The 52500-nt window shown below is 41.1% G+C and carries 51 protein-coding genes, 2 tRNA genes, 2 rRNA genes and 1 pseudogene (2 of these 56 only partly in view); 1 reads left to right on the top strand and 55 read right to left on the bottom strand.

The annotated features are described in order from the left end of the window. The 45 genes and pseudogenes from lysS to metG form a co-directional block, all read right to left on the bottom strand. On the bottom strand, positions 1-435 hold the 5' portion of the coding sequence (lysS, locus tag NST18_RS00440) for a lysine--tRNA ligase (protein ID WP_004888614.1). 1050 nt of this gene lie to the left of the window's left edge; 435 of the gene's 1485 nt are visible here — the first part of the coding sequence; the start codon lies at positions 433-435; its stop codon lies off the left edge, out of view. Between the two features lie 66 nt (positions 436-501). Further along, a complete protein-coding gene (dusB, locus tag NST18_RS00435; protein WP_004888612.1) occupies positions 502-1503 on the bottom strand; it encodes a tRNA dihydrouridine synthase DusB in 1002 nt (333 codons plus the stop codon). Continuing rightward, positions 1503-2033 (bottom strand): 2-amino-4-hydroxy-6-hydroxymethyldihydropteridine diphosphokinase, encoded by a 531-nt coding sequence (gene folK / locus NST18_RS00430; protein ID WP_064214529.1) that lies wholly within the window; start codon positions 2031-2033, stop codon positions 1503-1505. Before folK ends, dusB begins: the two co-directional genes overlap by 1 nt. 2 nt (positions 2034-2035) lie before the next feature. Next, complete coding sequence (gene folB / locus NST18_RS00425; protein ID WP_004888607.1) at positions 2036-2398, bottom strand: dihydroneopterin aldolase; 363 nt, start codon at positions 2396-2398, stop codon at positions 2036-2038. Further along, entirely contained in the window at positions 2388-3221 is an 834-nt protein-coding gene (folP, locus tag NST18_RS00420; RefSeq protein ID WP_064214528.1) for a dihydropteroate synthase, read from the bottom strand. The genes folB and folP overlap by 11 nt, the downstream gene beginning before the upstream one ends. Further along, positions 3221-4090, bottom strand: coding sequence for an aminodeoxychorismate lyase (gene pabC / locus NST18_RS00415; protein ID WP_004888601.1), 870 nt, complete (start codon positions 4088-4090; stop codon positions 3221-3223). Before pabC ends, folP begins: the two co-directional genes overlap by 1 nt. 6 nt (positions 4091-4096) lie before the next feature. Then, positions 4097-4672, bottom strand: a complete 576-nt coding sequence (gene pabA, locus NST18_RS00410; RefSeq protein ID WP_004888599.1) for an aminodeoxychorismate/anthranilate synthase component II — start codon at positions 4670-4672, stop codon at positions 4097-4099. Positions 4673-4677: 5 nt separating this feature from the next. Next, positions 4678-6078: an anthranilate synthase component I gene (trpE, locus tag NST18_RS00405; protein WP_035019061.1), complete on the bottom strand. Its 1401-nt coding sequence runs from the start codon at positions 6076-6078 to the stop codon at positions 4678-4680. A 120-nt stretch (positions 6079-6198) separates the two neighbouring features. After that, positions 6199-7125 (bottom strand): cysteine synthase A, encoded by a 927-nt coding sequence (gene cysK / locus NST18_RS00400; protein ID WP_004888597.1) that lies wholly within the window; start codon positions 7123-7125, stop codon positions 6199-6201. Positions 7126-7194: 69 nt separating this feature from the next. Continuing rightward, positions 7195-8085: an Hsp33 family molecular chaperone HslO gene (gene hslO, locus NST18_RS00395; RefSeq protein WP_004888596.1), complete on the bottom strand. Its 891-nt coding sequence runs from the start codon at positions 8083-8085 to the stop codon at positions 7195-7197. Between the two features lie 60 nt (positions 8086-8145). Continuing rightward, on the bottom strand, positions 8146-9426 hold the full coding sequence (gene iscB, locus NST18_RS00390; protein ID WP_088223581.1) for an RNA-guided endonuclease IscB: 1281 nt from the start codon (positions 9424-9426) through the stop codon (positions 8146-8148). Positions 9427-9647: 221 nt separating this feature from the next. Beyond that, positions 9648-10433 (bottom strand): type III pantothenate kinase, encoded by a 786-nt coding sequence (locus NST18_RS00385; RefSeq protein WP_064213883.1) that lies wholly within the window; start codon positions 10431-10433, stop codon positions 9648-9650. Positions 10434-10533: 100 nt separating this feature from the next. Beyond that, positions 10534-12417: an ATP-dependent zinc metalloprotease FtsH gene (ftsH, locus tag NST18_RS00380; RefSeq protein ID WP_064213884.1), complete on the bottom strand. Its 1884-nt coding sequence runs from the start codon at positions 12415-12417 to the stop codon at positions 10534-10536. A gap of 86 nt (positions 12418-12503) precedes the next feature. Then, entirely contained in the window at positions 12504-13049 is a 546-nt protein-coding gene (gene hpt / locus NST18_RS00375; protein ID WP_064213885.1) for a hypoxanthine phosphoribosyltransferase, read from the bottom strand. 21 nt (positions 13050-13070) lie between these two features. Next, complete coding sequence (gene tilS / locus NST18_RS00370; protein ID WP_064220681.1) at positions 13071-14453, bottom strand: tRNA lysidine(34) synthetase TilS; 1383 nt, start codon at positions 14451-14453, stop codon at positions 13071-13073. Positions 14454-14534: 81 nt separating this feature from the next. Further along, positions 14535-15488, bottom strand: coding sequence for a serine/threonine protein kinase (locus NST18_RS00365; RefSeq protein WP_340721612.1), 954 nt, complete (start codon positions 15486-15488; stop codon positions 14535-14537). After that, positions 15451-16206, bottom strand: a pseudogene (locus NST18_RS00360) (VWA domain-containing protein); the annotation flags it as partial. The gene NST18_RS00365 and the pseudogene NST18_RS00360, both read right to left, overlap by 38 nt. Positions 16207-16260: 54 nt before the next feature. Beyond that, complete coding sequence (gene spoIIE / locus NST18_RS00355; RefSeq protein WP_004888574.1) at positions 16261-18726, bottom strand: stage II sporulation protein E; 2466 nt, start codon at positions 18724-18726, stop codon at positions 16261-16263. Between the two features lie 179 nt (positions 18727-18905). Further along, a tRNA-Glu gene (locus NST18_RS00350) sits at positions 18906-18977 on the bottom strand. 11 nt (positions 18978-18988) lie between these two features. Continuing rightward, positions 18989-19065: transfer RNA gene (locus tag NST18_RS00345), tRNA-Met, on the bottom strand. A 134-nt stretch (positions 19066-19199) separates the two neighbouring features. Next, entirely contained in the window at positions 19200-19592 is a 393-nt protein-coding gene (locus NST18_RS00340; RefSeq protein ID WP_004888572.1) for a S1 domain-containing RNA-binding protein, read from the bottom strand. A gap of 94 nt (positions 19593-19686) precedes the next feature. Beyond that, positions 19687-20058 (bottom strand): FtsB family cell division protein, encoded by a 372-nt coding sequence (locus NST18_RS00335; protein WP_004888569.1) that lies wholly within the window; start codon positions 20056-20058, stop codon positions 19687-19689. 22 nt (positions 20059-20080) lie between these two features. Further along, entirely contained in the window at positions 20081-20689 is a 609-nt protein-coding gene (gene yabQ / locus NST18_RS00330; protein ID WP_004888563.1) for a spore cortex biosynthesis protein YabQ, read from the bottom strand. Continuing rightward, positions 20686-20979, bottom strand: coding sequence for a sporulation protein YabP (yabP, locus tag NST18_RS00325; RefSeq protein WP_004888559.1), 294 nt, complete (start codon positions 20977-20979; stop codon positions 20686-20688). Before yabP ends, yabQ begins: the two co-directional genes overlap by 4 nt. Before the next feature lie 65 nt (positions 20980-21044). Beyond that, positions 21045-21302 carry an RNA-binding S4 domain-containing protein gene (locus tag NST18_RS00320; protein ID WP_004888556.1) on the bottom strand — a complete coding sequence of 86 codons (258 nt, stop codon included), beginning with the start codon at positions 21300-21302 and terminating at the stop codon, positions 21045-21047. A gap of 1 nt (position 21303) precedes the next feature. Beyond that, positions 21304-22755 carry a nucleoside triphosphate pyrophosphohydrolase gene (gene mazG, locus NST18_RS00315; RefSeq protein WP_004888553.1) on the bottom strand — a complete coding sequence of 484 codons (1452 nt, stop codon included), beginning with the start codon at positions 22753-22755 and terminating at the stop codon, positions 21304-21306. Positions 22756-22757: 2 nt separating this feature from the next. Beyond that, positions 22758-24314 (bottom strand): putative polysaccharide biosynthesis protein, encoded by a 1557-nt coding sequence (locus NST18_RS00310; RefSeq protein WP_004888551.1) that lies wholly within the window; start codon positions 24312-24314, stop codon positions 22758-22760. A gap of 56 nt (positions 24315-24370) precedes the next feature. After that, entirely contained in the window at positions 24371-24907 is a 537-nt protein-coding gene (spoVT, locus tag NST18_RS00305; protein ID WP_004888548.1) for a stage V sporulation protein T, read from the bottom strand. 194 nt (positions 24908-25101) lie between these two features. Continuing rightward, a complete protein-coding gene (gene mfd / locus NST18_RS00300) occupies positions 25102-28614 on the bottom strand; it encodes a transcription-repair coupling factor (RefSeq protein WP_004888546.1) in 3513 nt (1170 codons plus the stop codon). Positions 28615-28671: 57 nt separating this feature from the next. Then, positions 28672-28902, bottom strand: a complete 231-nt coding sequence (locus tag NST18_RS00295; protein ID WP_004888543.1) for an anti-sigma-F factor Fin family protein — start codon at positions 28900-28902, stop codon at positions 28672-28674. Positions 28903-28968: 66 nt separating this feature from the next. Then, positions 28969-29532 (bottom strand): aminoacyl-tRNA hydrolase, encoded by a 564-nt coding sequence (gene pth, locus NST18_RS00290; RefSeq protein WP_004888541.1) that lies wholly within the window; start codon positions 29530-29532, stop codon positions 28969-28971. Positions 29533-29579: 47 nt separating this feature from the next. Continuing rightward, entirely contained in the window at positions 29580-30215 is a 636-nt protein-coding gene (locus NST18_RS00285) for a 50S ribosomal protein L25/general stress protein Ctc (RefSeq protein ID WP_004888537.1), read from the bottom strand. Between the two features lie 56 nt (positions 30216-30271). Then, on the bottom strand, positions 30272-31222 hold the full coding sequence (locus tag NST18_RS00280; protein ID WP_004888535.1) for a ribose-phosphate diphosphokinase: 951 nt from the start codon (positions 31220-31222) through the stop codon (positions 30272-30274). Between the two features lie 17 nt (positions 31223-31239). After that, the gene (gene glmU / locus NST18_RS00275) at positions 31240-32616 is read right to left on the bottom strand and encodes a bifunctional UDP-N-acetylglucosamine diphosphorylase/glucosamine-1-phosphate N-acetyltransferase GlmU (protein WP_004888534.1); all 1377 of its coding nucleotides are present in this window, start codon (positions 32614-32616) and stop codon (positions 31240-31242) included. A 187-nt stretch (positions 32617-32803) separates the two neighbouring features. After that, the gene (gene spoVG / locus NST18_RS00270; protein ID WP_003398210.1) at positions 32804-33094 is read right to left on the bottom strand and encodes a septation regulator SpoVG; all 291 of its coding nucleotides are present in this window, start codon (positions 33092-33094) and stop codon (positions 32804-32806) included. Positions 33095-33182: 88 nt separating this feature from the next. After that, positions 33183-33563 (bottom strand): RidA family protein, encoded by a 381-nt coding sequence (locus NST18_RS00265; RefSeq protein WP_004888532.1) that lies wholly within the window; start codon positions 33561-33563, stop codon positions 33183-33185. A gap of 33 nt (positions 33564-33596) precedes the next feature. Beyond that, a complete protein-coding gene (purR, locus tag NST18_RS00260) occupies positions 33597-34421 on the bottom strand; it encodes a pur operon repressor (protein ID WP_004888529.1) in 825 nt (274 codons plus the stop codon). A gap of 15 nt (positions 34422-34436) precedes the next feature. Continuing rightward, positions 34437-35303, bottom strand: coding sequence for a 4-(cytidine 5'-diphospho)-2-C-methyl-D-erythritol kinase (ispE, locus tag NST18_RS00255; RefSeq protein ID WP_340721124.1), 867 nt, complete (start codon positions 35301-35303; stop codon positions 34437-34439). A gap of 127 nt (positions 35304-35430) precedes the next feature. Next, positions 35431-35700: a biofilm formation stimulator Veg gene (veg, locus tag NST18_RS00250; protein ID WP_004888526.1), complete on the bottom strand. Its 270-nt coding sequence runs from the start codon at positions 35698-35700 to the stop codon at positions 35431-35433. Between the two features lie 199 nt (positions 35701-35899). Then, positions 35900-36814 (bottom strand): sporulation peptidase YabG, encoded by a 915-nt coding sequence (yabG, locus tag NST18_RS00245; protein WP_051035123.1) that lies wholly within the window; start codon positions 36812-36814, stop codon positions 35900-35902. 38 nt (positions 36815-36852) lie between these two features. Beyond that, positions 36853-37740: a 16S rRNA (adenine(1518)-N(6)/adenine(1519)-N(6))-dimethyltransferase RsmA gene (rsmA, locus tag NST18_RS00240; protein ID WP_004888522.1), complete on the bottom strand. Its 888-nt coding sequence runs from the start codon at positions 37738-37740 to the stop codon at positions 36853-36855. Further along, a complete protein-coding gene (gene rnmV / locus NST18_RS00235) occupies positions 37733-38305 on the bottom strand; it encodes a ribonuclease M5 (RefSeq protein ID WP_004888520.1) in 573 nt (190 codons plus the stop codon). Before rnmV ends, rsmA begins: the two co-directional genes overlap by 8 nt. A gap of 60 nt (positions 38306-38365) precedes the next feature. Beyond that, positions 38366-39559, bottom strand: coding sequence for a G5 and 3D domain-containing protein (locus tag NST18_RS00230; RefSeq protein ID WP_004888519.1), 1194 nt, complete (start codon positions 39557-39559; stop codon positions 38366-38368). Between the two features lie 204 nt (positions 39560-39763). Further along, positions 39764-40531, bottom strand: coding sequence for a TatD family hydrolase (locus NST18_RS00225; protein ID WP_004888517.1), 768 nt, complete (start codon positions 40529-40531; stop codon positions 39764-39766). Positions 40532-40647: 116 nt separating this feature from the next. Further along, positions 40648-42597, bottom strand: a complete 1950-nt coding sequence (metG, locus tag NST18_RS00220) for a methionine--tRNA ligase (protein ID WP_192952216.1) — start codon at positions 42595-42597, stop codon at positions 40648-40650. 494 nt (positions 42598-43091) lie between these two features. Between metG and NST18_RS00215 the strand changes: the two genes are divergently transcribed. Beyond that, positions 43092-43376, top strand: coding sequence for an AbrB/MazE/SpoVT family DNA-binding domain-containing protein (locus tag NST18_RS00215; protein WP_004888514.1), 285 nt, complete (start codon positions 43092-43094; stop codon positions 43374-43376). A 36-nt stretch (positions 43377-43412) separates the two neighbouring features. Here the strand turns inward: NST18_RS00215 and rsmI are convergent, their stop codons facing one another. From rsmI to NST18_RS00165, 10 genes are all read right to left on the bottom strand, one after another. Next, on the bottom strand, positions 43413-44279 hold the full coding sequence (rsmI, locus tag NST18_RS00210) for a 16S rRNA (cytidine(1402)-2'-O)-methyltransferase (RefSeq protein ID WP_004888513.1): 867 nt from the start codon (positions 44277-44279) through the stop codon (positions 43413-43415). A 6-nt stretch (positions 44280-44285) separates the two neighbouring features. Next, complete coding sequence (locus NST18_RS00205) at positions 44286-45020, bottom strand: tRNA1(Val) (adenine(37)-N6)-methyltransferase (RefSeq protein ID WP_064220569.1); 735 nt, start codon at positions 45018-45020, stop codon at positions 44286-44288. 54 nt (positions 45021-45074) lie between these two features. Next, positions 45075-45422: a DNA replication initiation control protein YabA gene (yabA, locus tag NST18_RS00200; protein ID WP_064220570.1), complete on the bottom strand. Its 348-nt coding sequence runs from the start codon at positions 45420-45422 to the stop codon at positions 45075-45077. Positions 45423-45437: 15 nt separating this feature from the next. Continuing rightward, positions 45438-46265, bottom strand: coding sequence for a PSP1 domain-containing protein (locus tag NST18_RS00195; RefSeq protein WP_064220571.1), 828 nt, complete (start codon positions 46263-46265; stop codon positions 45438-45440). Continuing rightward, the gene (gene holB / locus NST18_RS00190) at positions 46258-47256 is read right to left on the bottom strand and encodes a DNA polymerase III subunit delta' (RefSeq protein WP_064220572.1); all 999 of its coding nucleotides are present in this window, start codon (positions 47254-47256) and stop codon (positions 46258-46260) included. The genes NST18_RS00195 and holB overlap by 8 nt, the downstream gene beginning before the upstream one ends. Before the next feature lie 10 nt (positions 47257-47266). Then, entirely contained in the window at positions 47267-47896 is a 630-nt protein-coding gene (gene tmk, locus NST18_RS00185; RefSeq protein WP_004888504.1) for a dTMP kinase, read from the bottom strand. A gap of 1 nt (position 47897) precedes the next feature. Continuing rightward, positions 47898-49322 (bottom strand): aminotransferase class I/II-fold pyridoxal phosphate-dependent enzyme, encoded by a 1425-nt coding sequence (locus NST18_RS00180; protein WP_004888503.1) that lies wholly within the window; start codon positions 49320-49322, stop codon positions 47898-47900. Between the two features lie 82 nt (positions 49323-49404). Continuing rightward, the gene (locus NST18_RS00175) at positions 49405-49587 is read right to left on the bottom strand and encodes a sigma factor G inhibitor Gin (RefSeq protein ID WP_004888500.1); all 183 of its coding nucleotides are present in this window, start codon (positions 49585-49587) and stop codon (positions 49405-49407) included. A 117-nt stretch (positions 49588-49704) separates the two neighbouring features. Beyond that, positions 49705-49821, bottom strand: a 5S ribosomal RNA gene (gene rrf / locus NST18_RS00170). 203 nt (positions 49822-50024) lie between these two features. Next, positions 50025-52500 (bottom strand): 23S ribosomal RNA (locus tag NST18_RS00165) (it continues 450 nt past the right edge of the window).

Below are 52500 nucleotides of genomic sequence, written 5' to 3'. Positions count from 1 at the left end.
AGGGAGCGGGCGCAACGATTTCGTCAACATTTCATACGAGTGTACCTTGATAGACAATTCTCCCACTTTTGTTTTGAATACTGTTCCTTGTACGCCGACAATATCTCCTAAATCTGACGTATCAAAAATTTCATACTGCTCTTCACCAACATCGTCTTTACGCACATAAATTTGAATTTGTCCCGTCAAATCTTGAATATGCGCAAATCCCGCTTTCCCTTTGCCTCGTTTCGTCATAATTCGACCGGCAATAGAAACTTGAACTTGTTTCTCTTCAAGTTCTTCTTTTGATAAATGACCGTATAACGCAAATAGTTCTTCTGCTTTATGTGTGCGTTCGAACCGTTTTCCAAATGGATCGATCCCTTTTTCACGCAACTTATGTAACTTTTCACGACGAACTAATAGCTGATCATTTAATTCCTCATGCGACATAACGAATTCACTCCAATAACCGTTTATTTTTTAAGAAATACTGCCAGCATGAGCTGACAGTATGTTTTACGATTCTATGACAACATGTTGTTCTTTTGCTTCAACTTCCTCCACAAAACTCATAAGCAACGTCACGAGTTCATCACGCGTCTGACATTCATTTATCGCATTGCGAACTTTGGCATTTCCACGAATACCTTTTAAATACCAAGCGGCATGTTTACGCATCTCTTTTACAGCGATATATTCATTTTTCAAAGCGATTAAACGATCCAAATGTAAAATACACACTTCGATTTTTTCACGTACAGACGGTTCCGGGATAAGTTCACCCGTTTCTAAATAACGAACGGTACGATAAATCATCCATGGATTACCGAGAGCAGCACGCCCAATCATGACGCCATCGACGCCTGTTTGTTCTAACATTCGTTTAGCATCTTGAGGGGTCTGGACATCACCGTTACCGATAACGGGGATACGAACCGCTTCTTTCACTTGCTTAATGACGTTCCAATCCGCTTTTCCTTCATACATTTGTACGCGCGTTCGGCCATGAACAGCAACCGCTTGTCCACCTGCCCGTTCTACCGCCTGAGCGTTTTCGACAGCATAAATATGATTTTCATCCCAACCGATTCGCATTTTTACTGTGACAGGCTTCTCCACCGCATCGACGACGGCGGCTACCATGTCGTAAATTTTATTTGGATCTAACAACCACTTTGCTCCCGCGTCACACTTCGTAATTTTCGGAACAGGGCATCCCATGTTAATATCGATAATATCGGCGTTCGTATGTTGATCTACATATTTAGCGGCTTGTACAAGCGTCTCTTTTTCCCCACCAAAAATTTGCAAACTCAATGGTTTTTCACGCTCGTCAATATAAAGCATGCCCATTGTTTTTGGGTTATTAAATAAAATCGCTTTATCGCTAACCATCTCTGCACAAACAAGTCCTGCACCAAACTCCTTTACAGTTAGACGAAATGCTGAATTACATACCCCTGCCATCGGTGCAAGTACAACAGGGTTATTAATTTGTACATTTCCGATTTTAAACATCAAATCCCCTCCTTTCCCAATAATTGTTCTTCCACTTCTTCGCGGCTTTTCCATATACGAACACCCTTGTCCGATAACTGCTCCACATACGAACGTAAAGGACGTTGAACAGATGGAATAATTAAAGATTCATCTATTTCAAACAACGGGATTAATACAAACGCCCGTTCAAACATACGCGGATGCGGAATAATAAGTTGTTCTGTCTCAATATTTTCATGATTATATAGCAAAATGTCAAGGTCTAACGTCCTTGGCCCCCAACGAACTTCTCGTTTGCGGCCAAACTGTTTTTCAATATCCATCGTTACTGCTAGTAAAGCAAACGGAGATAATGATGTAGCCACTTTGATAACCATATTTAAAAAACAATCTTGATCGACATATCCAACGGGATCTGTTTCATAAACGGAAGATGTCGCTAAAACAGAAATACATTCATGGTCATGTAACGCTTTCACTGCTTGAAGCAAATATGCAAAGCGATCCCCTATGTTTGATCCTAACGCAATATAAGAAATATGTTCCATTTCTAACGTCCTCTCGTAATTTCAACCGCCACATAAGCATAATGACCTTTAATTGGTGGATTAGGCTTTGTCACCTTCACTGTACACGATGACGCTGTTTCATACGCGGATAAAATTTGCTCAGCAATCTGCTCTGCTACCGCTTCAATAAGTCTAAAAGGCTTGCCTTCAACGATGCTTTGACATATGTCGTATATATGCGCGTAATTAATCGTTTCGCTCAAATCATCAGTAATGCCAGCTCTTTGTAAGTTCGTTTCGATTGTGACGTCAACATAAAAACGTTGGCCGAGTTTATTCTCCTCCGGAAACACCCCATGATAACCGTAAAATTCCATTTGACTAATGTAAATTTTATCCCGCATTTTCTTCACCTTTTCCAAGCATCGCATCCATCATTTTAGCCATTCGAGCAATCGGTAAAACATCGTGCACACGAACAATGTGCACTCCTTTTGCAATGCCGAGGCAAACTGTTGCTCCTGTCCCTTCTACTCGTTCATGAACGGGTAAATCAAGCACATGTCCGATAAATGATTTTCGCGATGTTCCTAACAAGATCGGATACCCGAGAACCGAAAATTCATCCAACCGACGCATCACTTCCAAGTTATGCTCTACTGTTTTAGCAAACCCGATCCCTGGATCGATAATAATTTGTTCGTCTTTCACACCAGCTTGTTTGACTATATCAATACTTTCTTTTAAATCGTTCATCATGTCCAAAATGAGATCTTTATAATGGCGATCGTAACGATTATGCATTAATACAATAGGTACACCATAGTAAGCGGCTACTTGAGCCATATTGGAATCTGCCTTTGCTCCCCAAACGTCGTTAATCACTGTCGCGCCCGCTTCAATGGCTTGTTTAGCTACTTCTGCTTTATACGTATCAATCGAAATGGGTACATTCACCGCTTTAGCAACCGCTTCTACAATCGGGATGACGCGACGCAATTCTTCTTCAAGTGATACTTTTTCGGCTCCAGGGCGAGTGGATTCTCCCCCAATATCAATGATATGTGCTCCTTCAGCGACAAGTTGCTTCGCACGCTCAACAGCCTGCTCTACATGATTATATTTTCCGCCATCAGAAAAGGAGTCAGGAGTGGCATTTAAAATGCCCATAATAATCGTATTCTTTCGCAAGTCTAACTTATATGTTCCACAATATATAACATCCATCAATGAACGTACCCGTCCTTTCTTTCATACCTTGTCCATAAATGTGTAGTAAAAAAGGCGTACGCACGTTGGAGACGGCTCGTCATTTCCCCACATTTCCCGGGATATATATCACCATCCAATCGACAAACCGGCACGATTTCTTGAATGGAGTTTGTTAAAAATATTTCATCTGCTTCTTTCAGTTGTTGTAGCGAGTAAAATCCTTCTCTCACACGAACACCCCACGAGCGCAACAAATCGATCACAAACAATCGCGTTATACCGTTTAAAATACCGGTTTCTACTGAAGGAGTATACACGATGCCATCTTTCACCCAAAAAACGTTAGAAACAATTCCCTCTGCGACAAATCCGTCTTGTGTAAGGAAAATACCTTCCACGTGTGCATCTTTGCCGATTTCCCACTTACCTAAAATATTGTTCAAATAATGGTGTGACTTCAAACGGATATACCCTTCTGGTGTATTTCTTCTTATTCGTAACGTTTGGCAAACTTTTTCCTCTGCAAACGTCGGAACAGGTTTCATGTACATAATAACCGTTGGCGCTGTGTATTTATCCACTTGTAACCCCACATCACCAACACCAGCCGATATATTTAAACGCACATATGCATCGCGATAACCGTTTGCCTCCAACAGTCGGGAGAGAATATGCATCACTTCGTCCCGCGTTATAAAAAACGAGATGTTTAACATATTTAACCCATCGTGAAGGCGCGTTAAGTGATCATCAAGCAAAAACGGATGTCCATCATATACGCGAAACGTTTCAAATAAACCGAGTCCATACATAAACCCGTGGTCAAACGCGGAAATGCGTGCCTCTTCCTTTTTTACGATTTGCCCATTGATATAAATAAACATGCAACATCACTTTCGTTTGTATAATGTAATAAAATTTTTAAGCATGTCTAAACCATATTCCGTCATGATCGACTCCGGATGAAATTGAACCCCCTCAATCGGCAGCGTTTTATGGCGAATGGCCATAATTTCCCCTTCTTCTGTCCACGCAGAGATATCAAAACAATCGGGCAATGTTTCCCTTTTTACAATTAATGAATGATAACGCGTGGCTGTAAAGGGGTTGGGAATTTGAGTAAAAATCGTCTTGCCATCATGAAAAATCGACGATGTTTTGCCATGCATTAAACGTTCGGCCCGAACAACTTCTCCACCAAACACTTGGGCAATCGACTGATGGCCAAGACATACACCAAAAATCGGGATTTTCCCTGCGAAATATTCAATGGCTGCCATGCTAATACCCGCTTCATTCGGACTGCAAGGACCAGGTGAAATCATTAAAAAGTGGGGGTGAAGTTGTTCAATTTGAGCAATCGTTACCTCATCGTTTCGTTTAACAATTAATTCTTCCCCTAATTGCCCTAAATATTGAACGAGGTTATACGTAAATGAATCATAGTTATCAATCATTAAAATCATTTGGCTCACCTCAAGCTTAATTGTACATACTCTTCTTCACTCAACTCTTTTGCTTTCCATAACGCAAATGCTTTCTTTAAACATTCTTTATACTCATGTTCCGGTTGTGAATCAATGACAATCCCTGCTCCTGCTTGCACATACGCAAGACCATCTTTTGCAATCATTGTCCGAATTGCAATGTTCAACTCCATATCACCATCAAATCCAATCCACCCGATTGAACCAGTGTAGATGCCACGTCGAACAGGCTCTAGCTCTTCAATTATTTCCATCGTTCGTACTTTTGGTGCCCCTGTGATTGTTCCACCTGGAAAAACGGCTGATATAACATCAAATGCATCTTTTCCTTCCGCGAGCTGCCCAGAAACATGGGAGACAAGATGCATGACATGAGAATATTTTTCAATGACCATAAACTCATCCACTTTTACCGTTCCATATGCACATACACGTCCAAGGTCATTCCGCTCTAGATCGACGAGCATTAAATGTTCGGCACGTTCTTTTTCATTTGCTAATAATGATTGGGCAATTTGATCATCTTCTTGAATCGTTTTGCCACGTGAGCGTGTTCCTGCGATCGGACGCGTACTTACATACTTTCCTTTCTTTTTCACAAGTAGCTCCGGAGAACCGCTTACGATTTGAAATTCAGGGAAATGCATATACGCCATATACGGTGATGGATTTAATGTGCGCAATTTTTCATAAATCGTAAACGGGTGTGTAAGTAACCGTTTCGATTGTCGTACAGACAAGTTCACTTGAAAGACATCGCCTTGCGCAATATACGTGCGCACCTTTTTGACAGCTTCCATAAACTGTTCTTCACTCATTGACACCGCTTCTTCTTTTTCGTAGTTCGGAATAAACGGGCGGGAAACGTCGGAAAAATCAGTTGTCCATAGTTGTTCGTATCGCTCGAGACGTTCGTTCGCTTGTTGCTCTTCTCCTTCTACATAATGAGTGATGAAATAAAGAAAAGATGCATGATGATCATATACGAACACATCATCAAATACTAAAAAATATAAATCAGGCATATTTAAGTCATCACATGCAATCGAAGGAAGCTTTTCAATATAGCGAACGCAATCGTAACTGATATAGCCAATTGCTCCACCTTGAAAATCTGGCCCTTCTTCTAATTTTTCTATTTCCCACTGACGGAACCATTTCTTTAGCGATTGCAATATATCCCCTTCAAACGTTTCTGTACGATGCTTCTGCCAAACCGTCAATTTATCATCTTTACCAATAACGACTGCAAATGGTTGTAAACCGATTATGCTATACCGGCCGTCTCGCCCACTTTCAAGCAAAACATGGTGCAACTGTTTTCGCGATAATGCTTTATATTGCGAAAACCAATCACGTTGTGCGTATGTGATCTTTTTGATCATTGTTCGTCGCCTTTGTTTGTTCAAAGATGTCCCCCCTCTTCATCAATCCATACGCTTATTGTACAACGAACATGTAGAAACAATCACGAAAAAAAATTCGGCAAGAATGTCCTTGCCGAATTATTCTTCAAATTGATATAACGGTGTGCTCAAGTAACGTTCACCGTTACTTGGAATAATCGCTAACACTTTCTTTCCTTTTCCTAATTTTTTCGCTACTTGCAACGCGACATGAATGGCTGCACCTGATGAAATTCCTCCTAAAATCCCTTCTTGACGAGCAGCTAGACGAGCAGCTGCAAACGCTTCTTCTGTCTTTACAGTAACGACTTCATCATAAATGGATGTATTTAAAATATCAGGAACGAAGCCGGCTCCAATTCCTTGAATTTTATGTGGACCTGGTTTTCCGCCGGAAAGCACTGGAGAGTCTGCTGGTTCAACAGCATAAATTTTAATGTTTGGATACGCTTGACGCAACACTTCTCCTGCTCCTGTAATCGTTCCACCTGTTCCAATTCCGGCCACAAATGCATCGAGTTGATCGCCCATTTGCTCAACAATTTCTTTTCCTGTTGTTAAACGATGTACTTCTGGGTTCGCTTCGTTTTTAAATTGTTGCGGCATAAAATAGCCGTGCTCTTGTGCGAGCTGCTCTGCTTTTTGAATCGCACCTCGCATTCCTTCACTTCCTGGCGTCAGCACAAGCTCTGCCCCGTAAGCACGAAGTAAGTTGCGGCGCTCTAAACTCATCGTTTCAGGCATAACGAAAATGGCTTTATATCCTTTTGCAGCAGCAACCATCGCTAAACCAATTCCCGTATTTCCGCTTGTCGGTTCAATGATCGTGTCACCAGGCTGAATTTTCCCTGCTTTCTCGGCTGCTTCAATCATCGCTAGCGCAATACGATCTTTCACGCTGCTTCCTGGGTTCATAAACTCTAGCTTCAAGTATACATCTGCGCTATCGTGATCAACAATGCGGTTTAATTTAACTACCGGTGTTTGACCAATTAACTCTGTAATAGATTGTACTACACGTGCCATTTCATCCACCTCTAATCCCGAGTATTTTTATAGAATTTGTAACCAATTTATCAGTTATTTTCGAAATTGTCAATCATTTTGTTTTGCTAATTTTTTTAATTCCTCAAGATCTTCGGCTGAAAACGTATACGTTTCATTACAAAAATGACAAGATGCTTCCGCTTTTCCTTCTTCATCAATCATTTGCTGAATTTCTTCCACCCCTAAGCTAATAATCGCATCTGCTACCCGCTCACGTGAACAACGACAAACGAATGATACAGGCATCGTTTCAAGAATTTTTACATTTTGTTCTCCGCCGAGTAGCGCATGTAAAATTTGTTCTGGTGTTAAACCACTTTCAATCATTTTTGAAATCGGTGGAATGGTAGTTAAATTTTTTTCAATGTCTGCAATGGTTTGTTCTTCTGTACCCGGCATCAGTTGCAAAATAAAACCACCAGCCGCCAATATCGTATAATCCGGATTGACTAGCACACCAACTCCAACGGATGATGGCGTCTGTTCAGAGGAAACGAAATAGTATGTAAAATCCTCACCAAGCTCCCCAGACACGAGCGGAACTTGTCCTGTAAAATAATCGCGTAATCCTAAGTCTTTCACAACAGTTAATGTTCCATTCGTTCCAACAGCTCTAGCAACATCGAGCTTCCCGTTTGCATTTAGTTCAAAGTGAACATGCGGATTGGATACATAACCACGTACATGCCCTTTGGCATTGCTATCGACAAGAATATGACCAATAGGGCCACCACCTTCAATTTTAATTGTAATTTGACTATCTCCTTTTAACATCGCTCCCATCATCACACCCGCTGTCATCGCACGACCTAGTGCTGCGGATGCTGTTGGCCACGTTTGATGTCTTCGCTGCGCCTCCCGTACTGTTTCTGTTGTGCGCACCGCATACGCTCGCACTTGACCATCGTATGCTAGCGCTTTTACTAAATAATCTGCCATAGTTGTCACGAAACTTACGCAAGGAAGCCCCTGCCTTTAGGCACGGGGAGGAATTGCACCTTACGCAAGTTCCGCCACCCCCTTTCCATAAGCATATCCGTCAAATCGCTGAATGACTTGGACATATCTATAATTTATTCCTTGTGCGATACGTTTACCGTCCTTGCCTTTAATATCGAAACTTCCAGTCTTTCTACATGCGACTTCGCCAAACCAAACGCCTTGATATTTCCCTCTTGGGATAACAGCCTTAACCATGTCCCCTGTTTGGAAGCCAAAGAAGAACTTTTGTCTTGCAAGATAACCTCTTGGGAAGCCATATCTATCTAGGTTTGTACGAGAGCGACTACCACGCCCTTTTGCCTTGATAAATAACACTTCTTTTGTTTTGAAATATAAGTGATTTGTTGTGCTTTCGCCTACACAACAAGCGTCAAAATAATGTGTTTTCGGCAAGTCTAAACGAATACGATTCATTTTTGTTCGTGCACCTGTTCCACACTCGACATCTAATCCTGTCTGCTTTAACACTTCATACACTTTCCATCTTGTCGAGTTGATAGCACTTGTATCCTTTAATGTTTCTTTGACTTGCTTTTGAATGTGCGGATACCCGAATTCTTCTGCTGTCTTACTTCCTTTGCGCTGATTACAGTCATGACAGGCAAGACATAGGTTATCCACTCGGTCTGTTCCACCTCTCGATTTTGGAATGATATGCTCCACTTCAAGTGGAACATTTTCTTTTCCGCAATAACAACACTTCCGCCCAAACTTTTCAAGCAAATACTCCCGTACTTCATATCCTTGTAGCGTGCCTTGTTGATACTCTACACCATTGATTTCAGGATTTCGCATGAGTTGCGTGTCGAATTTGGCATTTTCGTATGATATATACCCAATGGGGCATAACTTCTTTAGGCGGTTAACCCATGTTTGGATATTTTGCACACGACTCTCTAGTGATGACGGCAACCACCCCTCCTTTCGCTTGCGGTTCAGAAAGCGTGGTTTTCTGTATCTTGTTTTTCGATTTCGTCTTGCTCGACGAAAAGCACGCCTTTTATCTATTCTTTCCTTGATGTCTGTGCGATGGTCAAGTTGCCCTAACCATACCACTTCTTGTCCTCGCAAAATCGCTAATCCTGTATGCCTGCTTCCATAGTCGATTTTTAGCCGATATGTTGCTTTAATTTCTGATTCGTCTACTGATTTTTTCAAGATGATGGTAAATGGAAATCGCCTGTAAATCGCTGCCTTCCCTTGTTTCAACAGCTTTCTTGCAACTGCTTCGTGACAAGGAGCAAGCGGACGTTTGTTTGTGTCTAACACAAAAACCATAGGGTTCTCCCCTTTCCTCTGCATAAAGCAGGTCATATTCTCCTCGACCATGTTATAGATGCTTGTTATGTGCAAGACACTAGCGCTACCCACCACGCTTGTTTAACCTTGCACGACAGAGGAACGGGCTGGAGAAGCACCCGAACGTGTCATGACATCTATAACGTAGGCTCTGTTTCAAGCCTTGGTCTGGTCAACATGGGGCTTACAAGCCCATGACTTTAGTCATTGGGTTGTTGACCTTTCTTGTTTCGTTCATATAACAATTGTAATCCTTTTAATGTTAAAAACGGATCAACAATATCAATGATATTCGATTCATGGGCAATTAAAGATGCTAACCCACCTGTTGCAATGACTTTTGGAGGAACGGCACTTTTTTCTTTCATTCGTGACACAATGCCCTCCACTTGTCCGACATATCCGTATAAAATTCCTGCTTGCATCGCACTTACCGTATTTTTTCCAATAATGTCATCCGGACGAGCAATTTCAATACGCGGAAGTTTAGCTGCTCGAGAATAAAGCGCTTCCGTGGAAATTGTAATCCCTGGGGCAATAGCCCCTCCCATATATTGCTTATGCTCATTAATATAGCAGTATGTTGTCGCTGTACCGAAATCGACAATAATAAGCGGTGCGCCGTACAAGTGGATACCTGCCACAGCGTTGACAATCCGGTCCGCTCCGACTTCTTTTGGGTTGTCATACTTAATATTCAATCCCGTTTTAATGCCCGGACCTACAATGAGCGGTTTAATATGAAAATATTTTGTAAACATGCGCTCTAATGCAAACATAATCGGTGGCACAACGGAAGAAATAATAATGCCGTCAATGTCAGAAAAACGCAATCCGACATCTTGTAATAACATTTTTACGATCATTCCGTATTCATCTTCCGTTTTGCTTCGGCTCGTTTCAATGCGCCAATGAAACTTCAACTCGTCTCCGTCATACACACCTAATACAGTATTCGTATTTCCAACGTCTAATACAAAAATCATCACTCATCCCCACTTTTTCACCATTTGTTCCTTCTTCATCATATCACACTCGGTTAAGCGGACGGTAAAAAAAGATGCCTCTTAATAAAAAGAGACACCTTTATTCTTCTTTTTTCGTTTGGATATTTACTTTTACTTCCTCTTGTTTATTGTCATTGCGGTTTGGTAACGTACCATGTTCGAACAAATGTTTAATTTGCTCTGCATCAAGTGTTTCCACTTCAAGCAACGTATTGGCAATCAGATCCAACTTGTCGCGGTTTTCCGTTAGTAAGCGTTTCGCTTTTTCGTAACATTCTTTAATAATGCGTTGCATCTCAAGGTCAATTTCATATGCAATTTGGTCGCTATAATTTTGCTCATTATGCAAATCACGACCTAGGAACACTTGAGCATGAGACTGACCAAACTGCATTGGTCCAAGCTTATCGCTCATTCCAAACTCCGTAACCATGCGACGAGCAATGCTTGTTGCGCGCTGGAAGTCATTATGCGCTCCTGTACTTACTTCGCCAAATACGATTTCCTCAGCCACACGTCCGCCAAGAAGCCCTGTAATTTTATCAAGCAGCTCTGGTTTCGTCATAAAATAACGGTCTTCTTTCGGTAACATAACTGCATATCCACCAGCTTGGCCACGTGGCACAATCGTTACTTTGTGGACCATTTCCGCATCCGCAAGCACCATGCCAATGACTGTATGACCTGCTTCGTGATAAGCAACAATTTTTCGCTCTTTTTCAGAAATGACGCGACTTTTCTTAGCAGGACCAGCAATGACACGATCCGTTGCTTCATCAATATCGCTCATATCAATTTTTTTCTTGTTCCGTCGAGCAGCAACAAGGGCAGCCTCATTTAATAAGTTTTCTAAATCAGCACCAGAAAAACCAGGCGTACGCATCGCAATCGTCTTTAAATCAACTGACTCATCGAGCGGTTTGTTGCGTGCATGCACACGAAGAACAGCTTCACGTCCTTTCACATCTGGACGGTCAACCGTAATTTGACGATCGAAACGACCAGGACGTAAAAGGGCAGGGTCTAAAATGTCCGGACGGTTTGTCGCAGCGATAATAATAATTCCTTCATTTCCGCCGAATCCATCCATTTCAACGAGCAATTGGTTTAATGTTTGCTCCCGTTCATCGTGACCTCCACCTAAACCAGCACCACGTTGACGTCCCACTGCATCAATTTCATCAATAAAAATAATACAAGGGGCGTTTTTCTTCGCAGTTTCAAACAAATCACGTACACGCGAAGCACCAACACCGACAAACATTTCAACGAAATCTGAACCACTAATAGAGAAAAACGGTACACCAGCTTCTCCAGCAACCGCTCTCGCTAATAACGTTTTTCCTGTTCCAGGTGGTCCGACGAGAAGAACACCTTTCGGAATGCGAGCTCCGAGTTCCACAAACTTACGAGGATCTTTTAAAAACTCGACAATTTCAACAAGTTCTTGCTTTTCTTCATCCGCACCGGCAACGTCTTTAAAACGAACACGCTTCTTATCTTCATTATACAGTTTCGCACGGCTTTTGCCGAAATTCATCACTCGGCTGCCGCCACCTTGTGCTTGATTTAATAAAAAGAAGAACAAAATAAAAATGATGATAAACGGAATAATGGACGTGAAAAACGTCACCCATCCGCTCGTTTCATCCGCAGGCAACACTTCTACTTTCGCCTGTTGTGCGGCTTCGTCAATGCGCTGAAGAATTTGCGGACTGTTCGCTACGTACGTCGTAAAAAATTGTCCTTCAGCATACGTTTTTAATTGTCCGCGAATTTCATAAACGCCTCGCTCTGGCTTCAACGAGACGTACTTTACATCACCGTTTTCTAGATGGGTAATGAACGCATCGTACGTCATCCGCTCTGCACGTTGATTGCCGCCATTTAAAAAGCTCACAACACCAATGACGACAAGAAAAATGAGTAAGTAAAAAATTGTATTACGGAAAATGCGGTTCATCTCCTACCTCCTCCCACACTTAAAACACGCTATAGTCAATAGTATCATAGAAAAACGTTCCAAAACAAACGATGTGCATGAAAAAATTATTTACTGTATACTTCTGGTTTTAACACACCGATGTACGGAAGGTTTCGGTATTTCTCACAATAGTCTAACCCATAACCGACAACGAATTCATCTGGAACGATGAAACCGACATAATCAGCTTCAATATTTGCTTTTCGACCAGACGGTTTATCAAGCAAAGTCACGATTTTAATCGATTCTGCTTTGCGATAACGGAATAAATCTGCTAAATAACTTAACGTTAACCCGCTATCAATAATATCTTCAATGATGAGAACATCACGACCTTCAATCGATGTGTTTAAGTCTTTTAAAATTTTCACCTCACCCGATGACACCGTTGCATGACCGTAACTTGATACGTCCATAAAATCGATTTCTAAATATGTATCGATATGCTTAATCAAGTCTGCCATAAACGGCATCGCGCCTTTTAGTACACCAACCAAAAGCGGAAAGCGTCCTTCATATTCTTTCGTCAATAATGCTCCTAGTTCTTTTACTTTTTGTTGAATTTGTTCTTCTGTAATTAAAATTTTTTCCATATCTTGATGCATGCCCATATTCTTTCCTCCTACTATCATTCATTGCTTTTTATAGTGTAATACAATATAGCGATTTTTTGTAATATTTGTTGCTGTGTAAACAGATTTCTTTACACCAGGAATCCATATGATGTTCCCGCTCGCATCTTCGACAACTGGCCACTGCGCTCGTTCGTTCGCTGGAATTTTTTCATCAATAAAAATACGAGATATTTTTTTCGCATGTTTCATTCCTTTGACTTTCATGCGATCTCCACACTTTCTTGTTCGCACACGAAGAGGCAACATTAATTGATCAGCCTCAATGACTATATGATCATCGTCTTCAATGAAAGGATAGCGATCAACAAACTGACTGATAAGTTGACATCCGTTTGGTAATACGATCGTATCGGGAACATGGAAAAGAAACTCATATTCGCTCGTCTGTCTCTGCTGAAACGTAAATATACACACCTCATATTGACGAATAACTTTTAATCCGTTCGGAAAATGAAGCATACCTGAAGGATGTTGCCGTTTTAAAAATTGTAACGCTTGGTTGATATGTATAGAAGACAATGACGATGGGACGTTCCCATAAAGATAGTTTAATATTAGTTGAATCCCTCGTCTTTGTAAAGGTTTTGGCATGCGTATGAACGGAGGAATATCGACATGAATCCCTTCTTCTTGTTGATGAACAACGCGTTTCAACTCCTCTTTTGTCAGTTGCTCTAAAAATGCTTCATCTTCGCTCATCATCTCACTAAACTGTTGAATATGCTCATGAACGCGAATATTTTCCCGCTTGAAAAAAGGCAAGACGAAATGACGGAAACGGTTGCGCGTGTAATCATCCTTTTCGTTGCTCGGATCGTGCCGAGCATGCAATCCATTTTGTCGACAATACTGTTCAATTTGCCTTCGATCGATGCATAAAAACGGTCGAACGATATAGCCACTGCCAAATGGGCGCTTTACGGGTATCCCTGCGTACCCTCTTGTCGTACTTCCGCGTACTAATCGCATAAGCACCGTTTCAATTTGGTCATCGCCGTGGTGAGCTAAAGCGACACAATGTGCGTGATGTTTGTACATAACTTGCTCAAAAAAGGTGTATCGACAATCACGGGCTGCTTCTTGCACACCCTTTCCTGTTCGTTCCATATATGCAGGAACGTCTAATTGTGTCGCCTCACATATAATACTATGTTGTTCGCAAAAATGTTTCACAAAATGCATATCTTCTTCTGATTGTTTTCCCCGCAACATATGATCGACATGTGCAGCAACAAGTTGAATATCGTAACGCTCTCTTTCACTCCATAAGAAATGAAGCAACGCTAATGAGTCCGGACCGCCTGACACGCCAACAACAACAGTTGTACCACGCTCAAGCAATTGATGCTTTTCGATAAACTCATGCACAACTTCTAGCATATTCTCCCTCTCGGTTAGTAGTGTCGTTTTTTACAATCGTATCATATTTTATTGCCCGTACTCAAAACGAATGCGGAAAAATTAAAGAATTTGAACATACAAATAAACAACATACATAAATAAAAGGCACACAAACAAAAGCATCGTCTCTAATACATGAAATTTTTTCTTCCTTTTTACACGCACCGTTCTCTCTTCGCGCTTTTCTTTCTTTGCAGACGGTCGTTGCATACATTGTAGCAAATCTTTCCTCATTTCATGAGCGCTAGTGTACTTTCCATCCAGTGCACACCATAATATTTCCGCATATTTTTTCAAATAGGGGTGAGAGGAGATCATAGGACGTAGCTGCTCTCGGCCATTTTCCTTTCTTTCAAATCGTTTTGGATAGCACATATTAATCATAATCATCGCCACCGCAAATAAATCATACGACGGCTCGGCTTTTCTTGTTCCCATACCCCAATAGCCACGATCAAAAAACTCTGTAAACTCTTTAATGGCTCGTCCGCGAATGGTTGTGCCACCCACATCAATTAATCGCACTTTCGGGACCGTCCCGGAAACAATTAAATTGTCTGGTTTTAAATCACCGAATACCCACCCTTTTTCGTGCAACTTATGCAAATCGCCTAACAACTGCAATATAATGACGATGATCCAATCTTTCCCCCGTTTTTGAATAAAAGTTAACAAATCATCCCCTTCAATATATTCCATTACATAAAATGAATAAATTCTTTTTTCTTGCGGATGAAACCAATCGTCTACGTCTAATAAACAAGGTCCGAGGGCAACTCCCTGGACCTCTGAAAATCGTTTCAACACATTTACTTCTGACATCATCGCTGTTGATTGATTGCTTATTTTTAGCGCCACAAACGTCCGTCCTTCTCTAGCCAAATAAACAACCCCATTTGCTCCTTTACCGAGTTGCTTTATCATTTCATAACGACGTTTATGCCACTTCCCTTGTATAACTGTTCCCGTTGGAATGTTACATAGATTGTTCGATGTATACATCGTCATCACCATCATGCGTAAACAAACTTTTTAATGAGCGTCTTTTTTGGAATTGTTGTAGCGCCTCGCGAATAGCTGGACCGGTCGGTGTAATTCCCCCGGATGTTAGTTTTGGAAACACACTTGAAATGGACTCCATTTTCGGCGTCCAATCTAGAATACGATCTACCTCTCCTTTTTTCCCGGGAAATACAAAAACAGAAAACTCATTATTTCCCAAACGAGCATTCAAACTGATCGATAAGTCTAATAACGCTTCTTTTACCGTTTGCAACTTTGTCTTCATACTTCCACTTGTGTCTACTAATATTAAAACTTGCAAGTTAACAGTTTCCCCTAACTCCTCAACAACTTCCATCACTTCTCCCCTTTTTTCTGGCGGAAGCTGTTCAATGGAAGCCTGGGATCCTAAAATTTGTTTTAACTCCCGATTAATGACGCCTTGCAACGTCTGTGTCATTGCTTTTCTTGTGACCATTTGTACCGTTTGTGATAACTGTTTAGCGTATACGACTTGACTAATTCCTCCACCTGATTGTGCGATTCCTTCAATTTCCCGTAATCCTTGCTCATCAATGATGTCTTGATCAAGAACACCGATTACATTAACCGTAATCCCTTGTTCTTTCGCTAATGCCGCCATAGCAATTGGATCTTCACCATGATTAGAACAACCGTCTGTGATTAATAAAATTTGACGCAACGTTCCTTTTCGCATACGTTCATCCCCTCCGAAAAAAGTAGTATACTCCCATCATCGACGTTCAGAGGGGATTTTATACCTTTATTTCATATATTGATATGCCGGAATGACTGCCCATTTCGGTGTATTATGTTTAATTCTCGCCACAACAATCGTCATATCATCTTCGATTTCTCCACCGTTGACACGAATGACTTCTTCTAAAAGCAATTCAGATACTTCTTGCGGATCATTCGTTTTTAATTCTTTAATTTTTCGTTTTAGCCATACATCATGATTTTCGATATGCGAAACCCCATCAAAAATGCCGTCACTCATCATAATGAGTAAATCTCCTGCCTTTAATTGCTCTTCAATCATTTCAAACTCTACCCCAGTAATAATTCCTATCGGCAAATTGCTCGATTCGATTTTCATCACGTTATTTCCACGTTTAATAAAGCTTGGAGATGAGCCAACTTTTAAAAATTTTGTTGTTGCATTTTGCAAATCAACAATGGCTAAATCGAGCGTTGAAAAAATTTCTTCTGTCGTTCGCAACGCCAAAATAGAGTTGATCGATTTAATCGCAATTCGTTCCTCAATTCCCGATTGTAAAATTTTTTGTAATAGTTTGAGCGTTTCTTTACTTTCATAATGCGCTCGTTCCCCATTCCCCATCCCGTCACTAATAGCTAACGCATATTTTCCACCACCAATTTCCATCATCGCATAGCTGTCACCTGAAATAAATCCGCCCCCCTTCGCAACGTACGCAACGCCTGTATCAATAACAAACGCTTTTGAAGAACTGAAAGCAACCCGACAGTCCCCGTTCGGATAGACAGAGCACTCTTCTTTTTTTACAATAATCGTCTCACCTAAAATATCAGACAGCATTGGTGCAATCAGTTTTTCACATTCCCCCCTTCCGTCGCAATATGGAACAACCATCTCAATATCAACACTTCCTTTGTCTAAACTATAAATTTCAACATCGTTCACATCGACACCGAACTGTTGAAGGGCGTGCAAAATTTGTTCTTCTTGCACATAATAATTTTCACGCTCTTTTTGAATTTCTTTCGCAAAATCTTCCATCACTTGTGATACACCTAATAACTGTTCTGCCACAAGTCTTCTACTTTCTTTCATTTGTTGCTTTAATTTTTTATTCGCTTTATAAAACGACACATCTTTCTCGATAATTTGAACAACTTTATTTGCTTTCACACAATGTTTATCCCATTCTCGCAACAATTTTGCATTCGTTATTTGATCATTTTCGCTTGCCTCTTGCATAATTTTTTTCATGTAGTCATATGTTTTATCGAAGTGGTTAATCCAACATTGATCTTTCTTAAAACACGTTTGGCACGTTTTAGCAGCTACATCACTTAAAAAGTAATCAATTTCACGTTCTTCCTCCTCTTCGTGCGTAAGTACACCATAGGAAGAGAAACTTTTTGATAACGCTTGAAACACATGAGAAAATTGTTCCACTCGCTGAGCGGTAACATCGCGGATTTTTCGCACATATTGTTGTTGCTCATTCGTATGTTCAACCGTCCCTGGCACATATTTCGCCATTTTACTCGTCAACGCTTGTGGGGTTATAAGAAAAAGTAAAACGGCTAATAGCGACTCCACGATATTCGGGACAATATCTGCGATCCCTTGACTATAAAGGGCAATTAACAATGTCGCGACAACAAGACCAAGAGAAACGCCTATTTTTTTCCCTTCCTTCAAAAGCCCTCCAAGCAACCCAGAAAAAGCTAGTAAGCTCATTTGATATAAATTCGAGACGCTCGCTAAGCTTAAAATAAGTCCTGTAACAACGCCGACTGTTGAACCAACGGTCGCACCAGCTACAAAAGCAAACAACAACAATACATAGCGCGATGCAACATGTTCTAACGAAAGATCATAAATTGACCAACCAACCATTCCCGTCAGCATAGAAGAAATAAGAATGACGAAAGAAATGACTTCTTCTGGTTTTAACGTTTGCTTATATTTTTGATGATCAAACAATGGCACGCTTTGTAAAAAAATGAGCGTTAAAATTGAGCCAAGTCCCGCTTCAATAAGCATCGTCATTCCCTCGTATATCGTCCATTCATGCCCCCACGTATAAATCATGCCTGTTTTCGCGAAAATGGAGGCAAAAAACACGACAACGGGCAATCTTTTCGGCAGAGCATCAATCCAGAAAAATAGACGATAAAAGATGAGAAACATCACGATCGAAGCAACGATAAATATAGAAGTGTAAAAAGAGACGGTCAACGATCCTGCAAATAAAGCAATAAATACAAAACCTAACTTATCGCGTCGAAGTAAATAAATTGCTGCAAAAAAAGGCAAAGCAAACGGTGTCATCTTTGTTAAAATGAAAGCTCGTCCAAGCAAAAAACCGATAACTAGAAATAAAAACCCTTGTTGAAATAATAAATGACTGAATCGAACTGTAAACCGCTGAAGCCATTGTGACGCCGTCGTTTTCGTCCCACTTAAAGGTACTTCCGCCATTTGATTGATTAACTTCCGTTCCACTCGCTCCATGTTCATCCTCTCCCCTTTTCCATATATCAGTCTATTACTTCGTATTATACAGACTGAATTATCAAAATTTTGTCAAAAAAAGAAGATGAATCACATAAATTTTTCGACGGAATATCACAAAAAACGGCTTATATAAACAAAAAGACACCAATTTCGTGGCGAAATTGGTGTCTTTTTGATGACCCGTACGGGATTCGAACCCGTGTTACCGCCGTGAAAGGGCGGTGTCTTAACCACTTGACCAACGGGCCATTATGCAATTTGGTAGCGGCGGAGGGAATCGAACCCCCGACCTCACGGGTATGAACCGTACGCTCTAGCCAGCTGAGCTACGCCGCCATGCAACGACATTTGTAATTCTACTATGTTCCTCCGATAAAGTCAATAGTTTTTTCATAAAATCCAAACGAAAAAGCATCCACTTACGAAATGGATGCTTATATAAACTGCCTCATGTCCCATTCGGCAGCAAGTTAACCACGTCGAGCACCACGACCTCCTCGTTTTGATTCGGTATGGCGTTTAAGGGATGCTAAGCGATCTTCACTTTCTTTTAAGAAACGGCTAATTTTCTGCTCAAAGCTTTCTTTTGAAGCGCGATCGTTTCCTTTGTTGCGCGGACGTGAAGCTTGTTCCTTTGCCTTTTTGATCGATAAGCCAATTTTCCCATCCTTCTCAACATTAATAACACGAACTTCGACAACATCGCCTACTTTGAGATGTTCATTAATGTCCTTTACATAGCTGTCAGCTACTTCACTAATGTGCACTAAGCCTGTCGCGCCTTCTGGTAACTCAACAAACGCTCCGAATTTTGTAATGCCCGTTACTTTTCCATGTAACTTGCTGCCTACTTCAATTGACATAAAAAAAGTGCTCCTCCTTAAAATCTGAAAAATCGTTTCTTTCATTATACATAATGAAAAAAACAAGTGTCAATAAGCCTTCTGCCTATCTTACTTACTCATCCGGAGTGATAAAAATAATTTCTCCCTCTTTCGACAAAAAATATTGCTTTCGAGCCAATTCGGCAATATATTGATCATCGTTTAATTTTTTGATTTCCTCTTTCAATCTTTGTTCGTCTTGTTGCAACGTGCGTAACTTTTCTTCTAGCTGTTCTTTCGTTTTTAATTGCTCATCAATCGCAGAAGATTGTGCCGTCATCGTATATAAAAATAGCGAAGAAGCGGCTAACGCCATCGTTGCCACAATGCTAAAACGAATCACCTTCTTTTTACGACGTCGCGCCTTCTTATGTTCTTGTTTTTCTTGTTGAATGACATACGATGTTTGTATTTTTTTCACTTTACTTCTCTGTGGGGCGCCCATGTTTTTCACCGCTCCTTCTTCACTACCCTTTTTTTCTAAACATATTCGCTATTTTTGCAAGAAACCCTTTTCCGATATGAAAAATACGACCAACCGTTGCTTGAAAACGAAGTGGGGTTTGGCGCCAAATGAAACGCCCAATCCATATAAATGGTTGCAATAAAAAGCGTATACATACATATATCACTTTATATAAAATTTTACCAATGGATAAAACAAAATGGCAAGTAGTGATGAATAAAAAAACAAAAAAACGGTAAAGAAGTCGGAGCGGAAGTATGACAGCATAATGAAACATTCGGATGATTAGACGATATAACATTACAAAAGCACGAATAATTTTTTGTAACAAACGAACGTACATACGTTGAAATAAAGCTTGATAGGCAGCATATCCGCATAATATGGCCAAAAAAATATACAAACGAACTTGCCCATTGTTAATAACCAATAATGTGTAAAAGACATATAGTGCTTGCGTGATCCAAAAAAGAATGTCTGCAACCCATACGATAAGTCGATGACGCTTGGAACGATTGAATATGTGTGCATATGTGTCAAAAGATGACCCAATGATCATTCCGATTCCGATCATCGCAAGCAAAGTCGTAAATTGCACGTGCAAACTCATTTAAACAACTTGCTAAAGAACCCTTTAGCCTTCTCCGTGTGATGCTCGTCTAAATAAATGATTTCGAAAATTTTACCTTTAATCGAGACAATCCCTTTATCTACATCTAAGTTTTTCATTTGTAAATTTTGTCCTTTCACAGACAAAAACCCCATAACAGTTTCCAGTAAAAATTCTTCATTATCAAAACTTTCTACTTGTTTTACACCGGTAATTTCTAACGTGCGCCGACTGCGCATAACAATGTCATGTTCTTGAATAGGACCTTTATTTCCAATGTTTTGTGTCATCAACGTTCCCCCTCACAACGATCGTTTGTACAAGTGTATGAGGGAGGAAAATAGTTTAGAACAAGCTACTCCACTCGCTCTTCTTTTACAATTTCATATAACGCACTCGCATCTTCTTTTTTCGCATGTTCTTGTAATTCGACCACTTTCACTGTCACATGTTTTTGGCCAAATTGAATCATAATTTCATCACCTATTTTTACGGTTGAACTCGCTTTCGCCTGCTGACCGTTAATAAATACACGCCCCTGCTCCGCTACTTCTTTCGCTAAAGTTCTTCTTTTAATGAGCCGTGAAACTTTTAAAAACTTATCGAGTCGCATATTATAACCCCTCCCTTTTCGCTTCTTCCCATATTTCATCTAATTGCTCTAAAGAATACGCACGCCAAGCTTTCCCTTGTTGTTTTACTTTTTGTTCAATGTATTGAAAACGATGGTAAAATTTTTCGTTCGCCATGGCTAACGCCTCTTCAGGATTGACTTTATAATATCGGCATACGTTAATAAGCGCAAATAGTAAATCTCCAAACTCTTCTTTTAGTTTTTGTTCATCCATACGATCAGCTTCTTGCTGTACCTCATTCATTTCTTCTTCAACTTTACGCCACATCGGCTCTACGTCCGACCAGTCAAATCCAACTTTTGCTGCTCTTTTTTGATATTCATATGCGCGCAGCGTACTCGGTAACGCTTTGGCAACATCGTCAAGTAATGAATGAAGTTCGGTTTCTTTTTCCGCCTGCTTGATTGCTTCCCAGTTGCGTACAACCTGTTCCGCATGCTCAACATGAACGTCCCCGAATACATGAGGATGGCGCCGAATCATTTTTTCTGTAATGGCTCGAATGACATCGTCAATCGAAAACATTCCTTCGTCTTCGCCAATTTGGGCATGAAGCATAACTTGTAATAATACATCGCCAAGCTCTTCAATTATATTTTCATCATCTTGCCGATCAATCGCATCAAGAAGCTCATACGTTTCTTCAAGCAAATACTTTTTCAATGACTGGTGCGTCTGTTTCCGATCCCAAGGGCAACCGTTAGGCCCACGCAACGTCGCAATCACACGTCGTAAAGTAGTAAAATCATGATATAACAGCTCATCATTTTCTACTTTTGGTACGTAAACGCTCGTTAAATTGCTCACCGTTATGACCCGATCTAGCTCATATAGCGGGACTTTTTCGATTCGTTGTTGTTTACTTCCTGCTGCATAAACGATAAAAATAGGATAATCATATGGTAATTTTTCCAACAAAGCTAGTTTCACATCGGATGCAATGAACGAGTCATATACTTGACAAAAAATAATATGATTCCGCAACTGAATTTCGTCCGGTTGAAATGAGGTAGCATCAATCAATTGAAAACCTTCGATTGGATCGAGCTCAACGGCAGTAAATAACGCATCAAGAAAACTTTGTCCCCCTTCTACACGAACAGAAATGTGATCTTTTTTTTCGAGCAATAGCTTTACTGTACGCTCAGCGACAAGTGGATGGCCCGGAACAGCGTATACGACATCCCCTTTTTTCACTTCTTCACATAAATGTTCAACAATATGTTCGTATACTTGTTCAAATTGATCATATTTTTCGTATATGTCGTCAAACGATTGAATGTGTATCCCTTCTGCTTCCAACTGTGAGACAACAGGATGATCTTTCGTTCGTAAAAAGAGGCGATTCGCCTGTTTTAACGTACGGTACACACCGAAAGACAACTGATCGATGTCTCCTGCCCCAAGACCGACAATTGTAATTGTACCCATGACTATCCAGCCTTTCTTTGCTTTATTTTTATTAAATAACGTCCAAACGGAAAAGCTAACAAGTCTTTTTCCGCCAAAACCTCTTTTTTAACGATCATTATAATATAAACAAACGCCCCAATAAAAACACCAATGATCGCTTGAAGCGATGAAAACAGACGTCCATGATGAATTGGTAACTCGTTTATCAATATGATATATCCAACTAAAATGATCGCCATCATCGCTGCGGCTTTTATCGTTTGAATGATTATAGAGAGCGAAAGCAAAGGACGAGACATTCGTTTTTGCACATAAAAAAAGGCGATGACGCACATGACGGCATAGGCAATGAGTGTCGCTACAGCTGCCCCTACTGTATGCCATAAAGGAACGAGCAACACATTCAACCCCCATTTTGATATCATGCCGACACAAACGATGAAAAATGGACGAAATACATTCCCAAGCCCTTGCAAAATGGCGATGAACGTTAATGTTAAAGAAGTAAAAAGAATAGAAACGGCTAAAATCGTCAACTCCATCGCACCAACATGGTCTTTAAACAACATGATATTCGCTTGTTTTAATATGCAAACTAAACCAACGACTGCCCCCATTCCAATGATAAACGCTACGCGAACAGCTGTATATATTTCGTTGCGTTCTGTTTGTTCATGCGATAACATCGGCACAAGCGCTAATGAAAAAGAAGTAGCTACTACTGTCCCAAGCTGAATAAACGGTTGACCACGGTCATAAATTCCCTTTGCTGTTTTAGCTAGTTCATGCAATCCTGCTTGTTGTAACAAAGGGAGAAGGGTAAATGAATCAACAAGCTGTATTAAAACAAGGAGCATGTTAGCTAAACAAATCGTTACACCATGAACAGCTAAAAATAAAAGCACTTTTCTTTTTTCTTTTGTTGGAATCCATGGCTCGGTATGAACATTCGTCCGCTTTCGCAACATATATACGACGAGTACTGCAACAGCAGCAAAACTTCCCATAAGTGAACCAATCATCGCACCAGCTCCTGCCTCATAAACGGTAAATCCGCGATGAAGCAAAAAAGAAGAAAGAAATAAAATCGCTCCGACACGTACAAGTTGTTCAACTACTTGCGAAACAGCGGTCGGATTCATCTCTCCTCCCCCTTGAAAATATCCGCGAGAAACAGAAGTAAATGGAAGAAGCAAAAAAGCAAACGAAACGGCGCGAATCAACAGAGCTAGTTGATGATCTCCCATGAGCGCCGCGAGTGACGAAGCGCCAAAATAAAGAACGGAAAACATGACGATACTAAGGCATGATAAAAAATAAAAAGAAAGCCGAACAACAGCAAACTTATATGTTGATTGTTTATTTTCGGCAATAAGTTTTGAGATCGCAATCGGATAGCCATACGTTGACAAAGCGAGAAAAATACCGTAAAAAGGATAAACTTGTTGATAAATATAAAATCCGACATCGCCTACAATATTTTGATACGGAATACGGTAAAAAGCGCTTAATATTTTTGTAAATAAGGCGGCGACCGTCAACACAAACGCACCACGCAACCAGTCTTTTTTTTCCATACACTTCACCTTTTTTACTATTACATACATCAAAAAAAGGTAGCGAGATGCTACCTTTATTGTTCCATTTGTCGAGCAAGGAAGCTCGCCGCAGTTTCTGCTGCTTTATGTTCTACTTCGCCAAGCGTTTTATCTTTCGAGAAAATAATGACTGCCCCGATTGGATCTCCTCCAGCAATAATCGGTGCAATCACGTATGATTGCATATGTTCTTCATGACCTTGCGCAAATGATACGCTTGTTTCTTCTGTGTACAAAACGGACTGGCGATCTTCCATCACTTTTTCAACAAGTTCGCTTACGCTCTTGTTTAAATACTCCTTTTTCGATCCGCCTGCTACTGCAATAAATACATCGCGATCACAAATGAGCACTGGTTGTTCTAAACTGTCGAAAAGAGCTTCAGCGTACTCTTTTGCAAAGTCACCTAATTCACTAATTGGTGAATACTTTTTTAAAATGACCTCACCATCGCGGTCAACAAATATTTCAAGTGGGTCTCCTTCGCGAATACGAAGTGTTCTGCGAATTTCTTTTGGAATTACTACTCGTCCTAAATCATCGATTCGTCGAACAATACCTGTTGCTTTCATCTATCGATGCCTCGCTTTCATCTAGTGATTAAAAATGGCACTGGTGAAACAGTTGAATAATTCACCATTGTTGTGATTAGTATCCGTCACAAACAAAGTTATATACACAAAGGAGGGGGATTTTTTTTAAAAAGTGAAAATCCCCCATCTTCATCGTTGCCATTTACTTATAAACAATAAACATGAACAACCAATTATTTTTTAGCATATTTTAACCCTTTTAGCAACTCATAAATGATCATTAACCACTGTTGCGGCTTCATTCCTTTTACATGAACGACAATTTTAAAGCGATCCCCATCCATGCCGAAACCAACATCCCTGCCATACGGTTCACCGAGCTTAAACAATTTGCTAACATCAATTTGCTTTGTCGTTTCTTGTGAGAATAAAATGGTGACTTCTTGCTTCGTTTGCTTAATGGATTTAACGAGATGCTGTTTTGCATATATTTTCATTTCGGCAATTTGGAATAAGTACGCTACTTCATCTGGATACTCGCCGAAACGATCTAACATTTCTTCTCGCAATTGTTCGAGCTCCTCTAACGAATCGAGCGCTCGGAATCGTTTATACATCTCAATTTTTTGCTGTTCATTTGAAATGTAGTGCTCTGGAATATACGCATCCACTTCTAAATCAATTTCCACTTCAAACGGTTTTTCTTGTTTTGTTCCTCGTTTTTCTTCAATCGCTTCTTTCAACATTTGAGAATAAAGCTCAAAGCCGACGGAATCAATAAAACCGTGTTGTTGTGCTCCTAATAAGTTGCCAGCCCCCCGGATAGATAAATCACGCATCGCAATTTTGAAGCCAGATCCAAGCTCGGTAAACTCTTTAATGGCTTGTAATCGTTTTTCTGCTATTTCATTTAGCACCTTATCTTTTCGGTACGTAAAATACGCATACGCAATGCGATTGGAGCGTCCTACGCGCCCGCGCAACTGATATAATTGTGAAAGACCCATCTTATCCGCATCATAAACGATTAACGTATTCACATTTGGAATGTCAACACCTGTTTCGATGATCGTCGTACTCACTAGTACATCATATTGACCTTCTAGAAACGCAAGCATGACCGCTTCAAGTTCATGTTCGGACATTCTTCCGTGTGCATATGCCACACGAGCATCAGGTACGAGCGCCGAAATTTCTTCTGCCTTTCGATCAATATCTTCAACGCGATTATAAAGAAAAAACACTTGTCCCCCGCGCGCCATTTCGCGTTCAATCGCCTCTCGCACAATGATCGGGCTGTATTCCATCACATACGTTTGTACAGGGAAACGATTTTCCGGAGGTGTTTCGATGACGGACAAATCGCGGACACCGATAAGCGACATATGTAACGTGCGCGGGATCGGTGTAGCGGTTAACGTTAATACATCGATATTTGTTTTTAGTTGTTTAATTTTTTCTTTATGAGCAACACCGAACCGTTGCTCCTCGTCAATAATTAATAAACCTAGATCTTTAAACGATACGTCTTTTGATAAAAGCCGATGTGTTCCAATAACCATATCAATCGTACCATCTTTTAAGCCTTGGATTGTTTCGGTTTGTTGCTTTTTCGTGCGAAAACGACTCAATAAACCGACGTTAATCGGATACCCTTGGAAACGTTCACGAACTGTTTCGTAATGTTGTTGCGCTAAAATCGTCGTCGGTACGAGAAAGGCAACTTGTTTTCCGTCCATGATCGCTTTAAAAGCGGCCCGCAACGCTACTTCTGTCTTTCCGTAACCAACATCCCCACATAGCAATCGATCCATCGGCCGTTCGCTTTCCATATCGCGTTTAATTTCACGAATGGAACGAAGCTGATCTTCCGTCTCTTGATATGGGAACGCCGCTTCAAATTCCCTTTGCATCTCGTTATCCGGTGAAAAAGCGTACCCTTTGCTCGCTTCGCGCTCTGCATATAATTTCATCAAGTCCTCAGCAATATCTTGAACAGAAGACTCTACTTTCTTCTTTACTTTCTTCCACTCTGTTCCACCTAATTTATAAATTTTCGGCTCTTTTCCTTCTGAACCGACATATTTTTGGACGAGATCCATTTGATCAACAGGAACGTATAACGTATCATTCCCTTGATATTGAATATGAATGTAATCTTTATGAACACCGTTAATTTCTAACGTTTCGATCCCTAAATATTTTCCGATTCCATGGTTGACGTGGACGACATAGTCGCCGACTTTTAAATCTGTATAACTTTTAATCCGTTCCGCGTTCGACAATTTTTGGCGTCGCACAGGACGTTTCATTCGCTTTTTAAATAGCTCTTCTTCTGTAATGACGGCGAGTTTTTGCATCGGCAATTCAAAACCTGCAACTAACCCAGACGGGACAATTTGACATTTCCCATGCAATAATGCATCATCTCTCCCGATTTGGACAGCATCAATCTCATAATCTTCTAACGTCTGTTTCAGTTTTTTCGCTCGCTCTTCATTTCCTGCTAACAAAACGACAGCATAATTCCTCTTTTTCCACCGCTCAACTTCTCCCTTTAACAACTGCATTTGACTATAAAACACTTGCATTTGCTTACAAGATACATTAACAATGTTTTGAGGATGCGTGTATGGAATATGACGTAAAAATAAAGACAAGTAAATCGTTGATCTCGTCCGTTTTTGCAATACTTCTGGAAACGAATAAGAAACCGGGACACTTTGCACAATCTTTCCTTCTTCTAACAAGTTTGTGTACCATTCTGCTTCTTCCTGTTCCAGTTTTTCTGCTACTTCTTGAATACGACTCATTTCATCGATGATGACGACACCGTGCTCTGGAATGTAATCTAGCAAACTTGCAGCAGAAGGATAGAAAAGCGAGAAATATTTGTACATTTCTTCGATTGATTTTCCGTTTTTTAACTGCTCCAATTCAAATGATACATGTTCATATAAACGATTTTTCGTTTTTTCATCATGAATATGTTGCAACGTATCATGAAGTTGTGCTTCTAGCCGTTGAATCGCTTCGTTTATATGTTGTTGTTCAACGATCAATTCCGTTGCCGGTCCAATTAACACCTCATCTATCTCAGCCACCGAACGTTGATCATCGACTGAAAACGTCCGAATTGACTCGATCTCCACGTCGAATAGCTCAATACGATAAGGAAGCTCAGCTGTAAGCGGATAAATATCAATAATACCTCCTCGGACGCTAAATTCCCCCGGAGTTGAAACAACAGACACACGTTCATATCCCATCGCAATAAATTGCTTCAAACAATGTTCCACATCCATTTGCTCACCGACGCGAAAACGAAGTTGATAACGTTGCCATACATCTTTCGGTGGCAATAGTCGTCGAAGTGCAGCAATGGGAGCGATAACAATTCCTTTTTTCCGCCCACACCAATAGTTTAACACTTCTAATCGTTGTGCTCGCAATTCCGGACTAGCTACAGCTAATTCAGCTGCAATTAATTCATTGACAGGATAAAGAAACACTTCTTCCTCATCAATTAATTGAATGAGATCATCATATATTTTTTGCGCTTGAAATAAATTGTGCGTCACAATGCATAAAGGTCGCTCAGTATCCTCATATAAAGAAGAAATGAAAACAGAACGGGCAGAACCAGACAAACCGGTCACAAGCTGTTCCTTTAAACCATTGCGAACCCCTTCTGCAACCGATTGCATGTCCGCGTGATGAATAAAATATTGTCGTAATCCGCGCAAAAAAACCCCTCCTCTCCAAACATAAATACAAAAACGCTTTGGGTAACCCAAAGCCAATCATTGAATAAATTTTTCATATTGGTGAAGATCAGGATTTCGATCCAACGCCTCCTGGCAATCTTCGCAAATCGCCTTGACGCAAATTTCCCCTGTCGGAAGATATTGAATCATATCTAACCTTTCTTCTTCTGTTAATCGATGAAACCCTAATTGCTCACTCTCTAACTCAAGTGCATCGATCGTCCCGATTTTTACGCCACAATGGCGGCAATAGTAATGCAATGCCATATGCGTCCCTCCCAAATGGTTGTTTTAATCGAATACATTTTGAACCATTTAGTCGGGAATTATTCATTACTTATTAAATTCGTTCATCACTTGAGCAAACGGAACGTGTAACGATCGCTCGCATGCATCTGCTGCCTTTTTAATCGCTTGTTCGATTTGTATTTTCTCTTCCGCTGTCCATCGCCCTAATACGTAGTCACTCACTCTCATTCCGTTTTTCGGCCGATCAATGCCGATGCGAATGCGTTTAAATTGCTCTGTTTTCAAATGATGAATAAGCGATTTCATTCCGTTATGACCGCCAGCGCTTCCCTTTGGACGCAAGCGAACCGTTCCGGTTGACAAATCTAGGTCGTCGTAAATGACAATGAGATCGTCGACATCAATATTATAATAGTCCATCAACGGTCGAACGCATTCACCCGATAAGTTCATATATGTAAGCGGTTTGCATAATATGACTTTTTCACCTGAAATGACGCCACTTGCAAATATACCTTGGAACTTCGTTTGATTGAACGTAAATCCCCAGCGACGAGCAAGCTCATCGATCACCATAAACCCTACATTATGCCTCGTTTGTTCATATTCTTTTCCAGGATTCCCTAAACCAACAAACAGCTTTACCATTTCCCTGCTCCTTCTCTCTATACCGCAAAAGACGTAACCAATAATGGCTACGTCCGTCGCGGTGTTGTTTCGCGTCCTTCTTCCGATTCCGGTCTCCCCGGTTCTTGTTCTTCACCGCTATGAATTTCTTCTTCTTGTTTTGGTGGCAAAATCGAAGCGATCACTTCTGTTGGATCGTGATTGATTTCATAAGCACCGTTTGTTTGAATATGTGAAACTGTAATAACATCGCCTACTTGCAAATTCGTTATGTCGACATCAATGGATGGAGGGATGTTTGACGGCAGCGCCCGAATGGACAATTGATGCATTGCTTGTTGCAATACACCCCCATCTTTCACGCCAGCTGCTTCACCAACGAGATGAATCGGAACGTGAACATCGATTTCTGTTTTTGCATCAACAGCTAAAAAGTCAATATGAATAATATCATGGCGAATCGGGTGTTTTTGCATATCGCGAGCGATGATACGAATATGATTGTCGTTCATCTTTGCGTCTAAAAGACCTGTACCACCTGTAGCCCGCAACTGCTTTAAAAACTCAGCCGCATCAACAAAAACTGATTGGCTATTCATCGTTTTCCCGTACAACACAGCCGGGATGTGACCTTGTTTCCGCATTTGTTTGACGTAAGAACGTCGATGATCTGTACGCAATTGAAGTTGTAACAATGAAATCACCTTCCTATTTTAGCATCGCTCATAGCTTCCCCTAAAATAGGAAGGTCTAAACGTCATTAGTCAAACAACGCGCTAATCGACTGCTCTTCATGTACGCGAATAATTGCTTCACCAATCAGAGGAGCAACAGATAACTCGACAATTTTATTCGTTTTCTTTTCTTCAGGAATCGCAATTGTATTCGTGACAACAAGCTCTTTAATTTTCGAATTTTGAATTCGTTCAATCGCTGGACCTGATAAAACTGGGTGCGTACAACATGCATACACTTCTTTTGCCCCATACTCAGCTAACGCATTTGCTGCTAAAGTGATTGTTCCAGCTGTATCAATAATATCATCCACTAAAATCGTCGTTTTTCCTTGTACATTACCAATAATGTTCATCACTTCTGCTACATTTGGTTTCGGACGACGCTTGTCAATGATCGCAATTGGCGCTTTTAAACGATCTGCCATTTTCCGTGCACGCGTCACGCCACCATGATCTGGAGAAACGATGACAATATCATCAAGTTGCTTTTCCTTAAAGTAATCCGCTAAAATCGGAACTCCCATTAAATGATCGATTGGAATATCGAAAAATCCTTGAATTTGCGGTGCGTGTAAATCAAGCGTAATCACGCGAGTAGCACCAGCTGTCTCTAATAAATTAGCAACCAATTTCGCAGTAATCGGTTCACGAGAACGCGCTTTGCGATCTTGACGAGCATATCCGTAGTATGGCATAACGATATTAATTGTTTTTGCAGACGCTCGCTTTAATGCGTCAATCATAATAAGTAACTCCATTAAATGCTCATTCACGGGCGCGCTCGTTGATTGAATAACATAAACATCGCATCCACGAATACTTTCTTCAATGTTAATTTGAATTTCCCCATCACTAAAACGAGAAACGGAACACTTTCCTAATTCAACACCAATCACTTTTGCGATTTCTTGGGCTAAGATTGGATTAGAGTTTAACGAAAATAACTTTAAATTAGAATTTAAATACTGAGACATGGGTCAATGAACCTCCATTAGGATTTTTTCTTCGCTTGTAGACGTTCAACATAATTTTCTTTATTTGTTTGTCGAGCACGAGCGATAGCTAAAGCTTCACTAGGTACATCATCGGTAATCGTGGAACCAGCCGCTACATACGCTCCACTTCCGACCGTAACAGGAGCAATTAAGTTCGAATTACAACCAATAAACGCACCATCTTCAATTTTTGTCACGTATTTATTGGCACCGTCATAATTTACTGTAATGGTTCCGCAACCAATATTGACATGTGCGCCTACTTCAGCGTCCCCAATATAACTTAAGTGCGATGCTTTACTGCCGTCTCCAAACGTCGCTTTTTTGATTTCAACGAAGTTTCCGATTCTCACATCATCACCAATTTTACATAGCGGACGAATATGCGCAAATGGACCAATGGTTACGTCTGATCCTATTTCACTATCATGTACAACCGAATGACGAATCGATGTGTCGTTGCCAATACGGCTATTTTTCACTTCACTATTCGGTCCGATGATACAGTTTTCACCGATCACCGTATGTCCCTCAATCCATGTCCCGGGATAGATGACGGTATCCTGTCCAATGTGCACATCTGGTCCTATATACGTATGCTCAGGATCGATGATTGTCACACCATTTGCCATATGTTTACGATGAATGCGTGCACGCATAATTTTTTCTGCTTGTGCAAGCGCAATGCGGTCATTTACACCTAACGTTTCTTCAAACACCGGTGTTTCATATGCTGAAATGATTTCGCCTTGTTTTTTCAAAATCTCGATGACATCTGGTAAATAATATTCACCTTGTGCATTGTCGTTTGACACTTTCGTAAGCGCTTCAAATAATGCACGATTATCGAAACAATACGTCCCTGTATTAATTTCTCGAATGTTCCGTTCTTCTTCAGTTGCGTCTTTATGTTCTACAATTTTTTCGACATGTCCATCTTTATTTCGGACAATGCGACCGTATCCTGTTGGATCTTCTGCAAGGGCGGTTAAAATCGTTGCTTTCGCTTTTGTTTGTAAATGATGTTGTAAAAGCGCTTCCATCGTTTCTGAGGTGATCAATGGCGTATCTCCACAAACAACGAGAGTCACACCATCTTTATCAGCTAAATGAGGTGCTGCTTGCAAAACAGCATGTGCCGTCCCAAGCTGTTGTTCTTGAATGACGTACTCACTTTGACTGCCGAGTTGTTCTTTTACTCGTTCTGCTCCAAAACCAACAACTGTAATTAGTCGATCTACATGTAACATAGAAATTGCATCCACTACATGTTGTACCATCGGCTTTCCACAGACAGGGTGCAACACTTTATACAGCTTTGAACGCATGCGCGTCCCCTGTCCAGCCGCTAAAATGATCGCATATCGTCTCATCGTAAGGCCTCCATACCTCTCTTTATCCATATTGAATATATATCAATTATGTATGTATTTCAAGGAAACATTGTCATCTACCAAAAAAATTCATCATTTTCATCATATATTCTTTACGAATAGGATAAACATCATTTTCCATATAAAAAGGACCCTTTTTAAGCGAAAGGGTCCTCTTTCTTATTTATTACGAAGCGCCTGCTTCTTCAAGCTCTTTTTCCAACTCACCAGCACGGTGATATTCAGCTAAAACAGCTTCTTGGATTTTCCCGCGGGTTGTTGAGTTAATTGGATGAGCGATGTCACGGAATTCCCCGTCAGGAGTACGCTTGCTTGGCATAGCGACAAACAAGCCGTTATTGCCTTCAATGACACGAATATCATGAACAACAAATTCATGATCCAACGTGATCGAGGCAATCGCTCTCATACGTCCTTCGGTATTCACGCGGCGTAATCTCACGTCAGTTACTTCCATTCTGTTCACCACCTTTTCCCTATATAAGAACTTAATCGAATTTATTCCACGTCGTTTTTTATTTTCCTGCTAACTTTAGAAAATTTTTTTACGATTGTTTAACAAGGGCAACGACTTCAATTTCAATTAACGCATCTTTTGGCAAACGAGCCACTTCAACAGCGGAACGCGCTGGTTTATGATCGCGGAAATATTGACCATATACTTCATTCATCGCCGCAAAATCGTTCATGTCTTTTAAAAACACCGTTGTTTTTACAACAGTTTCTAAAGACGCTCCTGCTGCTTCAAGCACCGCTTGCAAATTTTTGAATACTTGATGCGTTTGTGCTTGAATATCCCCTTGCACCATTTCTCCTTCAGGAGTTAAAGCAATTTGTCCAGAACTGTAAAACATGTTGTTCACAATAATGCCTTGAGAGTACGGTCCAATCGCTTGTGGAGCTTGGTTTGTGTGTACAACTTTCATGTCTATTCCCCCTGTATGTAAAAATCATTTTACTTATTTGACAAAATGAAAGTAATTTCCTTCTTCTACTGTAATTTGTTTTTCTTTTACATTGACAGATGTTAGTTTAACGAGTGAAACATATTCATCAACGAGTCGTTCTTCTGCTTCTTCCGACTCGACAAGCACACCAATCCCAACAACGTTTGCGCGGAATTCTGCGAGCAAACTAATCATGCCGTTGATTGTTCCGCCCGCTTTCATAAAATCATCGATAATTAAGACATTCGCTCCTTCTGTTAAACTTCGCTTCGATAGCACCATCGTTTGAATACGTTTTGAAGAGCCTGATACGTAATTGATGCTGACCATCGAACCTTCTGTCACTTTGCTGTCGCGGCGAATAATGACGACAGGTACATTTAAAAAGCTTGCAACAGCGTAGGCTAAAGGAATTCCTTTTGTTGCAACTGTCACAACAAAATCAATATGTTCATGGGCAAACGCAGAAGCATATAAGCGACCAATTTGGTTGACGATACGTGTATCGCCAAGCAAATCTGTCATATACAAATAGCCCCCTGGCAATAGCCGATCGGGATCCGCCAAGCTTGTACATAGTTGCTGAATAAATTGTTTCGCTTCCGTTTCTGACATTTTCGGTACGTATTGCACCCCACCGGCCGCCCCAGGAAGCGTACGCAACAAACCGATTCCTTGCTGTTCAAACGTTTGCTTAATAATAGCCAAATCTTCGCTAATCGACGATTTCGCTGATCCGTATCGTTCCGCAAAAAAAGTAAGCGGAACAAGCTGGTGTGGATGATAAAGCAAATAGTGTGTCATATCGACAAGCCGACTACTTCGCCTTAATTTCATACAATAACTCCTCCTTTATTGTTCATGTCTTTCTCCAATTAATCGAACAGCATATACGTGTTCGCAAAAACCTCGCAAACCATTATATACACGTTGTAACCGCGAATCATGTTGAACAAGACCAAACACGGTCGGTCCGCTTCCGCTCATTAATGAGACATCTGCACCAAAACGTCTCATTTGTTCCTTAATTTGCGCGACTTTAGGATACATGTTTAGCGTGACACTTTCTAATACGTTTCCAGCGAGCGCACAAATTTTCTCATAATCTTTTTCTCTAATCGCAGCAACCATTCCGTCTACGTCTGGATGATCGACGGATTGCAAGTTTAAATTCCGATATACATCCGCAGTTGACACACCGATCGTTGGCTTCGCTAAAATGACCCAACTTGGTGGAGGAGCAGGAATATGCTCAATTTTCTCTCCCCGTCCCGTTGCGATCGCTGTTCCTCCATATACGCAAAACGGAACGTCCGAGCCAATCTCCGCCCCAATTTCGGCAAGTTCGTCTAAACTCAACCCTAACCCCCACAGCTTATTTAATCCTCGCAACGTTGCAGCGGCATCGCTGCTTCCACCTGCAAGACCCGCCGCAACGGGAATATACTTCGTAATAGAAATCGCTACCCCTCGACGAACACCCACTTTCTCCTTCAACAATTTAGCAGCTTGATATGCTAAATTGCGTTCATCATCCGGCACGAAGCGATTGTGCGAAATAATTTGGATCGTATCGCTATACAAATCCATTAACTCGACACGATCAGCTAAATCAATCGTCGTCATCACCATTTTTACTTCATGGTAGCCGTCTGGGCGCTTATGTAATACGTCGAGTGATAAATTAATTTTCGCTGGTGCTTTCACTAACAACCTCAAACTGTTCACCTACTTTTCCGACTTCAAACTCCTATCGACATTTTACCACAAAAAATAGTGAACAAATACGAACCTTTTCAATGGCCACAAAAAAAGAGACCACCGATATTGGTCGCCTCCTTAGCCGTCATGAATGTGAGCTGCTCATCGCTACTTGTTCGTCATCTAAAAATGTAAGTTGTACTGTTTCCGTCAACACGTCTGCATAACTATATGATACACGTTCAAAAGCGTTTTCTTCTTGATCAAGTTCAACGACAAATACGGACGGATATGTTTGCGCTAACACGCCGCAACGCTCGATTGTCTTTCGACGCCCACCGTTCGCTTTTAACGTCAATCTTTTACCGAGATTCGAATCCAACACTTTTTTAATTTCCGACAATGTTTTTCCCATCGTATCCACCTCACTATTACATAGTATAACAAATGAAAAAAGATAAGTCAAAAAACAAGAATTATATCAACAAAAAATATTAAATGTCAATACTTTTGTTTTTATTATGAACAAATAAAGAAAAAACTATGTACAAAAAGTGTTAAAAAACAAAACTTGTCTTTTTACCACTACGGCAAAAAGACAAGAGATTTTTTGTTTATGTTTGCTCATCCATCGTCCGAAAAGGCATCCCTGTCCGCAAAACACCGCGCGTCTCAACACCACCGAGCCCCTTTTCCCCTGTCAATGTATTTCTTAATACGTCCCATACGTTAATGCGGTCCATAAAAGGAGTGAAACTAACGCGTGAGACAATATATACAGGATCGAGAGCATGAATATTGACGCGTGCAGGAGAGCTTGCGAAGTTCGCACCTGCTCGAATAAGCGATTCAAAATGAGATTGACACGCCCCAGCAAAAATGACAAGTTGATCGAGATTCGGAATTTTTTTGCGTGCCTGCTTCACTGTTTGGACAAAATATTTCGAATGACGATACGCCCTTAAATCATCTACCGATCCTTTCGATTTCGAATATGCATCATGTCCCGTTACAACTAAAATATCTGGACGCACTTGTTCAAGTAGTGGAATAATACGATCGGGCATATCTGTTTCATGACAATGAACACCATATACCGGGACCCCGATTCGTTCATACAGTTGCATGCATTTACGTAAATAAAGCGGGTCGCCATCTATATGAAGCACACGTCCCGGTAATTGGAAAAAATCCATTTTCACTTCATATCCGCCTGTCGCATCATATTCACTTTTTTCCCGTAGCGCCCGATAATCTTGACGCAACAATTTATAGCACTGCTCAATATGCCGCTTTTCTTCTTCTTTTCTTCTCTTTTTTTCCCGCTCGTCAATAACAACTAAATCAGAAAACGGAGCATCGGCTATAAGACGAACATCCTCCCCATATAAAATGGCTTCTTTTTCCCCTTCTTTTTCTTTTATATCAATAACCCGAAACAAAATATCACATTCATACGATTTTCGTGCAACAATATCTCCCACTTGAATCACACACACTCGCCCTTTCGTTTGTTTTGTTTGTAACATATGCGACGAAAGGATAGAACGTGTAAAAAAAAGAGGCATTAAGCCTCTTGATAAAAAATGGGATATAATTGTTCGCTTAATGTAGCGAACTCAGCAATGGCGAGCGTCTCTCCTCTACGTTTCGGATCAATACCAGCATTCGCGAGCGCATTTTCAATCTGTTCTTTTTTCTCCTTGCCGTTTGGCAATTGGTTCAGTAAATTATTTAAAATCGTTTTCCGCCGCTGTCCAAAACTCGCACGAACGACAGCAAAGAAAAAATCTTCATTCGAGACAGAAACGGCAGGTTGCTCTCGTTTCAATAAGCGAATAACGGCAGAATCGACATTTGGCTTTGGCACAAATACCGTTCTCGGCACATGCATCACCGTTTCAGCATGCGTATAATATTGCACAGCAATCGTCAAGGAGCCGTAATCTTTTGTCCCTGGTTTCGCAGCCATACGATCAGCTACCTCTTTTTGTAACATAACGACCATACCGCGAATAGGTAAACGACCAGTCAACAACTTCATAATAATTGGGGTCGTGACGTAATACGGCAAGTTGGCAACAACCATAATATCATCAACATCTGTGAACTGTTCCGCTATCACTTGTTGTACGTCTGCTTTTAATATATCTTCGTGAATGATTGATACATTCGTATATGGGGAAAGCGTATCTGCTAAAATGGGAAGAAGCCGTTGATCAATTTCAAATGCGACCACTTTTTTTGCTCGCCGCGCTAGTTGCTCCGTAAGCGCCCCGATTCCCGGTCCAATTTCAATAACACCTGTTCGTTCAGAAAGTTGGGCGAAATCAACAATGCGGTGTAAAACATTCGGCTCAATTAAAAAATTTTGACCTAAACTTTTTTTGAACGAAAAACCATACTTCTCTAAAATTTCTTTTGTACGGGTCGGTGTAGCAATATCTTTATACATGTTCTTCCTCCTGCATTACTTGCTTCATCGCTTCTATAAATTGTTCTTTTGAAATTTGAAACATTTGTAACCGTTTATGCAGCTGTTTTCCGTTTGTATAACCAATTTTTAATAATTGACCTAACCGCTCACGGCGAGCTCGTGCGAATGGACCACCGATTAATCCGGCATCGACAAGCTGTTGAAATGAAATTTCTTCTTTCGGATCAATCATTTCTTCGTACACACTTAATAGCGCTGTGCGAATCGCTTCAATCGAAGCGTGCTCAACACCGAGACCTTTTCCGTGCTTTCCCCGCGCTTCTTCACGCGTTAAAAAGGCATGTTTGCATCCCGGCACACGTTCAGCAATTGTTTTACGAATTTTTTCACCCGGATAATCCGGATCGGTAAAAATAATGACTCCACGCTGTTGTTGAGCTAAACGAATGCGTTCGATTGTTTCATCATTAATGGCTGCACCGTTCGTTTCAATCGTATCAGCATCTACCGCCCGACGAATCGCTACGGTATCATCGCGCCCTTCAACCACGATAATTTCCTTAATTTTCATAAAATCCTCCATCTCTCATGTGTTCTTCACCCATTATAACGAAAAAAACAGAGGATCGTGAAATCCTCTGTGTTATTTTATAATTTTTATTTTCACACGTTTCGTGCCCCAGCGATATGCAGTTGATTTATCAGGGAAAAATAAATCGATTTTATATCCCTTTACATTTTTCCCTGTGTCGGCCGCAACTGCATATCCGTACCCCTCTACGTATACTTTCGTTCCGAGCGGAATAACGCGTGGATCAACAGCAATTACTTTTGCGTTTGGATTGGCACGCAAATTAATTCCCGTTGCTGTCGTTCCAGAACATCCTGTGCAATATGCTGTATACGCTGTAGCGATCACGTAAAGTTCTTCGGACACTTCCCCACTTCCACGCGAGGCTAATATTTTGGCAACTGGCTTTGTTCCAATCGCAACAATACGATTTTTGCTCGGTTTAATTGTCTCTGTTTTAATTAATTTACGCGATACTTCTTTTCCGTTTTCCAAGATGACTTCGTACTGCTTGGCGACAAGCCCTTTTTCGCCTTCGCTAATTACCTTTTGCTCGCCTTTTTCCAATTGTGCGTCTTTCTTTTTCACAACTGTATAATTTACCGGTTCTTCCACTACATCGGTGACTTTTTCAACTCGAACAATGTTTATTTTTGTGTTTGGTTGAATCATTTCATTCAATTTTGGTTGAACGCGATCCAGCTCCCGCAATGTAATGTGTTGTTTAGCTAAAAAGTCAGCGACCGTAGTCGAAGTAGACCAAACTTGTTGCTGTTTGCCGCCGTCATTTAATGTAATCGGGAATGCTTTGCTTACAACAATTTTCATGTTTTCTTTCACTTTTTCATCGACGTTCGGTAATACTTGATCATGCTCACGGAGCTGAATTTGTTGAACATGTAACACATCCTTCACCGTTTTAGCCGTCGTCCTTAACTTCTTTTCTACCCCATCAACAATGAGTACAATCGGCTTACTCGCTTCCCACTTAACAGTTAAATGATTAACAATTTTTGTTTGCGGTGAGGGAGAAATAAAATCTTCTTCTTTTAGCTTAATGTTTTGTTCTTTTAATAACTCAGCGACTGTGTTGGCATGGGTACGTACTTTTTGCTCTTTTCCGTTTGTATATAACGTAACCGTTTCTTTTGTCCATTCATAGCTAGCATATCCTGTCATTCCTGATAATACTAGAAATCCTCCTGTAGCTAGCGCAATTTTTTTCTTTGATGTTGATTGCAATAATTTTTTTACATACGTAATCAAAATAAAAACGCCTCCTTTTCCGATAGATGACCGTGACGACCCTCCCTCTCTATGAAACTTATTATCTATTATTCAAAATATTCTTTCATAAGGGAAGAAAGACTTGTCGACAAGCTTATTGTATGCTTGTAGGAAAAGTTGTAGAACGATCTCGTTTCATCTTTTCTTTAGACAAGCCTTCCTAGAAATCGACACGTTTCTCTATCACATAATGCCGAATAATCGCTTGGCGTTGTCGGACGTTTTTTGAGCAACTTCTTCAAAAGATAACCCTTTTAATTCAGCGATCGCTTCGGCAACATACTTTACATAGCTTGGTTCGTTTCGTTTTCCGCGAAACGGATGCGGCGTTAAATACGGACAGTCCGTTTCAATAAGTAGCCGATCAAGCGGAATTTCTTTTGCTACTTCTTTCGGTTTTTTTGCATTTTTAAACGTAACAGGACCACCAAACGAAATATAAAAATTCATATCGATGCATTGGTGCGCCACTTCTACACTACCAGTAAAACAATGCATCACGCCACCGACTTCTGCCGCTTGCTCTTCCTGTAAAATATGAACAATATCAGCTGTCGCATCGCGATTATGTATAATAATCGGCAACTTCACTTTTTTAGCTAAACGAATTTGCTTTCGAAATACTTCTTTTTGTACTTCTTTCGGCGACTGATCCCAATAATAATCAAGCCCCATCTCACCGAGCGCCACCACTTTCGGATGCGCTGCTAGCTGCTCAATCATCATAAGATCGTCATCAGTCATATGAATCGCATCAACAGGATGCCATCCGACAGCTGCGTAAATAAAGGAATATTGATCAGCTAACTCCATTGCTCGCTCGATAGTTGGACGATCAAATCCGACAACAACAATATGTGACACACCTTCTGCACGTGCTCGTTCGATAACTTGTTCAACATCTTCGTTAAATTGTGTAGCATTTAAATGTGCATGTGTATCAAATAACATATAACCCCTCTTTTCTTCCGATGTTCAGTTTACCACACAATCTCGTTACATAAATCGCAGCCATATAACAATTACGTTACAAAATAGAAACAAAGAGGTGTTTTCGCAACACCTCTTTACTTCACTTTTGCACCATTTGGAAGCGACTCGTCTACTGTCGCCAACGATAATACACCATCTTTTTCTCCTGCTAAAATCATACCCTGTGATAATTCTCCACGCAGTTTGACAGGTTTTAAATTCGTCACACAAATCACTTTTTTCCCAATTAAGTCCCCTGGTTTGTAATATTTCGCAATACCTGATACAACTTGACGTTTTTCATATCCTAAATCAAGTTGCAGTTTAAGTAAGCGATCGGCTTTTGGAATTGGTTCAGCGTGAATCACTTGTGCGACACGCAAATCAACTTTCATAAAATCGTCAATTGTAATTTCTTCACTTGTTTCCTCGTTTTGTTCTTGTTTTTCTTCTGTATTTGCTACTGTCCCCTTCATCTGTGATTGAATGTATTGCACTTCCTCTTGAACGTCTAAACGAGGAAACAGCGGTGCTCCTTTTTCAACCATTCGCTCATGTTGTGAAGCACCAAACGTTTGTAAGCTGTCCCAGCCCATCAGCTTTTCATCTTGAATGCCTAGTTGAGCAAACATCCGTTTTGGCGTTGTGGTCAAAAACGGCTGCAATAAAACAGCTACATAACGAAGCGACTCCGCTAAATGTGACATGACAGAAGCTAACTGTTCACGCGCTGTTTCGTCTTTCGCTAGTACCCATGGTTGTGTTTCATCAATATATTTGTTCGTGCGACTAATGAGTTGCCAAACGGCAGCTAGAGCTTGCGAAAATTGCATTTGCTCCATCGCCTCTTCATATTGTGTCACCGTATCATATGCCATTTGCACAAGCTGTTCATCAAACGATGTGTGCGTTCCGCTATATACAGGAACACGACCAGCAAAATATTTTTCGATCATCGCTACCGTCCGATTTAATAAGTTCCCTAAATCATTCGCTAAATCGTAGTTAATGCGTTCAACAAAACCTTCTGGTGTAAACACACCATCTGAGCCAAACGGCACTTCACGAAGCAAATAGTAACGTAACGCATCCAACCCATATCGGTCAATTAACGTAACGGGATCGACAACATTTCCTTTCGATTTCGACATTTTTCCGTCTTTCATAAGCAACCAGCCATGTGCAAACACTTTTTTCGGAAGCGGAAGATCTAGCGCCATCAACATAATTGGCCAATAAATCGTATGGAAACGAACAATTTCCTTTCCAACAAGATGGACATCGGCCGGCCAATACGTTTTGTATTTTTCGTCATTTTCCGTTCCATATCCTAGCGCAGTAATGTAGTTGGACAACGCATCAATCCATACATAAATGACATGTTTCGGATCTCCAGGAACAGGAATACCCCAGTCGAACGTCGTCCGTGATACGGCTAAGTCTTCTAATCCTGGCTTGATGAAATTGTTGATCATTTCGTTTTTACGCGATTCTGGCTGAATAAATTGCGGATTTTCTTCATAAAACGCCAATAAACGATCAACATATTTGCTCATACGGAAAAAGTACGATTGTTCTTTTACTTTTTCTACAGAACGCCCACAGTCTGGACAATTTCCTTCAACTAGCTGTCGTTCCGTGTAAAACGATTCACAAGGGGTGCAATACCATCCTTCATATTCATCCAAATAAATATCTCCTTGTTCTAAAAGGCGAGCAAAAATTTTTTCAACCACTTGTTTATGACGCTGCTCCGTCGTACGAATAAAATCGTCATAAGAAATATCAAGCTTCTTCCATAATTCTTTAATGCCTGCAACAATTTCGTCGACATACTGTTGTGGAGTAACTCCTTTTTCTTCCGCTTTTCGCTGAATTTTTTGGCCATGTTCATCCGTTCCTGTTAAATACATGACGTCGTAGCCACGCATCCGTTTATATCTCGCCATTGCATCGCCAGCTACCGTCGTATACGCATGACCGATATGTAATTTATCACTCGGATAATAAATAGGTGTAGTAATATAAAACGTCTTTTTCGTCACTTGTACCCCTCCTTGTCGCACGTGTAGTAGAAACGCTCTCGCCCAAAGGACGAGAGCGATTGCATACTTGTATTCTCGATCAATACATCTATTCCTCTTATCTCAAAAAAATATACATAAAAATAGAGAGCGCTGTCAACTATTCGACATCGTCTTGTCGACAACCAATACACATTTGTCGAATTTTGTCGAAAAAATAGCGATATTTTTGTCGAATTCATGTTGAATTTTGTCGAATAATATTTATAATAATGTTTGTATCGTCTTGAAAAGTAGTTAAAAACTGTTATGCATCTATTGTCAAATCGTTTGGATTTTGTCATTTCAACTATCATTTTGTCGAATTTTATATGCAACGACATGTAAATCATACATTTTTTTTTATTATTGCATATAAAAGGATTGACGCATAATGGAAAAGTTGTTATGATAAATCCATAGAGATTTTGTCGAATATTGACGAAAAAAAGATGAAAGAAGGAGAGGAGAACAGTATGAAATCAACAGGTATTGTTCGTAAAGTAGATGAATTAGGTCGTGTAGTTATTCCAATTGAATTGCGCCGTACATTAGGTATCGCGGAAAAAGATGCGTTAGAAATTTATGTAGACGATGAGCGCATCATTTTGAAAAAATACAAGCCAAATATGACTTGTGTAGTAACTGGGGAAGTATCTGACGACAACTTCAAACTTGCAGACGGAAAAATCATTTTAAGCAAAGAAGGCGCAGAAGTATTATTACAAGAAATTCAAAGCCTTCTTCAACAATCAAAATAAAAAGTTTCTCTAGTTTTTTCTAGAGAAACTTTTTTCTTACTTATGGTACGCGTCGTACACATCCCGTTTCGGCAATTGTCGATCTTTTGCTACTTGTTTAATCGCTTCTTTCGAAGTGTATTGCTTTGCCTCTATGTAATAGTTGACATGTTCCACAATCGTTAAATCATCCCACCATACTGATTGTTCATCTGGCATATGATTCCCTTCCACAAGAAGGCAAAACTCTCCGCGCACTTCATGATGTTCTGCCCAATGCATCACTTCTTCAATCGTTCCACGAATAAACTGTTCGAATTTTTTTGTTAATTCACGTGCTAGAGCCATTTTTCGATTTCCGAATATATGATGCATGATCGTTAACGTTTCTTGGAGACGATGCGGTGCCTCATAAAAAATAAGCGTATCTTTTATATGTTTTAATCGTTCGAGTTCTTTCTTCTTTTCTTTTTTATGTCGTGATAAAAATCCGTAAAAATAAAAATGATTCGTCGGTAGTCCAGAAGCTGTTAACGCCGTAACCGCCGCATTTGCACCAGGAAGAGGGACAACTTTACATTGTGCATGTAGCGCTTCAACAACGAGCTCGTGGCCAGGATCGGAAATCGTTGGCGTCCCTGCATCGCTCACTAAAGCAACATGCTTACCTTCCAGTAGAGAAGCAATAATATGCTCTCCTCGTGCTTGTTTATTATGCTCATGGTAACTCACAAGCGGCGTATGAATGTCGAAATGATTCAGTAACTTTTTCGTTTGGCGTGTATCTTCAGCCGCGATGAAATCGACCGTTCGTAACGTTTCAATCGCACGCAACGTCATATCTTCTAAATTTCCAATTGGTGTTGGAACAATGTACAAAATCCCTTTTCCATCTTCTTCAATAAAACTTTTTTGCTCGTTCATCCCATCTCATTCCCCGTATAAAATATGTTTTAACTCGCCTGTATACTCGCCATTTTGTTCATATACAAAGAGCGGCGGTAATATTTTTAATCCTTTATTTCCGTCTTTCATTCCTTCAATTAAAATGGTATTCGCTTCTTTCCCTTCCTTCGGATAAACAAAACGTAAACGCTTCGGCTCTAAACGGTATTGTCTCATTAATGTCACGATATCTAATAACCGCTCCGGTCGATGAACAAAAGCAGCTTTTCCACCTTGTTTGAGCAATTGACTGCTAACGCGAATGACATCTTCTAACGTACAGTAAATTTCATGACGCGCAATGGCAAAATGTTCATTTTTGTTGATTTCTTCTTGGTTTGGTGTTGGAAAATAAGGCGGATTGCACGTTACGACATCAAATTTACTATGTCCGAGACAAGCAGGCATATCTTTAATATCGCCGTGAATCATTTCAATTTGCCCTTCTAGTCCGTTATATTGTACACTTCGTTTCGCCATATCATAAATCTTTTCTTGAATTTCGACACCAATAATTTTTCCTTTCGTCCGTTTACTTAACAACAGCGGGATCACTCCGTTGCCTGTACATAAATCAACTAAATTTCCTTTTTGAATCGGAACGTATACAAAATTCGCTAACAATACAGCATCTAATGAAAAAGCAAACACGGATGGACTTTGGATAATTCTCATATCTTCTGCTAGTAAGTAGTCCAGTCGTTCATCTCCACGCAACATGTAAACTCCCTCTTTCTACAACAAAATAGCCTTCCAGACCATTTGTCAGAAAGGCTATTTTTTATTTAAAAATGACAAGCAAAACAAACAATCTCCATCGGTCCGTAAACTTCCGTAATGTACGTTGCAAATGTGAAAACCCTCTTGATACAAGCGAGCTAAATTATCATACCCTTCGCCTATATCGACTAACTTCGCTTTCGTCTGTTTTTTGCCTTGTTCAATTTTTCGCTCAGACAGCTGCTCGAGCCGTCTACGCAAATGGTCATTTTCAACTTGGAGGCGATGATTTTCTTCGATTAACTCTCCAAGATAACTTTTTAACTCACCGAGCTGCTTGTATAAATGAGCAATTTGCTCCTCGATACTCGTTACAGATTGGAAAATCTCTTTTTTATTCACGCGCCATCCACCCCATCACTCTGTGGCTTGAGTAGGAAGAACTTTTTCTTTTATTAATTCATCAATCGTATACTCAACTACCCGATCTTTTTCCACTAACTCCACTTGTAACACTCGTTCTAAAATGTTCAAACCAACAACTTTCCCTAGTCCAAGAGGCGTTTCGATCATTTCCCCTAAATCCGGCAACTGTTCTTTCGCTGTTTCGTATTCGTCGTTTTCATATTTTAAACAACACATTAATCGACCACATAATCCTGATATTTTTGTCGGATTTAATGATAAATTTTGATCTTTTGCCATTTTTATAGAAACAGGATCAAAGTCACCTAAAAACGTCGAACAACAAAGCATACGTCCACATGGACCGATTCCACCTAACATTTTCGCTTCATCTCGTACGCCGATTTGTCTTAACTCAATTCTAGTGCGGAAAATAGCAGCTAAATCTTTAACAAGCTCGCGAAAATCGACTCGTCCATCAGCAGTAAAATAAAAAACGATTTTATTACGATCAAATGTATACTCCACATCGACGAGCTTCATTTCTAATCTATGCTCTTCTACTTTTTTCAAGCAAATATCGTATGCTTCTTCCGCTGCTTTTTTATTTTCTTCTACAACAAGCTTATCTTTTTGATCAGCTAGGCGAATTACTTTTTTCAACGGCAAAACAATATCTTTTTCGTCGACTTGCTTTTTAGCTACAACAACCTTCCCAAATTCAACACCGCGAACAGTTTCAACAATAACATAATCACCATTTGAAATGGGTAAATCCCCCGGGTCGAAATAATAAATCTTTCCCGCTTTTTTAAAACGAACACCTACAACTTCATACAAACGCAGATCCCTCCCGCAACTGCAATACTAACTGTTCCATTAAAAGCTGCGGATTCATATTCGTATGCAACCGCGCTTTTGCTTGTAAAATTGCTTTCATATGTTGAGCAATTTGCTTTTCAGAATAGAGAAAACGCGACCGCTGGAATTCGCTTATGCAATCATCGTATGCAATTTGTTGTTTTTCACCGAGTATGACATATAGTAAGTCTTTATATAAATATAATAACAAGTCCAATCCTATATTCATTTGCTCTTTATTCGTAAAATGAGTCAGCCAATGTTGCTGAATAACGAGCAATGCTTGGACATATTGCTTGTTTAATGCTTCATATAATTGTATCACTATTTTTCGTGCTTGTGCAAACCAATCATCTTGACTTAATTGATATGCTTCTTCCACATTGTTCGTTACTCTTGCAGCTAATATCGCTAACTCCCGCGCTACACCTTTTTGTTGTAAATAAGCATATATTCGCTCCGTTGACAACGGATGGAATGAAACAACTTGGCAACGCGAAACAATGGTCGGAAGTATGCGATGAAATTGCTCCGTTAACAAAATTGCCACCGTTTTTGCTGATGGTTCCTCTAAAAATTTCAGCAAACTGTTGGCTGCTTGAACAGTCATTTGATCAGCATGTTCAATAATATATAATTTACGACTCGATTCGACAGCTGTTTTTGTAAACTCCTCTTGCAATTGCTCAATTTGTTGCTTTTTAATGGAGTTTCCATCTGGGATAACGAGATGAACATCCGGATGATTACCAGATTCAATTCGTCGACAGTTGACACATATTTCACAAGGCTCATCGTGCACATGTGTCAAACAAAACAGACGCTTCGCAAATAAAAGAGCTGCTTCCTTCTTCCCCGTCCCTTTTTGTCCTTTAAACAAATAGGCATGGGCCACTCTTCCTTTTCTTATGCTATTGGCGATCGTTTTCGCTACATGCGGTTGATTCATTTCAAGCGTTTTCCAAGACATAAAAATCCTCTCACTTTCTTATTAAAGGCTCAATTAGTGCCCATACGTCCTCAAACACTTTTGTTATCGGTTGAGTAGCGTCCACTTTTTTTATCCGATTTGGAAAACGGTCTAATAGCACCATATACCCTTTGCGCACTTGTTCATGAAACGATAATTCCTCTAAATCAAGTCGATTCACTTCCCGCAATCCATTTTCGCGAATGCGCGCTAATCCAAGCGATGGATCAATATCAAAATAAATTGTTAATGTAGGCATCCAATTCTCAATAGCGAATGCATTAATAGCTAATATCTCATCTATCCCTAAACCGCGCGCTACACCTTGATAAGCTAAAGAACTGTCAATAAAGCGATCACAAAGAACGACTTTCCCATCTTTCAACGCAGGAATCACTTTTTCAACTAAATGTTGTCGCCTTGCCGCTGCATAAAGCAAAGCTTCTGTCCGCGCATCCATTCGTTCGTTATTAGGATGCAAAATAACTGCACGAATTTGCTCGGCAATGTCGATTCCACCTGGCTCACGTGTCGCTACAACATCAACATGTTGTTCGCTCAAATAATCCTTTAACATGCGCACGATCGTTGTTTTCCCTGCTCCCTCTGGACCTTCAAATGAAAAAAATAAATAGCTCATCTCATACCTCCTGAAACACTTCGATGTAATCTCCGTCTATATCTGTTTGAAAATAGGCATTCGTTTTCTTCAAATACTGAATGATCTCAATATGTTGCCTTGTCACAATTTCTCCGATAAGTAAAATAGGAATCCCAGGTGGATAAGGGACAACCATTTGAGCACAAACACATCCGATTGCATCGTGAAGCAAAATTTTTTTTGTTTGGCGACCTTTCGTCCATTCATAACTTACTGCTTGACAATGTTTCGGTAACTGAATTTGTACTCGTTCATTTTGCGGCTCACGACGAATGGATTGCAACGCGCGTTTTATACGCTCCGTAACGTCTGGGAGTTGTTTCATTTTCGCAAGCGGATAGACAAGTAATACGTTATACGGATCAGCCATCTCCGTGAATATCCCATTCATTTCTAATAACTGTTGTAACTCATATCCTGAATGTGCGCTACGTGTTTGCAACGTAATTTTTAATAAGTCTGTTCGGATAAGCGGATGTCGTGATTCCACAACATGAATCGCCTCAATTGTTCGCAATTCTTGTTTAAATAATTGAATTTGGGCAATTATTTCATCAATCGTTTCACGCGTTTGTCGTGCTACATAAGCGCGTGCCAAATCAAGTGAAGCCATGATCGGATAAGACGGGCTACTTGTTTGGAAAACTTGCAAAAAGTATTTTAACGCACGTTCATCGACCAGTTCGCTATTAAAATGTAGAAAAGACCCCATAGTCATAGCTGGGAGCGTTTTATGGGCTGATTGTACAACAACGTCCGCCCCACACTCAACCGCCGATTTTGGAAAAGGTTCTCCGAGCACAAAATGAGCACCATGTGCCTCATCAACTAAAACAGGGATTCGATAAGAATGTGCCAAATGAATGATTGGTGTTAAATCAATAGCCATGCCGTAATAGTTTGGATTTGTTAAAATAAGTGCAGCCGCATCTGGATGCTTGCGCAACATATGAGAAATTGTTTCAAAAGACACGAAAGACATGACTTGAACATCTTCATCAAATTCTGGAGAGATAAAAATCGGTGTTGCCCCAACAAGATGTAGCGCATGTAAAATGGATTTATGACAATTACGTTGCACAATCACTTTTTTATTTTGTACACATGCTGCCGCAATCATTGCCAAGTTGCCAGCGGTAGAACCGTTCACTAAAAAATATGTACGTTTTGCACCATACAACTTTGCAGCTAATTGTTGTGCTTGTTCAATCGCCCCGGTTGGATGATGTAAGTCGTCTAGATGGGAAAGCTCTGTTACATCTAAATGTAACAATGATAAAAAGGAAGAAAGAGCCTCCTCGTAAAAAACAGCTCCGTATTTATGTCCTGGCACATGAAAAGAGATTGGTTTTTTAGAGGCATGTTCACATAAAAGCGTATATAGAGGTGTCTTCGTCTGATCCATCTTTCTTCGCATCCTCACAAGTTTAATTTATATATCTATATATTAAAATAAAACAGGCCCTAATCATAGTAGGGGCCTTTCGTTATGAATATATTTTATTCTCTCTAATTTTTCTTAGACGATCGACATAAAATTTGTATTTCTCCTCATTTGTTTCTGTTTGAACGAGATCGTTGTGACAATCCATACATATGAAATGATGAAAAACATGCATTCCTTTTTTATTTTGCTCATCACATATAATACAAGCTTTTTGATAAGACATTTATTCTCCACCTCCCGCTAACAGTTTTCCCAGTTTCATATAACAATATACTCAGAAAAAAGCATTTGGTGCGGGAGTAAAAAAAGACCAAGACAAATTTTGTCTTGGTCTTTTCTTGCCCGGCAACGTCCTACTCTCGCAGGCGGTGTCCCGCCAACTACCATCGGCGCTGGAGAGCTTAACTTCCGTGTTCGGGATGGGAACGGGTGTGACCTCTCCGCCATCGTCACCGAGCAATATATTGAAGGATAATTCCTTCAAAACTAGATAACAGAACAGTCTCCTGAGCTTTTCTTACTGTCTAGCTTCGAACTAACATCCTCCTACGCCTTCGCTTTTTCCGTTCGACGTGCAAGCACGTCTTCGTCAAAAGCTCTCGGCTCCGTCGGACGTTTCCTTGGCTTCGCCAAGGACCGTTCTACGCTTTTCTTGTGTGCTTAGTTAAGTCCTCGATCGATTAGTATCCGTCAGCTGCACGTGTCGCCACGCTTCCACCTCGGACCTATCTACCTTGTCATCTTCAAGGGATCTTACTCGCTTGACGCGATGGGAAATCTCATCTTGAGGGGGGCTTCACGCTTAGATGCTTTCAGCGCTTATCCCTTCCGCACATAGCTACCCAGCTGTGCTCCTGGCGGAACAACTGGTACACCAGCGGTGCGTCCATCCCGGTCCTCTCGTACTAAGGACAGCTCCTCTCAAATTTCCTACGCCCGCGACGGATAGGGACCGAACTGTCTCACGACGTTCTGAACCCAGCTCGCGTACCGCTTTAATGGGCGAACAGCCCAACCCTTGGGACCGACTACAGCCCCAGGATGCGATGAGCCGACATCGAGGTGCCAAACCTCCCCGTCGATGTGGACTCTTGGGGGAGATAAGCCTGTTATCCCCGGGGTAGCTTTTATCCGTTGAGCGATGGCCCTTCCATTCGGAACCACCGGATCACTAAGCCCGACTTTCGTCCCTGCTCGACTTGTAGGTCTCGCAGTCAAGCTCCCTTCTGCCTTTACACTCTTCGAATGATTTCCAACCATTCTGAGGGAACCTTTGGGCGCCTCCGTTACGCTTTGGGAGGCGACCGCCCCAGTCAAACTGCCCACCTGACACTGTCTCCCACCCCGATCAGGGGTGCGGGTTAGAATCTCAGTACGACAAGGGTGGTATCCCAACGGCGACTCCACCTAGACTGGCGTCCAGGCTTCTCAGTCTCCCACCTATGCTGTACATGTCGCACCAACATTCAATATCAGGCTGCAGTAAAGCTCCACGGGGTCTTTCCGTCCTGTCGCGGGTAACCTGCATCTTCACAGGTACTATGATTTCACCGGGTCTCTCGTTGAGACAGTGCCCAAGTCGTTACACCTTTCGTGCGGGTCGGAACTTACCCGACAAGGAATTTCGCTACCTTAGGACCGTTATAGTTACGGCCGCCGTTTACTGGGGCTTCGGTTCGCACCTTCGCTTGCGCTAAGCGCTCCCCTTAACCTTCCAGCACCGGGCAGGTGTCAGCCCCTATACTTCGCCTTACGGCTTCGCAGAGACCTGTGTTTTTGATAAACAGTCGCTTGGGCCTTTTCACTGCGGCTCCCCTGGGCTATTCACCCGAGGGAGCACCCCTTCTCCCGAAGTTACGGGGTCATTTTGCCGAGTTCCTTAACGAGAGTTCTCCCGCGCACCTTAGGATTCTCTCCTCGCCTACCTGTGTCGGTTTGCGGTACGGGCACCTCTCACCTCGCTAGAGGCTTTTCTTGGCAGTGTGGAATCAGGCACTTCGGTACTTTATTTCCCTCGCCATCACAGCTCAGCCTACTCAAGCGGATTTGCCTACTTGAGGCGCCTAACTGCTTGGACGCGCACAACCAGTCGCGCGCTGACCCTATCCTCCTGCGTCCCCCCATTGCTCAAACGGTGAGGAGGTGGTACAGGAATATCAACCTGTTGTCCATCGCCTACGCCTTTCGGCCTCGGCTTAGGTCCCGACTAACCCTGAGCGGACGAGCCTTCCTCAGGAAACCTTAGGCTTTCGGTGCAGAGGATTCTCACCTCTGTTTTCGCTACTCACACCGGCATTCTCACTTCTAAGCGCTCCACTAGTCCTTCCGGTCTAGCTTCGACGCCCTTAGAACGCTCCCCTACCGACGACGTAAGTCGTCCCACAGCTTCGGTGGTACGTTTAGCCCCGGTACATTTTCGGCGCAGAGTCACTCGACCAGTGAGCTATTACGCACTCTTTAAATGGTGGCTGCTTCTAAGCCAACATCCTGGTTGTCTAAGCAACTCCACATCCTTTTCCACTTAACGTACACTTTGGGACCTTAGCTGGTGATCTGGGCTGTTTCCCTCTTGACCACGGATCTTATCACTCGTAGTCTGACTCCCGAGCATAAGTCATTGGCATTCGGAGTTTGACTGAGTTCGGTAACCCGATGAGGGCCCCTAGCCCAATCAGTGCTCTACCTCCAAGACTCTCAACTCGAGGCTAGCCCTAAAGCTATTTCGGGGAGAACCAGCTATCTCCAAGTTCGATTGGCATTTCACCCCTACCCACACCTCATCCCCGCACTTTTCAACGTGCGTGGGTTCGGGCCTCCAGTAGGTATTACCCTACCTTCACCCTGGACATGGGTAGATCACCTGGTTTCGGGTCTACGACCTCGTACTATACGCCCTATTCAGACTCGCTTTCGCTGCGGCTCCGTCTTTTCGACTTAACCTCGCACGAGATCGTAACTCGCCGGTTCATTCTACAAAAGGCACGCCATCACCCATAAACGGGCTCTGACTACTTGTAGGCACACGGTTTCAGGTTCTCTTTCACTCCCCTCCCGGGGTGCTTTTCACCTTTCCCTCACGGTACTGGTTCACTATCGGTCACTAGGGAGTATTTAGCCTTGGGAGATGGTCCTCCCT

Origin of the sequence: Anoxybacillus sp. FSL W8-0104, from assembly GCF_038004465.1 — a bacterium.
GTDB lineage: Bacteria > Bacillota > Bacilli > Bacillales > Anoxybacillaceae > Anoxybacillus > Anoxybacillus flavithermus_G.
This window is presented reverse-complemented; position numbering and strand designations above follow the sequence as displayed.

Coding starts and splice junctions, on each gene's coding strand:
- dusB (WP_004888612.1), bottom strand. CDS start 1,503: ATGTTTAAAATCGGAAATGTACAAATTAATAACCCTGTTGTACTTGCA.
- folK (WP_064214529.1), bottom strand. CDS start 2,033: ATGGAACATATTTCTTATATTGCGTTAGGATCAAACATAGGGGATCGC.
- folB (WP_004888607.1), bottom strand. CDS start 2,398: ATGCGGGATAAAATTTACATTAGTCAAATGGAATTTTACGGTTATCAT.
- folP (WP_064214528.1), bottom strand. CDS start 3,221: ATGGATGTTATATATTGTGGAACATATAAGTTAGACTTGCGAAAGAAT.
- pabC (WP_004888601.1), bottom strand. CDS start 4,090: ATGTTTATTTATATCAATGGGCAAATCGTAAAAAAGGAAGAGGCACGC.
- pabA (WP_004888599.1), bottom strand. CDS start 4,672: ATGATTTTAATGATTGATAACTATGATTCATTTACGTATAACCTCGTT.
- trpE (WP_035019061.1), bottom strand. CDS start 6,078: ATGATCAAAAAGATCACATACGCACAACGTGATTGGTTTTCGCAATAT.
- cysK (WP_004888597.1), bottom strand. CDS start 7,125: ATGGCACGTGTAGTACAATCTATTACAGAGTTAATTGGTCAAACACCG.
- hslO (WP_004888596.1), bottom strand. CDS start 8,085: ATGGCAGATTATTTAGTAAAAGCGCTAGCATACGATGGTCAAGTGCGA.
- iscB (WP_088223581.1), bottom strand. CDS start 9,426: ATGGTTTTTGTGTTAGACACAAACAAACGTCCGCTTGCTCCTTGTCAC.
- NST18_RS00385 (WP_064213883.1), bottom strand. CDS start 10,433: ATGATTTTTGTATTAGACGTTGGAAATACGAATACTGTATTAGGTGTG.
- ftsH (WP_064213884.1), bottom strand. CDS start 12,417: ATGAACCGCATTTTCCGTAATACAATTTTTTACTTACTCATTTTTCTT.
- hpt (WP_064213885.1), bottom strand. CDS start 13,049: ATGGGCATGCATCAAGATATGGAAAAAATTTTAATTACAGAAGAACAA.
- tilS (WP_064220681.1), bottom strand. CDS start 14,453: ATGCTAGAAGTTGTGCATGAGTTTATCGAAAAGCATCAATTGCTTGAG.
- NST18_RS00365 (WP_340721612.1), bottom strand. CDS start 15,488: ATGGTGATGACGATGTATACATCGAACAATCTATGTAACATTCCAACG.
- spoIIE (WP_004888574.1), bottom strand. CDS start 18,726: ATGGAGCGAGTGGAACGGAAGTTAATCAATCAAATGGCGGAAGTACCT.
- NST18_RS00340 (WP_004888572.1), bottom strand. CDS start 19,592: ATGTCAATTGAAGTAGGCAGCAAGTTACATGGAAAAGTAACGGGCATT.
- NST18_RS00335 (WP_004888569.1), bottom strand. CDS start 20,058: ATGGGCGCCCCACAGAGAAGTAAAGTGAAAAAAATACAAACATCGTAT.
- yabQ (WP_004888563.1), bottom strand. CDS start 20,689: ATGAGTTTGCACGTGCAATTTACGACTTTGCTTGCGATGATCGGAATC.
- yabP (WP_004888559.1), bottom strand. CDS start 20,979: ATGACACAAAACATTGGAAATAAAGGTCCTATTCAAGAACATGACATT.
- NST18_RS00320 (WP_004888556.1), bottom strand. CDS start 21,302: ATGCGACTCGATAAGTTTTTAAAAGTTTCACGGCTCATTAAAAGAAGA.
- mazG (WP_004888553.1), bottom strand. CDS start 22,755: ATGGGTACAATTACAATTGTCGGTCTTGGGGCAGGAGACATCGATCAG.
- NST18_RS00310 (WP_004888551.1), bottom strand. CDS start 24,314: ATGGAAAAAAAAGACTGGTTGCGTGGTGCGTTTGTGTTGACGGTCGCC.
- spoVT (WP_004888548.1), bottom strand. CDS start 24,907: ATGAAAGCAACAGGTATTGTTCGACGAATCGATGATTTAGGACGAGTA.
- NST18_RS00295 (WP_004888543.1), bottom strand. CDS start 28,902: ATGGCATTGCATTACTATTGCCGCCATTGTGGCGTAAAAATCGGGACG.
- pth (WP_004888541.1), bottom strand. CDS start 29,532: ATGGTAAAGCTGTTTGTTGGTTTAGGGAATCCTGGAAAAGAATATGAA.
- NST18_RS00280 (WP_004888535.1), bottom strand. CDS start 31,222: ATGTCTCAGTATTTAAATTCTAATTTAAAGTTATTTTCGTTAAACTCT.
- glmU (WP_004888534.1), bottom strand. CDS start 32,616: ATGAGACGATATGCGATCATTTTAGCGGCTGGACAGGGGACGCGCATG.
- spoVG (WP_003398210.1), bottom strand. CDS start 33,094: ATGGAAGTAACTGACGTGAGATTACGCCGCGTGAATACCGAAGGACGT.
- NST18_RS00265 (WP_004888532.1), bottom strand. CDS start 33,563: ATGAAAGTTGTACACACAAACCAAGCTCCACAAGCGATTGGACCGTAC.
- purR (WP_004888529.1), bottom strand. CDS start 34,421: ATGAAATTAAGGCGAAGTAGTCGGCTTGTCGATATGACACACTATTTG.
- veg (WP_004888526.1), bottom strand. CDS start 35,700: ATGGGAAAAACATTGTCGGAAATTAAAAAAGTGTTGGATTCGAATCTC.
- yabG (WP_051035123.1), bottom strand. CDS start 36,814: ATGTTACAAACAAAACAAACGAAAGGGCGAGTGTGTGTGATTCAAGTG.
- rsmA (WP_004888522.1), bottom strand. CDS start 37,740: ATGTATAAAGATATTGCTACACCGACCCGTACAAAAGAAATTTTAGAG.
- rnmV (WP_004888520.1), bottom strand. CDS start 38,305: ATGGAGGATTTTATGAAAATTAAGGAAATTATCGTGGTTGAAGGGCGC.
- NST18_RS00225 (WP_004888517.1), bottom strand. CDS start 40,531: ATGTTATTTGATACACATGCACATTTAAATGCTACACAATTTAACGAA.
- NST18_RS00215 (WP_004888514.1), top strand. CDS start 43,092: ATGAAATCAACAGGTATTGTTCGTAAAGTAGATGAATTAGGTCGTGTA.
- rsmI (WP_004888513.1), bottom strand. CDS start 44,279: ATGAACGAGCAAAAAAGTTTTATTGAAGAAGATGGAAAAGGGATTTTG.
- NST18_RS00205 (WP_064220569.1), bottom strand. CDS start 45,020: ATGTTGCGTGGAGATGAACGACTGGACTACTTACTAGCAGAAGATATG.
- holB (WP_064220572.1), bottom strand. CDS start 47,256: ATGTCTTGGAAAACGCTTGAAATGAATCAACCGCATGTAGCGAAAACG.
- tmk (WP_004888504.1), bottom strand. CDS start 47,896: ATGAGCTATTTATTTTTTTCATTTGAAGGTCCAGAGGGAGCAGGGAAA.
- NST18_RS00180 (WP_004888503.1), bottom strand. CDS start 49,322: ATGGATCAGACGAAGACACCTCTATATACGCTTTTATGTGAACATGCC.
- NST18_RS00175 (WP_004888500.1), bottom strand. CDS start 49,587: ATGTCTTATCAAAAAGCTTGTATTATATGTGATGAGCAAAATAAAAAA.